Genomic DNA, 41,455 nt, shown 5'->3' with positions numbered 1-41,455 from the left:
TGTGATGTGACTGCGTGCCTTTTGAAGAATGAGCCTGCGAGTTATGGTGTGTGGCGAGGTTAACCCGTGTGGGGGAGCCGTAGCGAAAGCGAGTCTGAAGAGGGCGTTTGAGTCGCATGCTGTAGACCCGAAGCGGAGTGATCTACGCATGGGCAGGTTGAAGCTCAGGTAAGACTGGGTGGAGGACCGAACCCACCAGGGTTGAAAACCTGGGGGATGATCTGTGTGTAGGGGTGAAAGGCCAATCAAACTCCGTGATAGCTGGTTCTCCCCGAAATGCATTTAGGTGCAGCGTCGCGTGTTTCTTGCCGGAGGTAGAGCACTGGATGGCTGATGGGCCCGACAAGGTTACTGACGTCAGCCAAACTCCGAATGCCGGTAAGTGAGAGCGTGGCAGTGAGACTGCGGGCGATAAGGTTCGTAGTCGAGAGGGAAACAGCCCAGATCACCGACTAAGGCCCCTAAGCGTGTGCTAAGTGGGAAAGGATGTGGAGTCGCAGAGACAACCAGGAGGTTGGCTTAGAAGCAGCCACCCTTGAAAGAGTGCGTAATAGCTCACTGGTCAAGTGATTCCGCGCCGACAATGTAGCGGGGCTCAAGTACACCGCCGAAGTCGTGGCATTGATGCAGATTCGTCTGTGTTGATGGGTAGGGGAGCGTCGTGTATGCGGTGAAGCGGCAGAGTGATCTAGCCGTGGAGCGTACACGAGTGAGAATGCAGGCATGAGTAGCGAATCGAGGGTGAGAAACCCTCGCGCCGGATGACCAAGGGTTCCTGGGGCAGGCTAATCCGCCCAGGGTAAGTCGGGACCTAAGGCGAGGCCGACAGGCGTAGTCGATGGACAACGGGTTGATATTCCCGTACCCGCTTCAATGCGCCCATATCGAACCTCGTGATGCTAAGAGTCCTTAAGTCCTCTGATGTCCTTCGGGACTAGGGGTGAGGCTGAACGCTCGATCCGATCGGGTAGTAGGTAAGCGATGGGGTGACGCAGGAAGGTAGTCCAGCCCAGGCGATGGTTGTCCTGGGGTAAGCATGTAGGGAGTGAGGTAGGCAAATCCGCCTCGCATGAATCCTGAGATGTGATGCCGAGCCGATTGTGGTGAAGTGGATGATCCTATGCTGCCGAGAAAAGCCTCTAGTGAGTGTTGTGGCGGCCCGTACCCTAAACCGACTCAGGTGGTCAGGTAGAGAATACTAAGGCGATCGGGTGAACTGCGGTTAAGGAACTCGGCAAATTGCCCCCGTAACTTCGGGAGAAGGGGGACCTCTGCTGGTGATCAGGCTAGCTCTGTGAGCTGGTGGGGGTCGCAGTGGCCAGGGGGAAGCGACTGTTTACTAAAAACACAGGTCCGTGCGAAGTCGTAAGACGATGTATACGGACTGACGCCTGCCCGGTGCCGGAACGTTAAGGGGACTGCTTAGCCGATCTTCGGGTTGGCGAAGGTGAGAACTTAAGCGCCGGTAAACGGCGGTGGTAACTATAACCATCCTAAGGTAGCGAAATTCCTTGTCGGGTAAGTTCCGACCTGCACGAATGGCGTAACGACTTCCCCGCTGTCTCAACCGCAGACCCGGCGAAATTGCACTACGAGTAAAGATGCTCGTTACGCGCAGCAGGACGGAAAGACCCCGGGACCTTCACTACAGCTTGACATTGGCGTTTGGAGCGTCTTGTGTAGGATAGGTGGGAGACTGGGAAGCTCGGACGCTAGTTCGGGTGGAGTCATTGGTGAAATACCACTCTGGTCGTTTTGAACGTCTAACTCTGGTCCGTGATCCGGATCGGGGACAGTGTCTGGTGGGTAGTTTAACTGGGGCGGTTGCCTCCTAAAGGGTAACGGAGGCGCCCAAAGGTTCCCTCAGCCTGGTTGGCAATCAGGTGTTGAGTGTAAGTGCACAAGGGAGCTTGACTGTGAGACTGACGGGTCGAGCAGGAGCGAAAGCTGGGACTAGTGATCCGGCATCGGCGTGTGGAAGCGGTGTCGCTCAACGGCTAAAAGGTACCCCGGGGATAACAGGCTGATCTTCCCCAAGAGTCCATATCGACGGGATGGTTTGGCACCTCGATGTCGGCTCGTCGCATCCTGGGGCTGGAGTAGGTCCCAAGGGTTGGGCTGTTCGCCCATTAAAGCGGTACGCGAGCTGGGTTTAGAACGTCGCGAGACAGTTCGGTCCCTATCCGCTGCGCGCGCAGGAGACTTGAAAGGGGCTGTCCCTAGTACGAGAGGACCGGGACGGACGAACCTCTGGTGTGCCAGTTGTACCGCCAGGTGCACGGCTGGTTGGCTACGTTCGGAAGGGATAACCGCTGAAAGCATCTAAGCGGGAAGCTCGCCTTGAGATGAGGTCTCCCACCATGAGAGTGGGTAAGGCTCCCGGTAGACGACCGGGTTGATAGGCCGGAGGTGGAAGCACGGTAACGTGTGGAGCTGACCGGTACTAATAGGCCGAGGACTTGACCACAAAGCATACTTGCTCGCGTCCACTATGTGATTCTGAAACAACAAACACAGGCTGGTTGGTTGGTTGTGTTTGACAGTTTCATAGGGTTACGGCGGTTATGGCGGGAAGGAAACACCCGGTTACATTCCGAACCCGGAAGTTAAGCTTCCCAGCGCCGATGGTACTGCACTCGGGAGGGTGTGGGAGAGTAGGTCACCGCCGGACAATCTTTGATGACGGGGAAGGGCTCCACGCACACGCGTGGGGCCCTTTTCTGCGTTATGGGGCCTCGCGCGTTGCGGGGTCTTGCGCGTTGTGGGGTTTTGCGCGCTGTGCCTTGTGGGGCCCTTTTCTGCGTTGTTGGGTCTTGCGCCTTGCGCGTTGGGGTCCTTCTTTTGCGTTACGGGTCGGTACGGGTCGTTCCCGGGGGGTCGGGGGCGGAAGGGTTGTGCGGGAGGGTGGTGGCGCGCTGGGCTCGGTCAGGGCTTACGGGCGCCAGAGCGCTCGGCTCGTTTGCGGTGATGGGTCTCACGTCTTGGGCGTGGGGCCCTTTTTCGCGTTATGGGGCGTTGGGCCGTTCCCGGGCCTGGAGGGCTCGGCCCGCACGAGGCGGCCTGCCGGAGAGACGGCGAACGCGGGTAGGGACGGCTTGGCGCGTGGGAACCTTTCTTGCGTTATGGGTTAGGGGTCCGTTCCCGGGCCTCGTGCTGTTCTCGGCGCCCGGAGAGTTCGGACCGCACGAGGCGGCCTGCTGGAGGGATGGCGAAGGTCGGAGGGGACTGCGAGGGTGATGAGGCACGGCGACGTCGGGAGGAGGATGGCGGTGATGGAGTACCACGGGTGGGTGACCATCCGTCAGACGGCCCGCGCTGACGACGACGGCTCCGACGGCCTCCTGAAGCGGCAGGTGGAGGATATCCGTGCCTATCTGGCGCAGCTCCCCGACTACGGTTTGATCGACCTGCGCTGGCTGAACGGCATTCCCTCCTTGCACGTAGCCGGCCAGCCCAACCGCGACGGCGGCTGGAGCGGCATCATCATCGAGCTGTTCCAGCGGGTCGGCCAGATCGCGCCCGGCTCCTACGGGCTGCTCCACCTCTGGGACGACGAAGGCGCTCACTCGAAGGAGTTCCGCGTCTACCGGCTTGTACGTGGCCGGCTGAGCGAGCACGCCGACACCCTGCTCTCTCCCACGATCCCGACCCTTGAAGACCCCGAGCCTCACTCCTGACCCGAGGTCCACTCCTGACCCGAGCTGGAGTCCTGACCCGAACAGGACTCCCGACCCGAGCTGGAGTCCCGACCCGAGCTGGAGTCCCGACCCGAACCGGACTCCTGGTCTGGCTCCTGACCTGAGCCATCCGTCCGTCAGTAGGAACTCGAGATAATACGACTTGGCCGGCTAGCGAGATTGTGGTGTTCGCGCGAGCAAGCCCCTGGTGTCCGTGCGAGCGCAGGAACGTTGGCGTCCGTGCGCCCGTTCGAACTGACCGAGCTCGTTGGTGAGCACCTCCTGCGGGAACAGCCGCGCTGGCAGCTCGTGCTCGCCCTGGCCAGGCCGGGCTGCCAGGTAGCTGCCCACTGAGCGGGGCCGCCTCACTCAGCGGGCAGCCTCACAGAACGAGACCGACCCACTGAGCGAGTCGGTCCCGCAGGGCGAGGCCGACCCACTGAGCGAGTCGGTCCCGCAGGGCGAGGCCGACCCGCAGGGGTTGCCGAATGGGACATCTGTGGCGTCGACTTGATCGTCAAACTGGGCACCACTGGCCACTAGCGTCACATCAGCACCATTCGTGATAATTCACGAATGGTCGGGGGCAGGGGCGTCGGGGGATTCTTCCGCGTGGCCCTAACGGGGTTTCTCCTGCTGCTCTTGGGCGTCTGGCCGGCGCCACCCCAGCGAGAGTCGGTCCAGCGTCCCGCCGCCTTCCACCAGCAGGCCCCGGTCCTGGTCCAGCGGCAGGCGCTGGTCGAGGTCCCTGCGCCGGTGAAGCATCGTAAGAAGCTCAAGCCGGATCCGCCGATCGCGGCCAAGAAGATCACCAAGCGGCTCGATCGTTACCTGGCCGGGCGTCCGGGGCCTGTCACAGCCATGGTCGAAGATCTCACTACCGGGCGCCTCTATCGTTATCACCGCAACGAACACCTCATCACCGCGAGCACCGCCAAAGTGCAGATCCTCATGACGCTCCTCCTCAAGACCCCCTGGCACAAGCTCTCGAAGGCCACCAGGCACGACGCCGACGTAATGATCCGCTACAGCGACAACCACGCCGCCGACCGTCTCTGGCTGCGCATCGGTGGGGCCGCCGGGTTTACGAAGGCGGGCAAGAAGTTCGGGCTCCGCCACACTCAGGGAGTTCCGGGTGACTGCGTCGACCTGTATTGCTGGGGCATCACCAGCACCTCGGCCGAAGACCAGGTGCGGCTGATGAAGGCCCTCGTGTCGGCCAAGAGCCCGCTCCGGGCCAAGGATCGTGCGCAGGTGCTCAGGCTGATGGGCAAGGTGATCGACGGCCAGAACTGGGGCGTGAGCGCTGCCAAGTGCAAGGGCGACCATGTCGCGCTGAAGAACGGTTGGCTGAAGCGCGTGTCCACCAAGCGCTGGGCCATCGTCAGCGTCGGCCTCATCCACGGCCACGGCCATGACTATGCGCTGGCCGTACTGACCGAGAACAACGCCGACACCGGCCAGGGCATCGCGACCGTTCAGGGCGTGGCCGAGCGGATCATGAAATCTTTCCGATCGTGCCACGCCTGACCGCACGGGGCCACGGCAGGGCCGATCGTGCCACGCCTGACCGCATGGGGGGCACACGGGGCCGGATGGGGCGTCCCACCGGCTGAACGGGGTTAAGCAGGGTTAAGCGGGGCGGAACGTAGTCGCACAGAGCTGAACAGCTGCATAGGGCCACACAGGGCCAAGCAGGGTCTCGCCGGGGCCGTGCAGGGCCGCACAGGGCCATGCCGGTCGTACGAGCCGAGCAGGGTCACACAGAGTCGGAGGGGGCGGGGGCGATCAGGCGGTAGCCCACGCCGCGGACCGTCTGGATCAGTGCGTCCTCGTCGTCGCCCAGCCGGGCCCGCAGCCGCTTGACGTGCACCGCGATGGTGTTCGTCGAGGTGCTGGACACCGTGTGCCACACATGCCGCATGATCTGCTCGCGCGTGACCGTGCGGTTCGCGTTGCGCATCAGATACTGCAGCAGCTCGAACTCGCGCAGCGGCAGGTGCACGACCCGTCCGTCCACCCGTACCTGGTAGGCCTGCGCGTCGAGTTCGACGCCGCCCACGACCAGCACCTCGCGGCCCTCCGGGGAGGCCGCGTGGATGAACGGCAATAATTCCGGCACCCGGTACGGCCTGGCCACGCAGGCGACGGCACCGGCGGCGAGCGCCTGTACGGCCTGCTCGGCGTGCCCCTCGCCGACGCCGAGCAGAACGGGCACGGACCTTGAGAGCCGTACCGCCCGTACGAAGTCGACGGCGCCGATGACCGGCAGCGTGGCCGACACGAGTACCACGTCAGGCTGCAGCGCCCCGGCCTGGATCAGGCCCTGGGCGCCGTCGGGGACGCCGGTGACCGAGACGCCCTCGCGTTCGAGGGCGGTGGCCACGTCCTCCACGACCCCGTTGTCCGGGTCCGCGATGAGCAGGATGGGCTTCGTCCTCGTGTCCCCGTTCACACTGGATGCCGCCTGCTGGTGGATCATCAGCCGAAGCGCCCGGTGATGTAGTCCTCGGTCGCCTTCTCTGTGGGATTGGTGAACATGCGGGAGGTCTCGTCCATCTCGACGACCTTGCCGGGCTTGCCCTGCTCGGCGAGGTTGAAGAAGGCGGTCCGGTCGCTGACCCGGGCGGCCTGCTGCATGTTGTGGGTGACGATCACGATCGTGTAGTCGTCCTTGAGCTTGGCCATCAGGTCCTCGATGGCCAGTGTGGAGATCGGGTCGAGCGCGGAGCAGGGCTCGTCCATCAGTAGCACCTGCGGCTGGACCGCGATGGCCCGGGCGATGCAGAGTCGCTGCTGCTGGCCGCCCGACAGGCCCGCGCCGGGCTTGTTGAGGCGGTCCTTGACCTCGTTCCAGAGGTTGGCGCCCTTCAGTGACGTCTCGACGACGCCGTCCATCTCCGACTTGGCGACGCGGCCGTTGAGCCGGAGCCCGGCGGCCACGTTCTCGTAGATCGACATTGTGGGGAACGGGTTGGGACGCTGGAAGACCATGCCGATCATCCGGCGCACCGAGACCGGCTCGACGCTGGAGGCGTACAGGTCCTCGCCGTCGAGCAGTACCTTGCCCTCCACGCGTGCGCCGGGGATGACCTCGTGCATGCGGTTGAGCGTGCGCAGGAACGTCGACTTGCCGCACCCGGACGGGCCGATGAACGCGGTGATCGAGCGCGGCTCGATGGTCATCGAGACGTCCTCGATGGCCTTGTGGCTCCCGTAGTAGGCGTCGAGGCCTGAGACCTGGATCTGCTTGGACATAGTGGCTTTACCCCTTATCGGCCTCTGGCGGGTGCGCGCCACCGGGCGATCAGGCGCGCGACCAGGTTGAGCAGCATGACGATCAGGATGAGCGTGAGGGCTCCGGTCCAGGCCCGATCCACGGCGGTGTCGTTGGGACGTCCCGCCTGGTCGAAGACGAACAGGGGGAGCCCCATCTGCGGCCCGCTGAACGGGTCGTTGTTGATGGAGTCGGTGAAGAACACGGTCAGCAGCAGCGGCGCGGTCTCGCCGGCGACTCTGGCCACGGCCAGCATGACGCCGGTGATGATGCCGGTCAGCGCGGTCGGCAGGACGACCTTCATGATCGTGCGCCACTTGGCCACACCCAGCGCGTACGAGGCTTCGCGCAGGTCGTTCGGGACCAGGCGGAGCATCTCCTCGGCCGATCTGACCACGGTCGGCATCATCAGGATCGACAGCGCCAGCGCACCGGCGAACCCGGAGAACGGCTGGCCCAGGAACAGGACCCAGAACGCCAGGATGAACAGGCCGGCGACGACAGAAGGGACGCCGGTCATGACGTCCACGAAGAAGCTGATGTACCGGCTCAACCGGCCGCCGTTGCCGTACTCGACCAGATAGATCGCGGTCAGCAGCCCGATGGGGACGGAGATGATCGAGGCGAGCAGGACCTGTTCCAGCGTGCCGATGATCGCGTGGTAGGCACCGCCACCCGCGTCGCGGGCGCCGATGTTGCGCATCGAGTGCGTGAGGAAGTCCAGGTCGAAGCGCCCGAGACCGTTCTTGATCACCAGCCAGAGCACGGACACGAGCGGCACCACGGCCAGGGCGAACGCCAGGTAGACCAGCCCCTGGACGACGCGGTCCTTGATGCGGCGGCTGGTCGAGATGTGCTGGATCGCGGTCATGCGGCGGCCCTCGCGTACTCCTTGCGGCGGTTGATGATCATGCGGGCCGCTATGTTGACGAGCAGGGTGATGACGAACAGCACCAGGCCGGAGGCGATCAGCGCGCCCCTGCCGATCGGGGTGGCCTCACCGAAGCCGTTGGCGATGTTCGCCGCGATGCTGTTGGCGTGCGGGGTGAGGATCTCGAAGGTGATGTCGAAGGTGGCGGGGAAGATCAGCGCTACCGCGATGGTCTCGCCCATCGCCCGGCCGAGGCCGAGCATCGCGGCGCTGATGACGCCGGGACGGCCGAACGGCAGCACGGCCATCCGGATCATCTCCCAGCGGGTGGCGCCGAGCGCGAGCGCCGCCTCCTCGTTCATCTTGGGAGCCTGGAGGAAGACCTCGCGGGAGATGGCCGCGATGATCGGCAGGATCATGATCGCCAGGACGATGGATCCCGCGATCATGGTCTTGCCGCCGATGGCGCCCTCGCCGGCGAAGAGCGGGAACCAGCCCAGGTTCTCGTTCAGCCATTGCGACGGCGTCTTGAGCAGCGGCACCAGGAAGACCACGCCCCACAGGCCGTACACCACACTGGGGACGGCGGCGAGCAGGTCGATCAGGTAGCCGAGCGGCCCGGCCAGGCGGCGGGGCGCGTAGTGGGAGATGAACAGCGCCACGCCGACCGCGATGGGAGTCGCGATGACGAGCGCGAGGGCCGAGCTGAGCACGGTGCCGAACGCCAGGGCGGCGATGCCGAAGACCTGGCTGCCGTTCGGGTCCCAGACCAGCTCGGAGAAGAAGTGACCCTTGTTCGCCTGCAGGGCGGGGATCGCCTCGCTGATGAGGAAGACGGCGATCGCCGCCATGATCCCCAGCAGGATGACGCCCGCGCCGGTGGCGGCGTAACGGAAGGGCCCTTCACCATGGCTGCGCCGCGAGGCGGGCCGGCTCGTGGCCGGTCCGCCATCACGGGTACGAACGTTGGACGTCATCGGCTGCTAGGAGATCGCCTCGACAGCGGTGCGGACCTTGGTCAGCAAATCGCCCGAGAGGGGGGCGTAACCGAGGTCCTTCAGCGCGGCCTGGCCCTCGTCGCTGGCGGTGTAGGTGAGGAAGGACTTGACCAGCTTCGCCTGGTCGGCGGGCAGGCCCTTCTCGCAGGTGATCTCGTACGTCACCAGGACGATCGGGTACGCGCCCGCGGTCTTGGTGGCGTAGTCGATGCCGAGCTTCAGGTCGTTGCCCGTGCCCTTGATCTCCGCGGTCTCGATCGTCTTGGCGGCGCTGTCGGAGTTCAGTTCGACGAACTCGCCCGCGCCGTTGGCGACCTTGGCCTTCTGGAGCTGGGAGTTCTCGGCGAACGACAGCTCGACATAGCTGATCGAGCCCTCGGCGCCCTTCACCGAGGAGGCGATGCCGTCGGAGCCCTTGGCGCCCTGGCCCTTGGCCTCGGCGGGCCACGCCTTGGCGGGCTCGTACGGCCACTCGGCCGTGGCCTTGAGGAACTTGGTGAAGTTGTCGCTGGTGCCGGACTCGTCAGCCCGGTGGAAGGCCTGGATCGGCGTCGAAGGCAGCTTGGCCTGCGGGTTGTCGGCCTTGATGGCCGCGTCGTCCCACTTGGTGATCTTGCTGCTGAAGATGCCGCCGAGAGTCTTGGGGGACAGCTGCAGCCCGTCGACACCCGGGAGGTTGTAGACGACCGCGATCGGGCCGGTCACCATCGGGATGTTGATGGCCTTGCCGGTCTTGCACCGGGCGTCGGCCTGGGCGGGCTCGCCCTTGTCGTCCTTGAGGGCCGAGTCGGAACCCGCGAAGGCGACCGTACCCTGGATGAAGGCCTGGACACCCGCGCCCGAACCGCTGGGCTGGTAGTTCAGGCTGGCCCCGGGGTTCTTGCTCTGGAAGTCCTTCTTCCACTGGTCGATCGCGTTGGCCTGGGCCGAGGATCCGGCGGCGTTGATCGTGCCGCTCAGACCGTTGTCGTTACCCGCGGCGGTGGTGGCACCGGCGGACGCGGTGGCGTCGGCGCCGCTGTTGTTGTCTGTGCCGCACGCAGCGAGCGAGAGCGCGCCGACGACGGCGACGGCGGCGAGCCGGCCTGCATACTTCACGGTTGGGTTTCCTCCCACTCGGTCCTTAGTCGCTACGAAGTTATGCAGCCAAAGTGACTCAATCCCCCTACCAAGGGTGAACGGACGGTGAACGGCCCTGGTCACCCTCATGATGGGAGGTATGACCTATCGCGTATGCCTGGTGTGCATGGGAAACATCTGCCGTTCACCTATGGCGGAGACCGTGCTCAGGCGGACTCTGGCCGACCACGGACTCGATGAACAGGTGGTCGTCGACAGCGCCGGCACCGGTGGCTGGCACGCGGGCGATCCCATGGACGCGCGGGCTCTGCGGACACTGGCCGACCACGGCTATGACGGCTCCGCGCACCGGGCCAGGCAGTTCACCTCGGGGTGGTTCGACCGCTACGACCTGGTGCTGGCCATGGACCGGGACAACCTGTCGTTCCTGCGGCGGATGGCCCCCGAGGGTGTGGAGGTGCGGCTGTTCCGCTCGTTCGACCCCGACGCGCCGGACGGCGCCGAGGTGCCCGATCCCTACTACGGTGAGGCCGACGGTTTCGTGGAGGTGCTGCGGCTGGTCGAGGCCGCTTCTAGTGGCCTCGCGAAGCACATCGCCGATGAGATCGACTGAGGACCTCGGGGCCTCTCACGGGTGGCGGCTGCAGCGGGGCGTGCTCGACGACGGGCGCGTGGTGTTCGCCAAGACCGGAGCCGTTTCTCCGGTGTTCACTTCCGAGGCGGAAGGGCTGCGGTGGCTGGGTGAGGTCATCGCCGTGCCGGAGGTGGTCGAGGTCTCCCGGGATCGGCTCGTCCTGTCATGGGTGGACACCTCCGCGCCGACGGCGGCGGCCGCCGAGCGGTTCGGGCGCGATCTCGCGCGGCTGCACCGCGCCGGCGCGCCCGCCTTCGGCGCGCCCTGGCCGGGCTTCATCGCCGACCTGCCGATGGACAACTCGCCCGCCGACGACTGGCCCACCTTCTACGCCACCCGCCGGGTGCTGCCCTTCGTACGCCAGGCGCGGCTGCCCGCGCGGGACGTGGCGCTCATCGAACGGGCCGTGTCACGGTTCAGCGAGGTGGCGGGGCCACCGGAGCCGCCGGCGCGCATCCACGGCGATCTGTGGAGCGGGAACGTGCTCTGGTCGGACGGACGCGGGGTGCTCATCGACCCGGCGGCGCACGGCGGGCATCGGGAGACGGACCTGGCGATGCTGGCGTTGTTCGGGGCGCCCTATCTGGATCGGATCCTGGGGGCCTACCAGGAGGAGGCGCCGCTCGCGGACGGGTGGCGGGAGCGGGTGCCGCTGCATCAGCTGCATCCGCTGCTCGTCCACGTGGTGCTCTTTGGTGGGACTTATCGCGACAGCTTGCTGGCTGCCGTGGCGCGGGTGCTGGCGCTATGAGGCGTTCAGGCGTCTGAGGACCTCGTCGTGCAGGAGGCCGTTGGTGCAGACCAGGCTGCCGCCCTCCAGACCGGGGACGCCCGCGAGGTCCGTCCACCTGCCCCCGGCCTCCTCGACGATCACGGTGAGGGCCGCCATGTCCCACGGCGACAACTCCGGCTCGGCGGACACCTCCACCGAGCCCTCCGCGACCATCATGTGCGACCAGAAATCTCCATAGGCCCTAGTGCGCCAGCAGGCCCGCCCGAGGTCGAGGAAGTTGTCGAGGCGGCCCATCTTCTCCCAGCCGCTGAAGCTGGAGTAGGAGAAGGACGCGTTCTCCAGATCGGAGACCGACGAGACGCGCATCCGGGTCGCCTTGGTCAGGCTCTTGCCGGTCCAGGCGCCGCCCTCGGTGGCCGCCCACCATCGCTTGCCCAGGGCGGGGGCGGACACCAGACCCACCTTGACCTGGCCGTACTCCATCAGCGAGATCAGCGTCGCCCACACGGGCACGCCGCGCACGTAGTTCTTGGTGCCGTCGATCGGGTCGATGATCCAGGACCTGGCACCCCAGCCCGTCTTGCCGAACTCCTCGCCCACGACCGCGTCACGCGGCCGGGCCCGCCGGAGGGTGCCGCGAATGGCCTCCTCGACAGCGCGATCGGCATCGCTGACCGGCGTGAGGTCCGGCTTGGTGTCGACCTTGAGGTCGACCGCCTTGAACCTTCGCATGGTCAGGTCATCGGCGTGGTCCGCCATGACATGCGCCAGACGTAGATCATCGTTATAACCCGTCACGATGAGCCACGCTACCGTGACTTACCTCCCGAACATCAGTCGAGCGGCGCTGCATTTCTGGTAAGTCCCGTCCGCCGACGGATGGGTGATTCTTCGGATAGGTCCCGGATTGGTATCTCAGGTGCCGTCGTCCGGGGTGCCTTCGCGGCTGGACAGGAGGCGGCGGAGGGACTCCAGGCGGGCCGGCTCGGCGTGCCCGGCCGCCACCCAGGGGCCCAGCGCGCAGTCGGCGTCCAGGTGGGTGCAGCCCTTGGGGCAGTTGACCGAGCCTTCGATGAGGTCCGGGAAGGAGGCGAGGACGGTCTCGACCGACACGTGGGCCAGGCCGAAGCTGCGTACGCCGGGCGTGTCGATGATCCAGCCGCCCTCCGGGAGTTCGAGGGCCACGGCCGAGGTCGAGGTGTGGCGGCCCCGGCCGGTGACGGCGTTGACCTGGGAGACCGCCCGGTTGGCGGCCGGGACCAGGGCGTTGACCAGGGTCGACTTGCCCACGCCCGAGTGGCCGACCATCACGCTGAGGCGGCCGGTCAGGTGGTCGCGGAGCTGGTCGAGCGAGCCGCCCTTGTGGACGACGACGTGCGACACCCCGAGCGGCTCGTACATCGCCACCAGCTCGTCGGGCGGCGCCAGGTCCGACTTGGTGAGGCAGAGGAGTGTTTCGATCTCGGCGTCGAAGGCGGCCACCAGGATCCGGTCGATCATGCGCGGCCGGGGCGGCGGGTCGGCGAGCGCGGTCACGATGACCAGCTGGTCGGCGTTGGCCACCACGGGGCGTTCGATGCCGTCGGTGTCCTCGACGTCGTCGGCCGAACGGCGCAGCATCGATGTGCGCGGCTCGACGCGTACGACCCTGGCCAGGGCGTCGGGGCGGCCCGAGACGTCGCCCACGAGGGCCACCCGGTCGCCGACGACGATGCCCTTGCGGCCGAGCTCGCGCGCCTTCATGGCGGTGACCAGGCGACGCTCCGGCTGCTTGCGCTTCTGGGCCGATCCCTTGGCGCGTTCGGGTTCGACCAGTGTGGTGTAGCGGCCCCGGTCGACGGCGACCACGAACCCCTCCACGGCGTCCTCATGCGCAGGCCGGATCCGGGTCCGCGGCCGTGAGCCCTTGCCCGGCCTGACCCGTACGTCGTCCTCGTCGTACTCCCGCTTTCTCAGCGGTCTACCCCCATGTCACCGTGCGCCGCCCGTCCATCGCGGCGGTCCTGTCCACATGTTGCCCCACCGGGCGGGGTGCCCAGCGAATCGTGCGCGCGCGCCGCTCCACCGCATCGGTTGTGCCCGCGTGTCCATCCCACCATGCCGACCGGCCTGGCCGCCCGCCCGAGCATCCGCGTCGGGCGGGTGCCCGTGGGTGGCGGACCGGCAGGTCGGGTGGTCATCGCTCGCTCAGCATGGTCGTCCACATCTGGACGAACTCCGGGAGCGTCTTGGCCGTCGTCGCGATGTTCTCCACCTCGATGTCCGGGACCGCCAGCCCGATGACCGCACCGGCCGTGGCCATGCGGTGGTCGTCGTAGCTGTGGAAGACGCCGCCGTGCAGCGGGCGGGGCCGGATGAGCAGGCCGTCGTCGGTCTCCTCCGCGTCGCCGCCCAGCCGGGTGATCTCGGTGACCAGGGCGGCCAGGCGATCGGTCTCGTGGCCGCGCAGATGCGCCACGCCCCGGATCTGGGACGGCGAACTCGCCAGTGTGGCCAGCGCGGCGATCGTCGGCGTCAGCTCGCCCACCTCGCGCAGGTCGGCGTCGATGCCCTCGATCCGCCCGGTGCCGGTCACGGTCAGGGAGCCGGCCTCGCCTGCCGCCTCGTGTGCCGCCGGGGACAGCCGGACCGTGGCGCCCATCGAGGTGAGCAGGTAGCGCAGGGCGTCGCCCGGCTGCGTGGTCGTGTGGGGCCAGCCGGGGATGGTGACCGTGCCGCCCGTGACCAGAGCCGCGCCGAGGAAGGGCGCCGCGTTGGACAGGTCGGGCTCGACGGCCAGGTCCCTGGCCGCGATCGGTCCCGGCTCGACCCGCCAGATGTCGCGTTCGCTGTCGTCGACCGTCACCCCGGCCGCCCTGAGCATCTGGATCGTCATCTCGATGTGCGGCTGCGACGGCACGGGCGGGCCGACATGGCGGATCGTGACGCCCTTCTCGAAGCGCGCCGCCGTGAGCAGCAGCCCCGAGACGAACTGCGACGAACCCGACGCGTCGAGCGTGACCTCGCCGCCCGCCAGCGGGCCGTGGATGGTGAAGGGCAGGGCGTCGTTGTCGACGCGGGCGCCGAGCGCGCGCAGGGCGTCGAGGATGGGACCCATGGGGCGCTTGCGGGCGTGCGGGTCGCCGTCGAAGGCGACCGGGCCGTCGGCCAGGGCGGCCATCGGCGGTACGAAGCGCATGACGGTGCCCGCCAGGCCCGCGTCGATGCTCGCGCCGCCACGGATCGGGCCGGGGGTCACCTGCCAGTCGACGGCGGCCGTGGTCTCGTGCACCGGTGTCAGGGTGGCGCCCAGGGCACGCAGCGCCGCCACCATGAGGTCGGCGTCGCGGCTGCGCAGTGCCTGGCGCACCATGCCGGGGCCGTCGGCCAGCGCGGCGAGGAGCAGCGCGCGGTTGGTCACGGACTTGGAGCCGGGCAGGTGGATCGACGCGATCACGGGAGCGGTCGCGGTGGGTGCGGGCCAGTGCGGTGCGGGCATGGTCAAAGAATACTGGCGCTTGTGAAGTTCACGGCTGCCGATGACCCGGACGGCCGCGCATGCGGTCGCGGGTTGTACATGGCAGTGTGGGGACATGTGCGGGAGATACGCGTCGGCGCGCAAGAAGCACGAGCTGCTGGAGGAGTTCCAGGTCGAGCTCGACGGTGACCCCGACAAGGAGCTCGGGCCCGACTACAACGTCGCGCCCACCAAGAACGTCTACGCCGTCCTCAGCCGGGTCCCGAAGGACGCCGAGCGGGCCGTGCGGCAGCTGCGGATCGTCAAGTGGGGGCTGGTGCCGGCCTGGGCGAAGGACCCGTCGGTGGGCTCACGGATGATCAACGCGCGGATCGAGACGGTGGCCGAGAAGCCGTCCTACCGCCAGGCGTTCGCCAAGCGCAGGTGCCTGCTGCCGGCCGACGGCTACTTCGAGTGGATGCCGGTCGAGGGCGACAAGAAGAAGAAACAGCCGTACTTCATCCACCCGGAGGACGGCGGGGTGCTGGCGATGGCGGGCCTGTACGAGTTCTGGAAGGACAAGTCGCGCGACGATGACGATCCGCTGAAGTGGCTGGTGACCTGCACGGTCATCACCACCGACGCCGAGGACGACCTGGGCCGCATCCACGACAGGATGCCGATGATGATCGAGCAGGAGCGCTGGGCGGAGTGGCTCGACCCCAAGCTCACCGACCCCGAGCAGGCTTCGGGTCTACTGGTGCCGGCCGACACCGGGCGGCTGACGGCGGTGGCCGTTTCCACCGATGTCAACAATGTTCGCAACAACGGCCCGGACCTCATCAAACCCCTGCCCCCGGAGGAGGAAACCGCTCTCCGCTAGAGGTGTAAGAGCCACGCTTAGTGGGCATTCGGTGGGGAAAGCGATGCATCCGTTCACCCGGAGTCACCGCCACACATGCCCCCCAACGCGCCGGGTAGGACTTCCGGGGAGTCCCGCTGCGGCTTGCCCCCCTTTACCCGGAGGTGCGGATCCGTGGACGACGCGACCGCTCGTAAGCAGCTGGAGAAGATGCTCACCGACCTGGACCGATCGATCGGGGTGCTGCAGGGCGACCCCGTCGCGATCCGCGAGCACTCCGCGGCCGACGCGGGGTCCGACCTGACCGACGCCGACCGCGCCCAGGCCATGCTCACCGTGGCCACCGCGCAGCGCAGGGCCGTGATCGAGGCGCTCAAGCGCGTGGACGAAGGCACGTACGGCAGGTGCGTCGACTGCGGCAAGCCGGTCCCGGAGGGCCGGTTGGAGGCCCGTCCGGAGGCGGCGCGGTGCGTGGAGTGCCAGGGCAGGCAGGAACGCCGCCGCTAGCGGTACTTTCGTTGGCGGTACCGCCAACAAGCAGACTAGGTCTTGCGGGCGCTGGCCACGAGGTGGATGCCGACCGTGTCGTCGTCGTCCGGGTGCGCGTCGAGCTCGGTGCGCACCAGCCAGGCCAGCGACCTGGCGTCGGAGCCCAGCACGTGGTCGACGGTGGAGGGCGACAGCACGGTGCGCGGGCGTACCCACTCCACCTCCAGACCGGCGCCGGTCAGCAGTTCGCGTAGCTGCGCGCTGCTGAAGCAGCGGGTGATGCTGCCGTCGGGCCACGGCACCAGCATGACCTCGCCCGTCTGCCGCAGGTGCTGCCACTGCTCCTGCTCGGCGAGGATCGCCATGCCCAGCACCAGGGAGTCGACGCAGATCAGCGCCCGGCCGCCGGGCCGCAGCACCCGGAACACGTCGCTCATCGCCGACTCGGCCATGAGCTCGATCGACATGGCACGTTCTTCGGCGACGACCGCGTCCACGCTCTCGTCGGGGAGGAAGGCCAGGTCGTCGGCGCGTACGTGACGGACGCGCCCGGCGTCGCGCAGCCGCGCCTGCGGGTCGGGCATCAAGGGGGAGCTCGGCGACTGGGAGTTGAGCGACTGAGAACTCAACGACTGAGAGGTCAACGACGCAGAGGTCAACGACAACGAGGTGGAGCGGCGGAAGTCGAGCAGCTCGATCACCCGGTGCCCGGCTCGGGCGGCCTGCCCGGACCAGCGTCCCCGGCCCCCTGACAGATCGAGTACGACAGAGGGTTGGTCGGGGAGCCACCGGGTCAGCTGCTCGGCGACAACGGCGCGGTAGAAGGTCCAGTACGGCCCGAGCGTCCCTGAGCCGTTCAGTTCCTCGGCCGGAATGGGCAGCACACGCGACTCCTGGGTTCCGGGAAAATGGCTACCAGCCGGTACGTATGGTTTTCCCCGCACCGGGTCGTTCGTCACCTTCTATCTTGCGGGAACAGACGAGGGCGCGGGCGTGTTGCGACGTGCATGCTCACATTGCTCGAACCCCTCCCCAGTGACGGACCGGTCCGTGACGAGCGGGTATTCTCCCCTGAGTACGGTGTACCGCAACAGCCGGCCACCGGTGATCTTAGGGGGGTGGGTCCGGTGCCCGCGACAGGCGCGGAGACTCTGGAACAGCGAAGTGAGCGGTTCGAGCGCGAAGCCATGCCTTACCTCGAGCAGCTCTACTCCGCGGCGCTCCGGATGACCCGGAACCCAGCGGACGCGGAGGACCTGCTTCAGGAGACCTTCGCCAAGGCGTTCGCCTCGTTCCACCAGTTCCAGGAAGGTACGAACCTCAAGGCGTGGCTCTACCGGATCCTGACCAACACTTTCATCAACAGCTATCGCAAGAAGCAGCGCGAGCCCAAGCAGTCGGGCACCGAGGAGATCGAGGACTGGCAGCTCGCCCGCGCTGAGTCGCACACGTCGAGCGGCCTGAAGTCGGCTGAGGTCGAGGCGCTCGAGCATCTCCCCGACGGTGATATCAAGCAGGCCCTGGCGGTCCTGCCCGAGGAGTTCCGGATCGCGGTCTATTTGGCCGACGTCGAGGGCTTCCCGTACAAAGAGATCGCCGACATCATGGGGACCCCGATCGGCACCGTGATGTCCAGGCTGCACCGCGGTCGCAGGCAGCTCCGCGGACTTCTCGAGGACTACGCCCGCGAGCGCGGCCTGGTCCCGGCGGAGGGATCGAAATGAGCTGTGGCAACCCGCATGACACCGACTGTCGGGAAGTACTCGACAAGGTCTACTCCTATCTCGACGGCGAGCTGACCGAGGGCGACGTGGTCGACATCCGCGTGCACCTCGAAGAGTGCAGCCCGTGCCTGAAGGAATATGACCTCGACAAGGCGATCAAGGCGCTCGTGGCCAAACACTGCGGCTGCGACCCGGTCCCCGGCGACCTGCGCTCCAAAGTGCTGGCCCGCATCGCGCAGGTGAGGTCGGAGCTGTCCGACTAGGATTCCCCCATGCGCGTGCTTGTCACCGGGGGTGCCGGGTTCATCGGTTCGAATCTCGTCGACCGCCTGCTGGCGGATGGGCACGACGTGGCGGTCGTCGACGACTTCTCGTCCGGCTGCCGGGACAACCTGGCCGACGCGGCCACGCATGACCACTTCCGCCTGCACGAGGTCGATGTCCGCGATCCGGCTTTGATCGAGCTGGCCGCCGAGCTGCGGCCCGAGGTCATCTGCCATCTCGCCGCGCAGATCAGCGTGCGTAAGAGCGTCACCGACCCGGTCCACGACGCCAGTGTGAACGTCCAGGGCACCGCGTCGGTCCTGACCGCCGCGCAGGAGGCCAGCACCCGCAAGGTGGTCTTCGCCTCCTCCGTCGCGGTCTACGGCCGGCCCGCCACGATCCCGGTGCCCGGTGACGCCGCCACCGACCCGCGCTCGCCGTACGCCGCCTCCAAGCTGAGCGGCGAGACCTACCTCGCCACCTTCAAGGCGCTCTACGGCATCGAATACACCACGCTCGTGCTGTCCAACGTCTACGGCCCGCGCCAGTCGCCAGAAGGCGAGGCCGGAGTGGTGGCCATCTTCACCGACGGCCTGCTCGGCGGCACGCCCACGGTGCTCTACGGCGACGGCACGCAGACCCGCGACTACATCTACGTCGAGGACGTGGTCGACGGCTTCGTCCGTGCTTGTGGGGCCGAGGGCAACGGGCGCAGGTTCAACCTCGGCACGGGCATCCAGACCACCGACCGCAGGCTGCACGCGCTGATCGCCGACGCGGCCGACGCGCAGGACAAGCCAGGGTTCGCGCCGCCGCGCGTGGGCGACCTGCCGGCCATGGCGGTCGACCCGGTGCCCGCCTATGAGGGGCTCGGCTGGCAGCCGCGCACCGACCTGGCGACCGGGCTGAAGAACACGGTCGCGTGGGCCGCCCGTCGCCCAAGGTAGTGGATTGATTACGCTTTGCTTGCGATTCTCGACTCTGGCCCTGCACAGACCGGGCCTTCTGTAGCGTGACCCACAGGAGTCGGCGTAACGAGTCGACGTGGAGGCGAGCACATGCTGAAGGCTATGATCGCCCGGCTGATCGCGGCCGCGGTGCTGATCACCCCTGTGATGACACTGCTGATGAGCGCGGGCGGGGCCCTGCCTCACGGGGTGTCCTGGACCTGAGCACCCTTGGGGGCCGCAATGCGTGATCTGCCGTGGCCTGCGAAGGTCTATCTCATCGCCGTCATCGGCGCGGCGACCATCCTCCTCGGGCATAGCGTGATCACCTCCGGGCGCCTGGTGGCACCCGGTGATCTGGGCATCCTGCTGGTGCTCGCGCTGCTGTTCCTGGTCTGCGAGTCGATGCCGACGTTGCTGAACGTGGAGCAGTTCGCGGTGTCCGTGAGCTTCTCCGCGGCGCTGGCGGCCGTCGTCCTGATCGGTCCAGAAGGGGCCGCTCTGGTGGGGTTCACGGCGGTCTTCAGCGTGCGTCCGGGGCTGCCGTTGATCAAGAGGTTGTTCAACGGGGCGCAGTTCGCGATCTGCGGCTACGCGGCCGGCTGGATCTACCAGGGGCTGGGCGGGGTCTCCGGCGTGCCGGGGGTCAACGCCTTCGACGGGCTCATCGGCCCCTACGCCGCGGCCACGGGCGTGTTCGTGCCGCTCAACATCGTGCTCACGCTTACCATGATCCGGCTGGCCACCCGGGTGCGGGCCATGGAGGTGCCGCTGCGGGGCATGGTCCAGTTCTTGCTGTCCTATCTGGGTTACGGCACGTTCGGGCTGCTGGTGGCCGGGCTCTGGGCGACCGTGCAGTCGATCTCGGCGGTGCTGGTGCTGCTGCCGCTGTTCGTCGCCCGCTGGGCGTTCGGTCAATATCACGCGCAGCAACGCTCGTACGATGCCACGATCGCCGCCCTGTGCCAGGCGGTCGAGACGAAGGACTACTACACCAGAGGCCACTGCACCCGCGTCTCGCTGGCCTCCTCGATGATCGCCCAGGAGATCGGCATGGGCCTGGAGCGGCTGCGCGCCATCCGCTACGCGGGCATGCTGCACGACGTGGGCAAGCTCGGCGTGCCGACCAAGGTGCTGCAGAAGGAGGGGCCGCTGACCGAGGAGGAGTTCGCCGCGATCCAGCTCCACCCGATGCGTGGGCTGGAGATCGTCCGGGGGATCGACTTCCTCGACGAGGCGTACGCGGGGATCATGCACCACCACGAACGCCACGACGGCAAGGGCTACCCGATGGGGCTCGCGGCCGACGAGATACCGGAGTTCGCCCGGATCATCGCGGTGGCCGACGCGTTCGACTCGATGACGTCCGACCGCTCCTACCGCCACGCCCGCTCGGTCGAGGTGGCCGTCGAAGAGCTGCGCAAGAACGCGGGCCGCCAGTTCGACCCGGTCATGGTGGCGGCCTTCGCCAGAGCGCTCGAACGCGAGCCGTGGCAGCCGCCCCGCCGCGTCGAGTCGCCGCCGCCCGAGGCGACCGAGACCCCGATCAAGGACCATGACGACCCGACCAGGCCGATCGAAGTGGTGAGCGGGCCTTGACACGTGCCTTCCAAAGCCTGGACTCCGGGCAGCTGCTGCTCATCTGCGGGGCGGGGCTGGTCGCGGTGGCCGGCGTCGCGCACACCTCCGCCGTGGGGCTCGACCGGCCCGAGATCGCGATCGGCTTCGGCGCGCTGATCGCGGTCGGCGAGCTGGCCAGGCTCACCATGCCGGGCAACCGGGAGGTCGCGCCCATCGGCGCCGCCGCCGCGCTCGGCTACACGCTGCTGCTCGACCTCAGCGACAACCCGCTGCGCCACACGGCGCTCCAAGTGGTGGCCGTGATCGCGGTCGGCATGATCGCGGGCGCGCTGCCGCACCTGGCGGTCGGCCGCCCGCCGCGCCTCGACGCCATGGCGCGCCGCCTGCTGACCGGCGCGCTGCTCGCCTTCGCCTTCCGGCCGCTGGCCGACCCGCTCTTCCAGCTCACCCGGCAGGACCCCCCGACGTGGTGGCCCGCGCTCGGCGTCATGGTCACGCTCATCACGCTCACCCTGCTGATCGACGTGCTGATCGCGGCCCTGCTCAGGGCCGAGCAGGTACGCACCGCCTTCAAGGTGGCCGTACGCGACGAGCTCAACATGGCCTTCCCCCTCGGCGCCGCCGTGGCCGCGTCCGGCGTGCTGCTCGCGCTGGCCACCCACAGCATGGACCTGGTGGCGCTGCTGGTCTTCGCCGCTCCGCTGCTGGTCACTCAGGTGGCCTTCCGCAAGTACGCCGGGATCCGCGCCACCTACCTGCAGACCGTACGGGCCCTGTCGCGGGTCACGGAGGTCGGCGGCTACGTCGAGCCCGGCCACTCGCGTCGGGTGAGCCGTCTGGCCGTGGCGGTCGGCCGCGAGCTGGGCATGGCGGAGCCGGAGCTGCTGGAGCTCGAGTACGCCGCCCTCATGCACGACATCGGCCAGCTGTCCCTGAGCGACCCCATCCCGGGCGGCGCGACCGTGCTCGCCGATCCCGCGCAGGCGCGCCGCATCGCGGAGCTGGGGGCCGAGGTGATCAAGCAGACGGGCGTGCTCGACCGGGTGGCCGAGCTGGTACGCCGCCAATGCGACCAGATCGCCGAGGACCCGCCGCTGTCCAGCCGGATCATCAAGGCGGCCAACGCCTACGATGACCTGGTCGGGGGGTCGGCTGATCGGGACCGGGCGGGGGCGGCGCTTGAGCGGCTGCGGCTGGCGGTGGGGACCGCGTATGATCCGGCGGCGATCGAGGCGATGACGAGGGTGGTGGACCGGCTGGCGGTCCACAAGCTGTAACGCCGCTGTGGGCGGTGAGCGCCGTAATTCCCGGGTGGTGCGTCACGCGCTGATCTGGATCCCTGTGACGGTCTGTGGTGGTTGAGGTCCTTGTGGGAGAAACCCCTTCGGGGGAGCGAGAGGTGGCTGTCCGTTGTGGTTGGGGTTCCTGTGAGGGATGCCCGCTTCGGGGAGCGGAAGAAGACGGTCCGTCGGCCTGGAACTCGGTCGCGCCACTGGCTCGCCCGTCCGCGCCACCGGCCAAGGATGCGCACGTAACGGCGCCCAGCCCTGTGCGGGGTCAGCGGGCGTTTTCCTGGAGGCCCTTAGCCATGTGCGGTGGGTGGCGGTGGGGGTGGCTTGCCGTCAAACATGGCGTTTGTGGGTTTTCTACAGAAGACGTCCCGGCGATCGGTGGTTTAGCGGGAAAGGGACCTCCCGCCCAACGGCCGTAGATTGGGCGGGTGCTTACTGAGACGCTTGGGGCTGTTCTGGTCGCCAATCGAGGGGAGATCGCCCGGCGGGTCATCCGCACTGTCAAGCGGCTTGGGCTGCGGGCCATCGCCGTCTACTCCGAGGCCGACGCGGATCTGCCGTTCGTGCGCGAGGCGGACGAGGCCGTGCTGATCGGGCCGGCCAACCCTCAGTTGAGCTATCTCGATGCCGGGAAGGTACTGGAGGCGGCTCGGGCCACCGAGGCGCGGGCGATTCATCCGGGCTACGGGTTTCTCGCGGAGAACGCGGCGTTCGCCAGGGCGGTGATCGATGCCGGGATGGTGTGGATCGGCCCGGCTCCCGAGTCCATCGACCAGATGGGCGACAAGATCAATGCCCGCAACCTGATGGAGGACGCGGGTGTGCCCGTGGCGGCCGGCACCCGGGAGCCCGTCAGTGATCTGGAGCAGGCGCTGCGGGCGGCGGGCCGGATCGGCTATCCGGTCATGGTCAAGACCGCGGGCGGGGGTGGCGGCATCGGGATGAGCGTCGCCCACGACGACGAAGGACTGGCCAAGGCGTTCGAGCAGGCCGCACGGGCGGCGGCGAGGTTCGCCGCCGGTGACGTCCTCGACGGGCCCGCCATCCTGCTGGAGCGCTACATCGAGCGGGCTCGCCACGTCGAGGTGCAGATCCTCGGCCTGCCCGACGGCACGGTCGTGGCCCTGGGCGAGCGCGACTGTTCCGTGCAGCGTCGCCACCAGAAGGTCGTCGAGGAGTCGCCGTCGCCCGGTATCACGCCCGAGCTGCGTGAGCGCATGCTCGCCGCCGCCGTGCGGGCCGGCGAGGCCGTCGGCTATCTGGGCGCGGGCACCGTGGAGTGCCTGGTCGACGCCGACGCGCAGGACTTCGTCTTCCTGGAGATGAACACCAGGCTCCAGGTGGAGCACCCCGTCACCGAGCTGGTCACCGGGCTGGACCTGGTCGAGCTGCAGCTGCGGGTGGCCGCGGGCGAGAGTCCCGAGGTGAAGGTGGAGACCGGTGGCCACGCCATCGAGTTCCGTGTGTACGCCGAGGATCCCAAGAGGTTCTTCCCGGGGCCGGGCATGATCTCCGCCTGGCGAGAGCCGGTCGGAGAGGGCGTCCGGGTGGACTCTGGCTACGAGGAGGGCAATACGGTCACGCCGTTCTACGATCCCCTCATGGCCAAGCTCTGCGTCTTCGGTGCGACCCGGGCCGAGGCGCTGCGGGCCGGTCGCGAGGCCGTCGCGGGGTTCGTCGTCGAAGGACCCAAGAACAACCTGCCGTTCTGTACGGAACTGCTGGACAACGCCGAGTTCGTCAGCGGCGACTATGACACCGGCTTGATCGGGCGAATGCGCGCCTAGCGCACATGACATTGTTAGCTCATTGGAAGAGGGGAGTCGCGGTGGCTGAGGTACGCGCGGAGATGGTGGCGAATGTCTGGAAGGTCGTCGTCCAGGAGGGCGACACCGTCTCCGAGGGCGACACACTGGTCATCCTCGAGTCGATGAAGATGGAGATCCCCGTCCTGGCCGAGGACGAGGGCGTCGTCGCGCAGCTCAAGGTCAGCGAGGGCGACGTGATCCAGGAGGGCGACCTGATCGCCGTCATCGAATAGCCGCCGGTCCCAAGAGCTCAGCGGGCGGCGCGGTCGAGAAACTTAGTGCGATCGATCACTATTAGCGATCACTATTAGCGGGCGGCGCGGTTGAGGAACTTGGCGCGATCGACCACCACGCGCTCGATCGTGCCCCGGCCGACGACGTTCTGCTTGTCGCGGGCCTCGAAGCCGAAGACCAGCCGCCTGCCGTCGACCTCGGTGAGCTCGGTGGTGATCTGTACGTGCGTGCCCAGCGGGCTCGGCGCCAGATGCACCAGCTCGACCCGGGTGCCGACGGTCGTCTCACCGGGAGCGAGATGCGCGTGCACTGCCTCGACCGTCGCCCTCTCGGCCAGCGCGAGCAGCCGCGGAGTGGCGAGCACCGGGACGTCGCCGCTGCCGATTTTCTCAGCGGTGTCGGACCTCTCGACCATGATGAGCAACTGGGAGCGGAGACCCGGAGCGAGCGTCATACCGCCAGCGTACTGCGATCATCACCGCGGCCCGCTGTCAAGGGCCCTGATCTCCCGGAAACGCGGACAAGTACGGTCAGAAGGCCGCAGGATAGGGTTTGTAGGGCTTACGGCATTTAAGTGGCAGGTGGGACTCGTGAGTCGTACACTCTCGAAGTTCCGTGACCTCTGTGTTACCTCACCGCGACACAACTTCGCTTTGTTGGAGATCCTTGGGGTGGGAGAGGTTATAGAGGTAAAGGGGTAACGGGGGAGTCATGGTAGCCCAAGGAACGACGCTGGCGGGGCGCTATCGCCTGGACACCCGCATCGGCGCCGGCGGCATGGGCGAGGTGTGGCGGGGCGAGGACATCGTGCTGGCGCGCACCGTCGCGGTCAAGGTGCTGCTGCCCGGCCGCATGGACGATCCCGGGTTCGTCGCGCGTTTCCAGGCCGAGGCCAGGGCGATGGCGACGATCAACCACCCAGGTGTCGTCGACGTCTACGACTACGGTGTGAGCGGGGACACCGTCTATCTGGTGATGAAGTTCGTCGACGGGGAGCCGCTCGACAAGTTGCTGATGCGGCTGGGCCGGATCCCGCCCCAGCCCGCGATGGAGCTGATCGCGCAGGCTGCCTCGGCGCTGCAGGCGGTGCACCAACAGGGGATCGTGCACCGTGATGTGAAGCCGGGCAACCTGCTGGTCCAGCGCGACGGCACGCTCGTGCTGACCGACTTCGGCATCGCCCGTTCCGACGTGGCCAGCAGGCTCACGGACGCGGGCATGGTGCTCGGCACCGCCGCCTACTGCGCGCCCGAGCAGGCCGAGGGCGCGCCGGTGACGCCCGCGGTGGACATCTACGCGCTGGGCGTGGTGGCCTACGAGTGCCTGGTGGGGCAGCGGCCGTTCGACGGCGAGAGCGCGGTCACGATCGCGCTCAAGCACATCCGCGAGGCGCCTCCGCCGCTGCCCGCCGAGATTCCCCCGCCCGCGCGCGCCCTCGTGGAACGCGCCCTGTCGAAAGATCCGCTCGCCCGTTACCCGACGGCCAGGGCGATGAGTGAGACGGCCCGCAAGATCGCGGCCGGCGAGACACCCCCTCCAGAGCCCGCGCCGCCGGTGACGGGTGCCACCATGGCCGCGCCGATGGAGGCGTACCAGACCGGGTCCCGCCAGTCGGGTCCCCACCCGACCGGATCTCACCAGGCGGGCTCTTACCAGACGGGGTCCTATCAGGGAGCTCCCCATCAGACGGGGTCCTACCAGGCCGGTGGGCCGCCCCAGACGGGGTCGTACCAGGCCGGGCAGCACCAGACCGGGTCCCATCAGGCTGGGACGTCTGAGGCGCAGACGTTGGCCGGGCCGCGGCAGGGCGCCCGCCGCGCCGGCACCAAGGCGCCCCGCAGGGGTGCCCTCGTCGCCGGGATCGCGGCCGCGGTCGTCCTCGGGGCGGGCGCCGGTGCCGTCGCGCTGACGAACATGTCGAGCCAGCTCGAACCCGAGCCGACCGTCACCACGTCGAGGGCGAACTCCGAGCCCACTCCCGATCCGACCCCTCCGTCGCCGAAGCCCAAGCGCACCAAGACGACCAAGCCGCCCACGCAGGAGGCGGTGCCCACCAGGACGATCGCCGAGCCGACGGAGACGGAGAAGGAGTCACCGACCCCGGATCCGACGGAAAAGAAGACGCCGACCAAAACCCCCAGCAGTTCGCCGAAGCCGAGCACGACGGTCACGAAGAAGCAGGTCCCCGCCGTGGTCGAGCTGCCGTACCCGCAGGCGACCCAGAAGATCCGGGCCGCGGGCTTCCAGAACATCCGGCTCGACGACCAGACCACCAACGAGCAGGGCGTCGCCTGCGGCCGGATCGGCCAGAGCTTCCCCGACGGCGGCACGTGGCTAGAGGTGACCAAGCCGGTCAAGATCGTCGTCATCGACGGCGGCCCCTGCCCGTCACCCAGCCCGACCCCGACGCCCGGGACCAGGTAGCTCAGACCCCCGCCGGGGTGCGGGGAAGACGGTTAGGGCATATCCCCCGGCGGGTGGGCGATCTGGGGGTCGGTCAGGTCAGATCCCCGTCGTGGTGCGCGGGTAGGCGATCTGGGGGTCGGTGGCGATGTTCACCATGTACGGCACGCCGGAGTCGAACGCGCGACGCAGCGCGGGACCGATCTCCGACGGCCGGGTGACCAGTTCGCCGCCGCCGCCCAGCGCCGTCACAACCTGGTCGTAACGGCACTGTGGCTGCAGCTCGGCGGCCACGTCGTAGCCGTAGAGCATCTGCATCGGGTGCTTCTCCAGGCCCCAGATGCCGTTGTTGCCGCAGATCATGACCACCGGCAGGCCGTGGCGTACGAGCGAGTCGACGTCCATGAGGGAGAACCCGGCCGCGCCGTCGCCCAGCAGCAGCACCACCTGCGAGGACGGCCGGGCCAGCCGGGCGGCGATGGAGTAGCCGAGGCCGGTGCCGAGGCAGCCGTAGGGGCCCGGGTCGAGCCAGTTGCCGGGCTCCTTGGGCTCGACGTACTTGCCGGCGTAGGAGACGAAGTCGCCGCCGTCGCCGATCACCACGGCGTCGTCGTCGAGCACCTTGCCCAGCTCGCCGTAGATGCGCATGGGGTGGATCGGGTCGGAGTCGGCCGTGAGCAGGGCGGCGTCGTCGGCGATCGCCGCGGCGGCGGCCTCCGACAGCTGGGACACCCAGCCGGAGTAGGCCGTGGGCTTCAGGCCGGCGTCGCCGCAGGCGGTGCCGAGGCTCCAGAGCACCACGGACAGGTCGCCGGCGGCCGACGCGGCGGGCTGGGTGTGCGTGGCCAGCTGCGACGGCGTGTCGGCGATGTGCACGACCTTGGCCGGCGGCGCGCCCTGCTTGCCGCCGAACCAGCCGTAGCCGAGCCGGAAGTCGAGCGGGGTGCCGACCACGATGACCAGGTCGGCCTTGGCGAAGGCGAGGCCGCGGGCGCGGGTGACGAGCAGCTCATGGCCGGCGGGCAGGATGCCGCGGCCCTGGCCGTTGGGGATGACCGGCAGCCGCCAGTTCTCGGCGAAGTCGCGCGCGGCCTCCTCGGCCCGGTCCATCCACACGTCGGACCCGTAGACCAGCACCGGGCGCTCGGCCTCGGCGAGCAGTCTGGCGATGGTGGCCAGGGACTCGGGGTCGGGCTCTAGGGGCGACGGGCTCTGCGTCTCGACCGGGTGCGCCGGCGACGGCGCGAACAGGTCGTCCATGTAGAAGTCGAGGAAGACCGGCCCGCGGTGCGGCGCGACGGCCGTGCGGAAGGCCGCCTCGACGTCCTGGCCGATGGAGTCGGCTCCGGTCGCGGTGAACGACAGCTTGGTGATCGGCCCGAGCAGCGGCGGGTGGTCCATCTCCTGCAGGGCCCCGCTGCCCCAGCGTGAGCGCGGGGCCCGCCCGCCCATGACGACCACGGGGGAGCCGTTGAAGTGCGCGGTCGCGACGCCGCTGATCCCGTTGGTGATGCCGGGGCCGGCCGTGAGGACGGCCAGCCCGGGTTTCCTGGTCAGCCGGGCCGTGGCCTCCGCGGCGAACACGGCGCTCTGCTCGTGGCGTACGTCGAGGATCCGCATGCCCTCGTGCACGGCGCCGTCGTAGAGGGGGAAGACGTGCCCTCCCGACAGCGTGAACATGGTCTCGACACCATAGGCCTTGGACACGGCGACGGCGGCGTCACCGGCGTGCTTCGCAGACTCCATGCCGGGAACCTACCAACGAGCCATCAGAGTAAACAGATGTCAACGGTTGCGTCGTCACGCAGCCATGGCGGCCGGTTCCCGGTCCTCACCTGCAGCAGACATTCGCCATGCCGGCCGGCGCCTGCACGGTGATCTTCCTTGGCGAGGCAGGCTCCTTCATGATGTCGAGGTTGACGTTCTTGGCAAGCGCGTCCACGTCGTAGGACAGGCCGGGGACCAGCACGGTGACATCGCCTCTGGTTCTGACGACCGCCCGGACCTTCGTCGGAGCGTTTTCGAAGGACAGGTCGACGCGGCCCGAGCCGATCTCCACGTCGGCCTCGCCGCCCGTGAGCCTGCTACCCGTGACATCGCCGGAACCGCTCCTGGCCCAGACGGTGCCCGATGTCTCGGCCACCCGCAGCGGACCCGACTCGGAGATCATCCGGACATTGCCGAAGATACCGTTGACCGCCAGCATGCCGTTGGCCGACTCCGCCGCTACATCGGTCTCCACCGGCACGAACAGCGCGTAGTCGACATCGCAGACCGGCGCGTGCCGCTCGTCCGTGCCTGGGCACGAGGCATCGAGCCGCAGCGTCCGGCCGTCCCAGTCCTCCTTGACGGTCGGCTTCGTCTTCGACCAGCGCACTGACCGTTCGAGGAACAGCTCGCCCGCCTCGCCGGGATGGATGCTGACATTCACGCTTCCGCGCCCCGCGATCACCTTCAGCTGTGACAGCTTGAACGAGATGCTCCTGCTGGTCGTCTCCGTCGGTGGACTGGCGTGGGCGAACCCATCCCAGAACGCGGTACCGCTGATCAGCAACGCGCACACGGTCGCCACGGCGCCCGCGCTCAGCCACAGGGCCCTCATGGCAGACTCCTGATCTTGAGGAACTGCAGGACGGCGAGGACCCGGCGGTGGTCGCCCTCGGCCGGGGACAGGTCGAGCTTGGTGAAGATGTTGCCGATGTGCTTGCCGACCGCTCCCTCGCTGAGCACCAGCGCCTGCCCGATGCCCGCGTTGGAGCGGCCTTCGGCCATCAGCCTGAGCACTTCGCCCTCCCTGGGCGTCAGCCGGTCGAGCGGGTCGCTGTGCCCGCGCAGCAGCAGCTGGGCGACGACCTCGGGGTCCAGCGCGGTGCCACCCGCCGCCACCCGGCGCAGCGCGTCGATGAAATCGGTCACGTCGGCCACCCGGTCCTTGAGCAGGTAGCCGACACCCCCGGTGGCCGAGGCGAGCAGCCGGGCCGCGTAGCGCTCCTCCACGTACTGCGACAGGACCAGCACCGGCATGTCGGGATGCTCGCGGCGCAGCACGAGAGCCGCGCGCAGGCCCTCGTCCGTGTGTGTGGGAGGCATCCGTACGTCCGTGACCACCAGGTCGGGCAGGTGCTCCTCAGCGGCGCGCAGCAGGCCCTCCGCCTCGTCCACGGCCGCCACCACCCGCATGCCGGCCGCGTCGAGCAGCCGGACGAGCCCTTCGCGCAGAAGTACGGAGTCTTCCGCCAGTACTACTCGCACGACAGGTCCACCTCAAGGGAGTCTTCCGCCAGAACTACTACTCGCACGACAGGCCCGCCTCAAGGGAGTCTTCCGCCTGAACTACTACTCGCACGGCAGGTCCACCTCGATCGTGGTCGGCCCGCCGAGCGGGCTGGACAGGCGGAGCGTCCCGTCGACCGAGTCGATCCGCTGGAGGAGGCCGCGCAGCCCGGTGCCGCCGTCGAGCCGGGCGCCACCGCAGCCGTCGTCGAAGACGCGCAGGCACAGCCGGTCGCCCTCGCGGACCACGCTCACCTGGGCCTTGGTGGCCGCCGCGTGCTTGGCGATGTTGGTGAGGGCCTCGGACACGATGAAGAACGCCACCGCCTCGATGGTAGGAGAAGCGCGCAGATCGATGTCGACGCGCAGCCGCACCGGGATGGGGGCGCGCGCGGCGATGCCGGAGAGCGCCGCGTCGAGGCCCTGGTCGTTGAGCACGGCGGGATGCAGGCCGCGGACGAAGTCGCGCAGCTCTTTGAGCGCCTGCTTGGACTCCTCGTGCGCCTGCGCGATCGCCTCGCGGGCGGGCTCGGGCAGGTCGGTCAGCGTGGCGCGGGCCAGCCCGAGGTTCATGGCCAGCGAGACCAGCCGCTGCTGGGCGCCGTCATGCAGGTCCCGCTCGATGCGCCGCCGCTCGGCGTCGGCCGCGTCGATCACCCCGGCGCGGCTCTCGGTCAGCGTCTCGATCCGCTGCCCCAGCTCGTGGCGGCTGGGGCCGAGCAGAGTGCGCGCCACCGACAGGTCCAGACGCGCCATTCCCCGCGCTAGCGTCGGAGCCACCAGCAGCAGGACGAACCCGACCGCCATGTACACGGAGACCACGCCCGGTTCCCTCAGGTTGAACTCGAACACGAGCGGACGCTTCTGCAGCATCGGCTGCAGGAACGCCGTCAGCCCCACCCCGGCCGCCCCCCACGCGGCCGCCACCAGGACGGTCCCGGCCAGCCCCACCAGTGGCGAGAGCAGGTGGTAGCCGATCTGCCGCCAGGTGACGCGGCTGCGCCAGGTGATCGGCGAGCGCACCGGCTGGATGCGCGCCCCGAGGAACGCCTCGAACCGGGAGCGCTGCACCCGGGTGAAGAGCGGCAGACCGCGACGCATCAGGGGCGGCACCGCGGCGCACACGAGGGTCAGCCCGGCGAGGATCACGCCGACAGGCAGCCCGATCACGACATGCGCCGTGTCCAGCCAGGCGCGTGCCGACCACGGGCGGGGGACTTTCATGGCACCAACGGTATTGACCTCCGGGGCCCGCGCGACATGGGCTTGGTGTGTGCCTGCGGGGTAGGGCTAGCCCCACCCCGCGGGTGAAGAGGGGCCAGCCTCACAGCGGTGGGACGGACCAGCCCTTCTCCCTGTACAGCGGGGCGTGCTCGGCGTTGACGAACAGCCGATCCTCGGGATTGGGGATGCGGAAGTAGCTCTGCGGGTGCAGCAACTCCCTGGCGTTGTCCGACAGGTCGAGCACATAGCGGTCGGGCGCCCGTCGCTGGGCCAGGAAGCGCAGCTCGAACGGCAGCAGGGCGAGCGGATTCGCGTGGTCCCAGAGGCCCAGCCCCGCCTCACGGGCCCGCCGTACGGCCTGCCTGGCCCGGCCCAGCGCCCCCGCTTCGGCGACCGTCCTGGCGCTGCCCGGCGCCGGCACCGCGTCGGCCAACCGGCCCTCCTGGCGGACGAACGGGTCCACGTTGGGCCAGATGAAGTAGGGGATCACGTGCCCGGCCGCGAGCAGTCGCTCGTTGTACGGATCGGGGCGGGGCTTGTCGCGCTGGTCGCGGTTGACGTAGCAGAGGAGCCTGCCGTACCGGTCGAGGATCTCGTACGCGAAGGCCAGCCTGATCTTGAACGTCTCGTCGGTGAGGCCCTGCTCGGTGATGTCGAGCTGCATCATGGTCTTGAGCGCCTGGGTGGCCGGGGCGGCATGGGCGGCGTGGTTGGGCGCGGCCGCCGGGCCCAGCCTGCCCAGCAGGTTGTTGTGCAGGGCCGTGCGGAGCGTGAGCTCCTGGTAGCCCTTCTCGAACGGGTCGGTGAGGAAGGTCGTCCAGGCGGGCTTGTCGATGGACACGAAGCCTTTGGGGAAGTCGGGGAAGTTCGGGTTGCGGGGTAACTCGAAGCTGACTTCGGGAGCGTCGACACCGAGCAGACGTACGCCGAAGTTGCCGTCGGCCGCGATGTTGATCGTGTCGCCGTCATGCACGATCTTGTCCACCGGCTGGGCCGCGCCTTTGGAGCGGCCGAGAAGAGCGTGTCCGACTGTGACGCCGGGAACGGGTTGTTCGATCGCCTTTGCCATGCCTGCATCATCACCCCGCGATGGCCGCAAGTCCCGAAATAGTTGAACGAATCGGTATTGCGGGCCGTCTCACGTGGTGACGGATGAGCTGGAGGTCCAGATGTTACAGATCGGGGTAGCCGTGGCAGCCGCCGCGGCGATGTCCATGGGGGCGGGCGTGCTGCCCGACGGGATGCTCTTCCTGGAGACCCACCCACCGGCCAAGAAGTGGGAGACCTACAAGACGACGGAGTCGAAGAGCCTCCCGCTCCGGCTGAACCCGTGCGAGCGCCGCACCGCCTCGACCGCCGACCGCCTGGCGACCCGGGCCGTCCACTACCGCTCGGAAGACACGATCAAGTACGAGCAGCTCGTCGTCTACAAGAGCGTCTCCGCCGCCCGTACGGCGATGCGGGGGCTGCGCGCGGACCTGTCCCGGTGCGCGAACTTCGGCAAGGGCCCCGACCGCCACCACTACTACACCAAGCCCCTCAAGGTGGGCGACGACGCTCTCCGGGCCGGCAGCAGCTTCTTCGAGAGCGGTGAGCAGACGGTCGTCGTACGGAACGGCGCGACCGTCTACGTCGTGGGCGGATCGGGCTGGGCGGCGAAGAGCCTGCCGCTCAAGCGCTTCAAGGGCCTCATCTCCCAGGCGGAGCGGATGAGGGCGAAGGTCTGTGACCTGCCGAAGGCGGCCTGCTGAAGAAGCTGCCTCACGGGCGGCGCAGGCGCGTGACGAACTTGTACCGATCGCCGCGATAGAGCGACTGCGCCCACTCGACCGGGTTTCCGTCGGCGTCGAAGGCGTGCCGGGTCAGGAGCAGCATCGGCAGCCCGACGTCCACGCCGAGCGCCTTCGCGTCATAGGGCGTGGCGAGCACGGTCTCGATGATCTCCTCGGCGTCGGTGAGCCGGACGTTGTAGGCGTTGTGCAGCGTCTCGTACAGGGACGCGTGCACCTCCAGCTCCCGCCGCAGCCTGGGGAAGCGGCGGGCCGACAGGTGAGTGGTGTCTATCGAGACGGGCTCCCCGTTGGCCAGGCGCAGGCGGTGGATGCGCAGGACGCGTCCGCCCGGGTTGATGGCCAGCCGCCGCGCGAGCGGCTCGTCGGCGGTGATGTAGCCGATCTCCAGGATCTTGGTGTCGGGCTCGAGGCCGGCCGTGCGCAGGTCGCCGATGTACGACGTCAGCTGCAGCACCTGCGCCACCTTCGGCTGGGCCACGAAGGTGCCCTTGCCCTGGATGCGCAGCAGCCGCCCCTCGACGACCAGCTCGGTCAGCGCCTGACGGACGGTGGTGCGCGAGGTCTCGAAACGTACGGCCAGCGTCCGCTCGGGAGGCAGCGCCGCGCCGGGAGGCAGACTCTTGGTGAGCTCGAGCAGGCTCCGTTTCACGTCGTAGTACTTCGGTACGCGAGGGCCGTCGTCCGTCACGCTCTCACCTTCACTTCTGCCACGGCGGTGAGGGCGTGTCTGATCACCGCGAGATCATCGGAACTCAGATTGGCCCGAGCGGTCAACCACCGGCACGACACAGGCAGGGGCGCGCTCGTCGTCAGACCGGGCTCGCCCGCCGTGATACATGCCGGATCGGGCAGCTCAGGTTGATTGTGAAGGATATACACAGTGGCAGGCGTGGCCGCAACCGAGGCGGTAGCCGACGCCGTAGCCGAAGTCGGGACAAAGATGAGTGACGTGTCGATCACCTCCGTTGCGCGCCGAACGGTCCCGCTCCGAGGATCGACCGAACGGAACAGTGTGACGGTTTTCACAGTGTGAGATTCCCGAAAATCAGCGGTTGACCGCACGGCGACACGCCCGTGTTCATCGGTGTTCGCGGCCTGGTGGGCACGTCTGCGGGAGGGGCGGGCCGGGTCGCCAGTTTGGTTGTTGCGGCGGAAAGCACGCATGATGCACTCGTGCCGACTCTCAGCGACCTCGTCGTCCGCCACACCGCTCTCGACGCGGCGGACCTCGACTGGCTGCACTCTCTGGTCTCCGACTGGCAACTGCTGGCCGACCTGTCGTTCGCCGACCTCATCCTGTGGGCGCCGCTCCAGGGCGAGGGCGGCGGCTGGATCGCGATCGCGCAGATGCGCCCGACCACCGGACCCACCGTCTACCACGACGACATCGTCGGCACCGTCGCGGCCAAGGGCGAGCGCTACCTGATCGACACGGCGTGGAACGAGCGGCGCATCTGCCGCGAAGGCGACCCCGACTGGTCGACGGGCGTGCCCGTCCGCGAGGAGACCATCCCCGTACGGCGGGCGGTCCCCGTCGGCGAGGCCCGCTTCCTCGCGGTGATCCAGCGCTCCACCAACCTGTCCTCGGCGCGCACCCCGTCGCGCCTGGAGCTCACCTACCTGCAGAGCGCCTCCGACCTGGCGCAGATGGTGGCCGAGGGACGCTTCCCGTTCTCCGGCGAGGAGCCGATCCTGGTCCGCTCCCCGCGCGTCGGCGACGGCCTGCTGCGGCTGGATCGGGCGGGGCGCGTGACGTACGCGTCTCCGAACGCGCTGTCGGCCTACCGGCGGCTCGGTCTGCACGCGGATCTGGTCGGGGCCGAGCTGGGCCGGGTGACCGCCACGCTCTGCTACTCCGACGAGCCGATCAACGAGGACCTGATGATCGTGGCCAGCGGGCGCGCGGCCAAGGAGACAGAGGTCGAGTCCGGCGGGACGATCGTGCAGCTCCGGGCGATCCCGCTGATCGTCGGCGGCGGCCGCATCGGCGCGCTGGTGCTCATCCGTGACGTGACGGAGCTGCGCCGCCGCGAACGTGAGCTGATGACCAAGGACGCGACCATCCGCGAGATCCACCACCGGGTCAAGAACAACCTGCAGACGGTGGCGGCCCTGCTCCGGCTCCAGGCACGGCGCCTGCGCGTGCCCGAAGGGCGGGAGGCGCTGGAGGAGGCGGTGCGGCGGGTCGGCTCGATCGCGATCGTGCACGAGACGCTCTCTCACGCGCCGGAGGAGTTCGTCGACTTCGACGACATCGCCGACCGCGTGATCGCGATGGCGGGCGAAGTGTCGGCGGCGGAGGCGGCGGTCACCCCGCGACGGATAGGCAGCTTCGGCACCCTTCCGTCGCTCATCGCCACACCTCTGGCGATGGCTCTCACCGAACTTCTCCAGAACGCCTTGCAACACGGCCGCCCCAAACACCTGCAAGTGGTCGTGGAACCGACTCCCGACAGGCTGCACGTGACCGTCTGGGACGACGGTCAGGGTCTGCCCGACGACTTCGAGCTGGACAATTCCACGAGCCTGGGCCTGCAGATCGTCCGCACGCTCGTGGTCGGCGAGCTCTCGGGCAAACTCTCGATCGCCCCTCGCCTGGAGGGCGGCACAGAGGTGACGCTCTCCATCCCACTGCCGGCCGCCTGACGGCGTGCCCTTGTCACGGGCGCGCTTATCGGCGGCCCGCCACGTGCGGGTTCAGCGCGCGTCTCCCTGGAGGCCCTCCACCACGGATGGCGGGTGGGGCCAGCCCATGCCTGCCGTACGAGCTGCGGATCGGGCGGTTCGGCTAGGCGGAGGCGCGAGCGCGGGCACGGGCGCTGCGGCGCTTCAACGCCCTGCGCTCGTCCTCGCTCAGGCCGCCCCAGACGCCGGCGTCCTGGCCGGACTCAAGGGCCCACTTCAAGCACAGGTCGACCGCCGAACACGAGCGGCACACCTGCTTGGCCTCTTCGATCTGCATGAGTGCCGGGCCGGTGTTGCCGATCGGGAAGAACAGCTCGGGGTCGACGTCACGGCAGGCAGCTCGGTGGCGCCAGTCCATGCGTTTCACTCCTTAGTAGATGGAACCTCTGGTCGGCTCCGTGCGGCTACTACTTTGTGAAGAGTTTCACTAACTCGCGCGAGCAACGACCCGGATCCTGCGTTGGACCGGGGTTGCCCGCTGAGCGTCGGAGCGGACCCGGTAAGGCTTGTTAAAGGTCCTACGTTCCGACGTCAAAGTTGAGCCTGTCAGCCACTGAGAGTGCACGCAAGAGGGTTGGTAGGAAGTTTTGGTGTGGATGGATGTCGGATGCGTCACACAATGACCGAATGTAACCAGCTAGACCAGAACTTGTAATGCGTTCGGGATAGAGCGGAATGTCACTGATTCCCGTTCCCCCAGGTAGTCGCCGTCCAGCTCGAAGGCCACAGGGCGGTCTGCCGCGAGCGTGAACTCGGACTCGTCGTGGAGCTGGACGAGGTGCCGGCCCGATGGAAGGGTGTCACGCTCCGTGAGGATCTGCCGGATGGCGGGAAGTATCGACGTCACGCCTATCTCTTGGAGTCCCAGCAGGTCGAGCCCGGTCTCGAAGCCGGCCCAGGGCGTGGGCAGGACCGGCCGGGTGCCGATGTAGGTCCAGGGCGAGGTGTTGGAGATGATCGCCATGTACACGCCCTTGGCGGCGGGAATGCCGGGGCCGCTCAGCGTCATCGCCGGGTGGCGCTTGTCAGTGGCGAAGTAATGGCGCAGTGCGGTGTTGACGTAACGCGTGGGTGTCGCCTTCCGGCCCGTGCCGCGCAGCCCCTCGACGGCCCGGATGACCTCGGCGTTGTACCCCATCCCACCGCCGAAGGTGAAATATCGGCTCTGATCCTCCCAAAGGGCTTGCCCCAACCCCACGGTCCTGCGGCGGCCGTCACGCAGCGCCTCGAGCACAGCGCCCGTGGCCTCGACCGGGTCGTTCGGCAGGCCCAGGTCGCGGGCGAACACGTTCGCGCTGCCCCCGGGGATGACGATCAGCGCGGGCCGCCCGGCGCTGGGGTCGTCCTGGTACGCGGGGTCGTCGCCGTTGACGGCGTTGAGCAGGCCGTTCACGGCCTCGTTGATCGTCCCGTCGCCGCCCAGCACGGCCACCACGTCGTAGCCCTTGGCGTGCGCGGTGGTGGCCAGCGCGGCCGCGTGGCCCCGGTACCGGGTCTGTTCCACGGTCAGCTCGACGGCGGCGCCGAGCGCGCGGATCAGTACGTCACGCCGGCGGGCATTCGTGGTCGTGGCCTTGGGGTTGACCAGGAGCATCGCTCGCATGTCGTTCAGACTAGCCGGTGCCCGATATCTGGCTTATCGGCCATTAGTCGGAATCTGGGGGCGGCAAGGGGCACCGATAGGGTTTGGGGCGTGAACCGACCTTGGACACTTCTCGCCGCCGCGCTCATCGTTGCCCTGGAGGGCCTCGTGGCGCTCGGTCTCGGTCTGTACGTCGCGGTGGAGACGCTGGCCGGCGCGGCGGAGGACATCACCAGCGCGCTGGCCGAGTCGGCGTTCGGGGTGCTGATCGGCGCGGGATTGGTCTGGGTGGCCTGGGGCGGCCTGTACAAGATGGAGCGATGGGGGAGATCGCCCAGCGTGCTGGCCCAGATCTTCGTGCTCCCGGTCGCGATCACGCTCATCCAGTCGGACAAGCCGCTCTATGGGATCCCGCTGATCGTGGTGGCCGTCGCCGGCCTCGGCACGTTGCTCGCGCCCCCCACCACCCACGCCCTATATGGCGAGGACTCGCAGAAGGGTTAGCTGTCGAGGGTCGGTCGTCGGCCCTCGATCGCGTTAGTCGTCCAGGGTCAGTCGTCCGCGGTCAGGCCCTCGCGCAGCTGGGCCAGCGTGCGGGCCAGCAGCCGTGAGACGTGCATCTGCGAGATGCCCAGCTCGGTGGCGATCTGCGACTGGGTCATGTTGCCGAAGAAGCGCAGCAGCAGGATGCGCTTCTCACGGGGCGGCAGTCGTTCGAGCAGCGGCTTGAGCGACTCGCGGTATTCGACGCCTTCGAGCGACTCGTCCACGATGCCCAGCGAGTCGGACACGGCGGGCGCGTCGTCGTCACCGGAGTCGGGCGCGTCGAGGGACACGGTGGAGTAGGCGTTGGCCGACTCCAGGCCCTCGAGGACCTCCTCCTCGGTCATCTTGAGGTAGGCGGCCAGCTCCGCGACGGTCGGTGCCCGGCCTTCGCGCTGCGACAGCTCGCTGATCGCCTTGGTCAGCGACAGCTTGAGCTCCTGGAGACGGCGCGGCACGCGCACCGCCCAGCCCTTGTCACGGAAGTGGCGCTTGATCTCGCCGACGATCGTGGGCGTGGCGTAGGTGGAGAACTCCACGCCGCGGTTGAGGTCGAAGCGGTCGATGGACTTGATCAGTCCGATGGTGGCGACCTGGGTGAGGTCGTCGAGCCACTCGCCCCGGTTGCGGAAGCGGCGGGCCAGATATTCGACCAGAGGAAGGTGAAGCTCGACCAGCTCGTCCCTGATGCGCTGCCGACGCGGCTCGTCAGGCCCCAGCTCGGACAGCTCGGCGAAGAGGATGCGGGCCCGCACCCTGTCGGGCACGGCGTGGTCGCTGGTGGCCATGGCTCCAGTCCTTTCCGTCACGCCGGCCTCGCCGTGCCTCGGCGCTTACGCAGGACGATCGCCATGCGATCGGGAGAGTCGATCACCGCTTCCACATCGTCTGCCAGGGCGGTCAAGACCATCCAGGCGAAGTCGTCCCGCTTTGGCGCGGAGCTGCCGACCGTCGCGACCTCGACCCTGACCTGCATTTCCTGCCCGGTCAGCTCGAACTCGGCGGTCAGATCGGTCCCGGGCACGGCCTCGCTCAGCAACATCGCGCACGCCTCGTCGACCGCGATCCGCAGATCCTCGATCTCGTCCAGCGTGAAGTCGAGCCGTGCGGCCAGTCCGGCAGTGGCCGTACGCAGTACGGACAGGTAGGCACTCGCGGCCGGGAGCCTGATGCTCACCACGTCGCGGATGCCGGCCACGCCCTCAGCCCGCGTCTCGGTTTCCTCGGTCACGTTCCTCCTCGCGAATACGGCGCTGACTGCAACTTACCGCCCCCGGGAGGTGGTTGGCGGAATCAGACTCGCCATCGACCGAAAAGGCTCTGCGCGGAAGGTCGCCGCACAGAGCCTTTGTGCCGGTTTAGGCGGCCTTCGTCTCCCAGAAGATCTTGGAGATTTCGTCGATCTTGCCGAGAAGGTCCTCGGCCTTGGTGACCTCGACCGTGCCCTTGCCGCCGGCCGCGCCGGCGAGCTTCGTGGCCTCCCAGAAGAGCTGGTGAAGCTGGGGGTACTGCTCGAGGTGCGGGGGCTTGAAGTAGTCGGTCCAGAGCACCCACAGGTGGTGCTTGACGAGCTCGGCCCGCTCCTCCTTGATGGAGAGCGCCCGGGCCCGGAAGATCGGGTCCTCGTTGGCCGCGTACTTCTCCATGATCGCCTTGACCGACTCCGCCTCGATCCGGGCCTGCGCGGGGTCGTACACCCCACAGGGCAGGTCGCAGTGGGCAGAAGCGACATGCTTGGGTCGTAGCAGTCGTGCGAGCATCAGAAAGTCCTTCCTTGATGCTGAATCAGCTTGGTCCAACTACCGACCTTACTCGGGTCCAAACGCCTGCGGCGGAGGGGGTCACAGCCCATGAGAGTGCGTGTCGAGGGGGATTCGATGCGGCCGGCGCTGGTGCCCGGCGACTGGCTCCTCGTACGGCGTGGCGCCGCGGTGCATCCCGGCGATCTGGTCGTGGCGCGGCTCCCGGGCGAGCCCGAGCGGCTCATCGTCAAGCGGGCCCAATGGCACGGCGACGACGGCTGGTGGCTGGAGAGTGACAACCAGCGGGCCAGCGGGCGCCGCGACAGCTGGGACTTCGGCCCGGTGAACGACATCGTGGGCCGGGTGGTGCTGCGCTACTGGCCGCTCCTGCGGCGGGCACGGTAGGCGGCGACGTTGGCCCTGCTGGCGCACCGGGCGGAGCAGTAGCGGCGCGAGCGGTTGGAGGAGGTGTCGAGAAAGGCCCGCAGGCATCGTGGCTCCTGGCAGCGGCCGAGCCGGTCGGCGCCCAGCTCGGCGACGAGTGCGGCCAGGCCCATCACGGCGCCGGCGGCGGCCGTGCCGTGCGCGTCCACAGCGAGGTGGAGGTGCCAGCGCTGCCCGTCGTGGTCCGACAGTTGGGGACGCACCGGATGGCGCACGAGCAGCGCGTTCAGGCGCGCCACGACGGCCTGCTCGCCGCCGGTCCCGTCGAACACGGCCGCCAGTTCGTCACGCAGCTCCAGGAGCTCCGGCGGGGGGTGCGGATCGTTCACCAGCCGGACCGCCCACTCGGCGTAAGAGGTGAGGTCCATGCCGGAGTATTACACGAGCCGCGGGGCGCCCAGCCTCGGACGCCCCGCATATGGGCTCTCAGGGGCTGCGGGGCTCGCTTTGGAGGCCCCTGCTGAAGGTCAGCCCTCCGGGTGCAGGACGCGCCTGAGGAACGAGCGGGTCCGCTCCTGCTTCGGGTCGCCGATCACCTCGGTGGGCGTCCCCTCCTCGACGATCACCCCGCCGTCCATGAACACCACCCGGTCGGCCACCTCGCGGGCGAACCCCATCTCGTGGGTGACCACCAGCATGGTCATGCCCTCCTCCGCCAGTTTGCGCATGACGGCGAGCACGTCGCCGACCAGCTCCGGGTCCAGCGCCGAGGTGGGCTCGTCGAAGAGCATCAGGTCCGGGTTCATGGCCAGCGCCCTGGCGATGGCCACCCGCTGCTGCTGTCCGCCGGAGAGCTTGCCGGGATATTCGTCGCACTTGTCGCCGACACCGACCTTGGCCAGGTTCTCCCTGGCGACGATCTCGGCCTCCTTCTTGCTCCGGTTCAGCACCCGCTGCTGGGCGATCATCACGTTCTGCAGCGCGGTCAGGTGCGGGAAGAGGTTGAACTGCTGGAACACCATGCCGACGTGCCGCCGGGCCGCGTCGATGTCGGCGTCGGGATGGGTCAGCTCCAGGCCGTTGACGAACACCCGGCCCTTGGTCGGCGTCTCCAGCACGTTCACGCAGCGCAGCAGCGTCGACTTGCCCGAGCCTGAGGGGCCGATGACGCAGACCACCTGACCGGGTTCGACGGTGAAGTCGATGCCCTTGAGCACCTCGTTGTCGCCGAAGTACTTGTGGAGTTCCCTGATCTCTACGGCGTGCGTCACCGTTTCCTCCCCTGGCGCGCTTCGAGGCGGCGTACCACGAACCCGAGCGGAATCGTGATCAGCAGGTACGTGGCGCCGGCCACGATCAGTGGCGTGCTGTTGGCCTGGTCGATCGTGGTGTCGGAGCCGAACTTGGTCAGCTCGGTGGTCGCCGCTGTGACGCCCAGCGTGAAGACCAGCGAGGAGTCCTTGAACAGCAGGATCAGCTCGTTGGTCAGCGGCGGGATCACGATCCTGATGGCCTGCGGCAGGATGATGGAGAGCATCGCCCGGCCCGGCTTCATGCCGAGCGACCTGGCCGCCTCCATCTGGCCCTTGGGCACCGCCTGGATGCCCGCGCGGAACGACTCGGCCATGTAGGCGGCGGCCACCAGGCCCAGCGCGAGCGCCACCGTACCGTAGACGTCGCCGGGGAGCTTGAACCCGGGGAACGCGATCGGCAGGCCGAACCCGAGCAGCAGGAAGATGATCAGCGCGGGCAGGCCGCGGAAGATCTCGATGTAGACGAGGGCGACCACCCGGTAGGGGACCACCGAGGACAACCGCATCAGCGCCAGCACGAGACCGAGCGCGAAGCCGATCACATAGCCGGCGACGGTGAAGATCAGGGTGTTCTTCAACGCGACCGTGAACAGCGTGGGGAACATC

The 41,455-nt window shown here is 68.3% G+C and carries 42 protein-coding genes and 2 rRNA genes (1 of these 44 cut by a window edge); 20 read left to right on the top strand and 24 right to left on the bottom strand.

From position 1 onward, the window contains the following. The 4 genes from ACGFJ2_RS15730 to ACGFJ2_RS15715 all read left to right on the top strand — a co-directional run. A 23S ribosomal RNA gene (locus tag ACGFJ2_RS15730) occupies positions 1-2,467 on the top strand; the annotation flags it as partial. Positions 2,468-2,554: 87 nt separating this feature from the next. Beyond that, a 5S ribosomal RNA gene (rrf, locus tag ACGFJ2_RS15725) occupies positions 2,555-2,671 on the top strand. 601 nt (positions 2,672-3,272) lie between these two features. Beyond that, positions 3,273-3,677 (top strand): Imm7 family immunity protein, encoded by a 405-nt coding sequence (locus ACGFJ2_RS15720; RefSeq protein ID WP_393468543.1) that lies wholly within the window; start codon positions 3,273-3,275, stop codon positions 3,675-3,677. Positions 3,678-4,253: 576 nt separating this feature from the next. Then, a complete protein-coding gene (locus ACGFJ2_RS15715; RefSeq protein WP_393468492.1) occupies positions 4,254-5,207 on the top strand; it encodes a serine hydrolase in 954 nt (317 codons plus the stop codon). Positions 5,208-5,436: 229 nt separating this feature from the next. Here ACGFJ2_RS15715 and ACGFJ2_RS15710 read toward each other — a convergent pair whose 3' ends face one another. The 5 genes from ACGFJ2_RS15710 to pstS are packed head-to-tail and all read right to left on the bottom strand — an operon-like array spanning position 5,437 to position 9,921. Further along, complete coding sequence (locus ACGFJ2_RS15710) at positions 5,437-6,132, bottom strand: response regulator transcription factor (protein ID WP_357949524.1); 696 nt, start codon at positions 6,130-6,132, stop codon at positions 5,437-5,439. A 26-nt stretch (positions 6,133-6,158) separates the two neighbouring features. Then, complete coding sequence (gene pstB / locus ACGFJ2_RS15705) at positions 6,159-6,935, bottom strand: phosphate ABC transporter ATP-binding protein PstB (protein ID WP_357949527.1); 777 nt, start codon at positions 6,933-6,935, stop codon at positions 6,159-6,161. Positions 6,936-6,949: 14 nt separating this feature from the next. After that, positions 6,950-7,825, bottom strand: a complete 876-nt coding sequence (gene pstA, locus ACGFJ2_RS15700; RefSeq protein WP_357949530.1) for a phosphate ABC transporter permease PstA — start codon at positions 7,823-7,825, stop codon at positions 6,950-6,952. Next, a complete protein-coding gene (pstC, locus tag ACGFJ2_RS15695) occupies positions 7,822-8,802 on the bottom strand; it encodes a phosphate ABC transporter permease subunit PstC (protein WP_357949533.1) in 981 nt (326 codons plus the stop codon). Before pstC ends, pstA begins: the two co-directional genes overlap by 4 nt. A gap of 6 nt (positions 8,803-8,808) precedes the next feature. Beyond that, positions 8,809-9,921: a phosphate ABC transporter substrate-binding protein PstS gene (gene pstS / locus ACGFJ2_RS15690; protein ID WP_357949536.1), complete on the bottom strand. Its 1,113-nt coding sequence runs from the start codon at positions 9,919-9,921 to the stop codon at positions 8,809-8,811. Between the two features lie 172 nt (positions 9,922-10,093). On the opposite strand from pstS, the gene ACGFJ2_RS15685 reads away from it, so the two are divergent. Together ACGFJ2_RS15685 and ACGFJ2_RS15680 are read left to right on the top strand one after the other, a co-directional pair. Beyond that, the gene (locus ACGFJ2_RS15685; protein ID WP_393468486.1) at positions 10,094-10,516 is read left to right on the top strand and encodes a low molecular weight protein-tyrosine-phosphatase; all 423 of its coding nucleotides are present in this window, start codon (positions 10,094-10,096) and stop codon (positions 10,514-10,516) included. Next, a complete protein-coding gene (locus ACGFJ2_RS15680) occupies positions 10,503-11,288 on the top strand; it encodes a fructosamine kinase family protein (RefSeq protein ID WP_393468483.1) in 786 nt (261 codons plus the stop codon). Before ACGFJ2_RS15685 ends, ACGFJ2_RS15680 begins: the two co-directional genes overlap by 14 nt. Here the strand turns inward: ACGFJ2_RS15680 and hisN are convergent. The 3 genes from hisN to aroA all read right to left on the bottom strand — a co-directional run bounded on the left by hisN (position 11,283) and on the right by aroA (position 14,748). Further along, positions 11,283-12,068, bottom strand: coding sequence for a histidinol-phosphatase (gene hisN, locus ACGFJ2_RS15675; RefSeq protein WP_357949544.1), 786 nt, complete (start codon positions 12,066-12,068; stop codon positions 11,283-11,285). The genes ACGFJ2_RS15680 and hisN overlap by 6 nt on opposite strands. A gap of 117 nt (positions 12,069-12,185) precedes the next feature. Then, positions 12,186-13,226, bottom strand: a complete 1,041-nt coding sequence (gene rsgA / locus ACGFJ2_RS15670; protein ID WP_357950738.1) for a ribosome small subunit-dependent GTPase A — start codon at positions 13,224-13,226, stop codon at positions 12,186-12,188. Between the two features lie 220 nt (positions 13,227-13,446). Further along, on the bottom strand, positions 13,447-14,748 hold the full coding sequence (gene aroA / locus ACGFJ2_RS15665; RefSeq protein ID WP_393468480.1) for a 3-phosphoshikimate 1-carboxyvinyltransferase: 1,302 nt from the start codon (positions 14,746-14,748) through the stop codon (positions 13,447-13,449). A gap of 94 nt (positions 14,749-14,842) precedes the next feature. Between aroA and ACGFJ2_RS15660 the strand changes: the two genes are divergently transcribed. Together ACGFJ2_RS15660 and ACGFJ2_RS15655 are read left to right on the top strand one after the other, a co-directional pair. Beyond that, positions 14,843-15,589: an SOS response-associated peptidase gene (locus ACGFJ2_RS15660; protein WP_357949549.1), complete on the top strand. Its 747-nt coding sequence runs from the start codon at positions 14,843-14,845 to the stop codon at positions 15,587-15,589. A 153-nt stretch (positions 15,590-15,742) separates the two neighbouring features. Continuing rightward, positions 15,743-16,075, top strand: a complete 333-nt coding sequence (locus ACGFJ2_RS15655; protein WP_357949551.1) for a TraR/DksA C4-type zinc finger protein — start codon at positions 15,743-15,745, stop codon at positions 16,073-16,075. Positions 16,076-16,110: 35 nt separating this feature from the next. Here the strand turns inward: ACGFJ2_RS15655 and ACGFJ2_RS15650 are convergent, their stop codons facing one another. Further along, positions 16,111-16,941 (bottom strand): methyltransferase domain-containing protein, encoded by an 831-nt coding sequence (locus ACGFJ2_RS15650; protein WP_393468476.1) that lies wholly within the window; start codon positions 16,939-16,941, stop codon positions 16,111-16,113. A gap of 234 nt (positions 16,942-17,175) precedes the next feature. Here ACGFJ2_RS15650 and ACGFJ2_RS15645 point away from each other — a divergent pair, with 234 nt between their 5' ends. The 7 genes from ACGFJ2_RS15645 to ACGFJ2_RS15615 all read left to right on the top strand — a co-directional run bounded on the left by ACGFJ2_RS15645 (position 17,176) and on the right by ACGFJ2_RS15615 (position 23,906). Further along, the gene (locus ACGFJ2_RS15645) at positions 17,176-17,781 is read left to right on the top strand and encodes a sigma-70 family RNA polymerase sigma factor (protein WP_214640210.1); all 606 of its coding nucleotides are present in this window, start codon (positions 17,176-17,178) and stop codon (positions 17,779-17,781) included. Next, positions 17,778-18,044, top strand: a complete 267-nt coding sequence (gene rsrA / locus ACGFJ2_RS15640) for a mycothiol system anti-sigma-R factor (RefSeq protein WP_225301833.1) — start codon at positions 17,778-17,780, stop codon at positions 18,042-18,044. The genes ACGFJ2_RS15645 and rsrA overlap by 4 nt, the downstream gene beginning before the upstream one ends. A gap of 9 nt (positions 18,045-18,053) precedes the next feature. After that, positions 18,054-18,992, top strand: a complete 939-nt coding sequence (locus ACGFJ2_RS15635) for an NAD-dependent epimerase/dehydratase family protein (RefSeq protein ID WP_393468473.1) — start codon at positions 18,054-18,056, stop codon at positions 18,990-18,992. A 243-nt stretch (positions 18,993-19,235) separates the two neighbouring features. Further along, on the top strand, positions 19,236-20,591 hold the full coding sequence (locus ACGFJ2_RS15630) for an HD-GYP domain-containing protein (RefSeq protein WP_357949560.1): 1,356 nt from the start codon (positions 19,236-19,238) through the stop codon (positions 20,589-20,591). Continuing rightward, the gene (locus ACGFJ2_RS15625; RefSeq protein WP_225301836.1) at positions 20,588-21,850 is read left to right on the top strand and encodes an HD-GYP domain-containing protein; all 1,263 of its coding nucleotides are present in this window, start codon (positions 20,588-20,590) and stop codon (positions 21,848-21,850) included. The genes ACGFJ2_RS15630 and ACGFJ2_RS15625 overlap by 4 nt, the downstream gene beginning before the upstream one ends. A gap of 443 nt (positions 21,851-22,293) precedes the next feature. Further along, positions 22,294-23,652, top strand: coding sequence for a biotin carboxylase N-terminal domain-containing protein (locus ACGFJ2_RS15620; RefSeq protein ID WP_358203778.1), 1,359 nt, complete (start codon positions 22,294-22,296; stop codon positions 23,650-23,652). Between the two features lie 41 nt (positions 23,653-23,693). Beyond that, positions 23,694-23,906 (top strand): biotin/lipoyl-binding carrier protein, encoded by a 213-nt coding sequence (locus ACGFJ2_RS15615; RefSeq protein WP_357643180.1) that lies wholly within the window; start codon positions 23,694-23,696, stop codon positions 23,904-23,906. A gap of 74 nt (positions 23,907-23,980) precedes the next feature. Here the strand turns inward: ACGFJ2_RS15615 and ACGFJ2_RS15610 are convergent, their stop codons facing one another. After that, positions 23,981-24,361, bottom strand: a complete 381-nt coding sequence (locus tag ACGFJ2_RS15610) for a thioesterase family protein (protein WP_393468468.1) — start codon at positions 24,359-24,361, stop codon at positions 23,981-23,983. A 257-nt stretch (positions 24,362-24,618) separates the two neighbouring features. On the opposite strand from ACGFJ2_RS15610, the gene ACGFJ2_RS15605 reads away from it, so the two are divergent. Further along, the gene (locus ACGFJ2_RS15605) at positions 24,619-26,331 is read left to right on the top strand and encodes a protein kinase (RefSeq protein WP_357949573.1); all 1,713 of its coding nucleotides are present in this window, start codon (positions 24,619-24,621) and stop codon (positions 26,329-26,331) included. Positions 26,332-26,409: 78 nt separating this feature from the next. On the opposite strand, the gene ACGFJ2_RS15600 is transcribed toward ACGFJ2_RS15605, so the two are convergent. The 5 genes from ACGFJ2_RS15600 to ACGFJ2_RS15580 all read right to left on the bottom strand — a co-directional run bounded on the left by ACGFJ2_RS15600 (position 26,410) and on the right by ACGFJ2_RS15580 (position 31,876). Then, positions 26,410-28,056 carry an acetolactate synthase gene (locus ACGFJ2_RS15600; protein ID WP_393468465.1) on the bottom strand — a complete coding sequence of 549 codons (1,647 nt, stop codon included), beginning with the start codon at positions 28,054-28,056 and terminating at the stop codon, positions 26,410-26,412. 85 nt (positions 28,057-28,141) lie between these two features. Further along, positions 28,142-28,912 (bottom strand): hypothetical protein, encoded by a 771-nt coding sequence (locus ACGFJ2_RS15595; protein ID WP_357949578.1) that lies wholly within the window; start codon positions 28,910-28,912, stop codon positions 28,142-28,144. Continuing rightward, on the bottom strand, positions 28,909-29,562 hold the full coding sequence (locus ACGFJ2_RS15590) for a response regulator (protein ID WP_393468462.1): 654 nt from the start codon (positions 29,560-29,562) through the stop codon (positions 28,909-28,911). Before ACGFJ2_RS15590 ends, ACGFJ2_RS15595 begins: the two co-directional genes overlap by 4 nt. Positions 29,563-29,646: 84 nt before the next feature. Continuing rightward, positions 29,647-30,807, bottom strand: coding sequence for a histidine kinase (locus tag ACGFJ2_RS15585; protein WP_393468459.1), 1,161 nt, complete (start codon positions 30,805-30,807; stop codon positions 29,647-29,649). Between the two features lie 100 nt (positions 30,808-30,907). Beyond that, positions 30,908-31,876, bottom strand: coding sequence for a hypothetical protein (locus ACGFJ2_RS15580; protein WP_357949587.1), 969 nt, complete (start codon positions 31,874-31,876; stop codon positions 30,908-30,910). 100 nt (positions 31,877-31,976) lie between these two features. On the opposite strand from ACGFJ2_RS15580, the gene ACGFJ2_RS15575 reads away from it, so the two are divergent. After that, a complete protein-coding gene (locus ACGFJ2_RS15575) occupies positions 31,977-32,558 on the top strand; it encodes a hypothetical protein (protein WP_358203752.1) in 582 nt (193 codons plus the stop codon). 10 nt (positions 32,559-32,568) lie between these two features. Here ACGFJ2_RS15575 and ACGFJ2_RS15570 read toward each other — a convergent pair whose 3' ends face one another. After that, positions 32,569-33,288 carry a GntR family transcriptional regulator gene (locus tag ACGFJ2_RS15570; RefSeq protein ID WP_357949591.1) on the bottom strand — a complete coding sequence of 240 codons (720 nt, stop codon included), beginning with the start codon at positions 33,286-33,288 and terminating at the stop codon, positions 32,569-32,571. A gap of 485 nt (positions 33,289-33,773) precedes the next feature. Between ACGFJ2_RS15570 and ACGFJ2_RS15565 the strand changes: the two genes are divergently transcribed. Further along, the gene (locus ACGFJ2_RS15565; RefSeq protein ID WP_225301849.1) at positions 33,774-35,246 is read left to right on the top strand and encodes a PAS domain-containing sensor histidine kinase; all 1,473 of its coding nucleotides are present in this window, start codon (positions 33,774-33,776) and stop codon (positions 35,244-35,246) included. A 142-nt stretch (positions 35,247-35,388) separates the two neighbouring features. Here ACGFJ2_RS15565 and ACGFJ2_RS15560 read toward each other — a convergent pair whose 3' ends face one another. Next, positions 35,389-35,643 carry a WhiB family transcriptional regulator gene (locus tag ACGFJ2_RS15560; RefSeq protein ID WP_225301850.1) on the bottom strand — a complete coding sequence of 85 codons (255 nt, stop codon included), beginning with the start codon at positions 35,641-35,643 and terminating at the stop codon, positions 35,389-35,391. A gap of 279 nt (positions 35,644-35,922) precedes the next feature. Continuing rightward, positions 35,923-36,888, bottom strand: a complete 966-nt coding sequence (locus tag ACGFJ2_RS15555; protein ID WP_357949595.1) for a diacylglycerol kinase family protein — start codon at positions 36,886-36,888, stop codon at positions 35,923-35,925. A gap of 90 nt (positions 36,889-36,978) precedes the next feature. Here ACGFJ2_RS15555 and ACGFJ2_RS15550 point away from each other — a divergent pair, with 90 nt between their 5' ends. Further along, positions 36,979-37,371, top strand: coding sequence for a hypothetical protein (locus ACGFJ2_RS15550; protein WP_357949598.1), 393 nt, complete (start codon positions 36,979-36,981; stop codon positions 37,369-37,371). A 47-nt stretch (positions 37,372-37,418) separates the two neighbouring features. On the opposite strand, the gene ACGFJ2_RS15545 is transcribed toward ACGFJ2_RS15550, so the two are convergent. The 3 genes from ACGFJ2_RS15545 to sodN all read right to left on the bottom strand — a co-directional run bounded on the left by ACGFJ2_RS15545 (position 37,419) and on the right by sodN (position 39,170). Continuing rightward, entirely contained in the window at positions 37,419-38,198 is a 780-nt protein-coding gene (locus ACGFJ2_RS15545) for an RNA polymerase sigma factor SigF (RefSeq protein WP_357949601.1), read from the bottom strand. A 17-nt stretch (positions 38,199-38,215) separates the two neighbouring features. Continuing rightward, positions 38,216-38,641: an anti-sigma factor gene (locus ACGFJ2_RS15540; protein ID WP_214640148.1), complete on the bottom strand. Its 426-nt coding sequence runs from the start codon at positions 38,639-38,641 to the stop codon at positions 38,216-38,218. Between the two features lie 127 nt (positions 38,642-38,768). Then, entirely contained in the window at positions 38,769-39,170 is a 402-nt protein-coding gene (gene sodN / locus ACGFJ2_RS15535; RefSeq protein ID WP_214640147.1) for a superoxide dismutase, Ni, read from the bottom strand. A 30-nt stretch (positions 39,171-39,200) separates the two neighbouring features. Between sodN and ACGFJ2_RS15530 the strand changes: the two genes are divergently transcribed. Continuing rightward, positions 39,201-39,557: a S24 family peptidase gene (locus ACGFJ2_RS15530; protein ID WP_393468453.1), complete on the top strand. Its 357-nt coding sequence runs from the start codon at positions 39,201-39,203 to the stop codon at positions 39,555-39,557. On the opposite strand, the gene ACGFJ2_RS15525 is transcribed toward ACGFJ2_RS15530, so the two are convergent. From ACGFJ2_RS15525 to ACGFJ2_RS15515, 3 genes are all read right to left on the bottom strand, one after another. Beyond that, the gene (locus ACGFJ2_RS15525) at positions 39,527-39,964 is read right to left on the bottom strand and encodes a CGNR zinc finger domain-containing protein (protein WP_358557373.1); all 438 of its coding nucleotides are present in this window, start codon (positions 39,962-39,964) and stop codon (positions 39,527-39,529) included. The two genes, ACGFJ2_RS15530 and ACGFJ2_RS15525, sit on opposite strands and share 31 nt — an antisense overlap. A 99-nt stretch (positions 39,965-40,063) precedes the next feature. Beyond that, entirely contained in the window at positions 40,064-40,807 is a 744-nt protein-coding gene (locus tag ACGFJ2_RS15520; protein ID WP_225301855.1) for an amino acid ABC transporter ATP-binding protein, read from the bottom strand. Continuing rightward, positions 40,804-41,455, bottom strand: partial view of an amino acid ABC transporter permease gene (locus ACGFJ2_RS15515; protein WP_357949610.1) — the 3' portion only. 227 nt of this gene lie beyond the right edge of the window; only the last 652 of its 879 coding nucleotides appear in the window; its start codon lies off the right edge, out of view — the gene reads right to left on this strand; the stop codon is at positions 40,804-40,806. The genes ACGFJ2_RS15520 and ACGFJ2_RS15515 overlap by 4 nt, the downstream gene beginning before the upstream one ends.

The sequence above is a fragment of the Nonomuraea sp. NPDC049028 genome (assembly GCF_043197735.1).
In the GTDB taxonomy this organism is placed as follows: Bacteria; Actinomycetota; Actinomycetes; order Streptosporangiales; family Streptosporangiaceae; genus Nonomuraea.
The sequence above is the reverse complement of the archived record's forward strand: the minus strand, read 5'-3'. Positions and strand labels throughout refer to the sequence as shown.

Excerpts from the sequence above, each read along its gene's own strand:
- ACGFJ2_RS15720 (WP_393468543.1), top strand. The coding sequence starts at position 3,273 with ATGGAGTACCACGGGTGGGTGACCATCCGTCAGACGGCCCGCGCTGAC.
- ACGFJ2_RS15715 (WP_393468492.1), top strand. The coding sequence starts at position 4,254 with ATGGTCGGGGGCAGGGGCGTCGGGGGATTCTTCCGCGTGGCCCTAACG.
- pstB (WP_357949527.1), bottom strand. The coding sequence starts at position 6,935 with ATGTCCAAGCAGATCCAGGTCTCAGGCCTCGACGCCTACTACGGGAGC.
- pstA (WP_357949530.1), bottom strand. The coding sequence starts at position 7,825 with ATGACCGCGATCCAGCACATCTCGACCAGCCGCCGCATCAAGGACCGC.
- pstC (WP_357949533.1), bottom strand. The coding sequence starts at position 8,802 with ATGACGTCCAACGTTCGTACCCGTGATGGCGGACCGGCCACGAGCCGG.
- ACGFJ2_RS15685 (WP_393468486.1), top strand. The coding sequence starts at position 10,094 with ATGGCGGAGACCGTGCTCAGGCGGACTCTGGCCGACCACGGACTCGAT.
- ACGFJ2_RS15680 (WP_393468483.1), top strand. The coding sequence starts at position 10,503 with ATGAGATCGACTGAGGACCTCGGGGCCTCTCACGGGTGGCGGCTGCAG.
- aroA (WP_393468480.1), bottom strand. The coding sequence starts at position 14,748 with ATGCCCGCACCGCACTGGCCCGCACCCACCGCGACCGCTCCCGTGATC.
- ACGFJ2_RS15660 (WP_357949549.1), top strand. The coding sequence starts at position 14,843 with ATGTGCGGGAGATACGCGTCGGCGCGCAAGAAGCACGAGCTGCTGGAG.
- rsrA (WP_225301833.1), top strand. The coding sequence starts at position 17,778 with ATGAGCTGTGGCAACCCGCATGACACCGACTGTCGGGAAGTACTCGAC.
- ACGFJ2_RS15635 (WP_393468473.1), top strand. The coding sequence starts at position 18,054 with ATGCGCGTGCTTGTCACCGGGGGTGCCGGGTTCATCGGTTCGAATCTC.
- ACGFJ2_RS15630 (WP_357949560.1), top strand. The coding sequence starts at position 19,236 with ATGCGTGATCTGCCGTGGCCTGCGAAGGTCTATCTCATCGCCGTCATC.
- ACGFJ2_RS15610 (WP_393468468.1), bottom strand. The coding sequence starts at position 24,361 with ATGACGCTCGCTCCGGGTCTCCGCTCCCAGTTGCTCATCATGGTCGAG.
- ACGFJ2_RS15605 (WP_357949573.1), top strand. The coding sequence starts at position 24,619 with ATGGTAGCCCAAGGAACGACGCTGGCGGGGCGCTATCGCCTGGACACC.
- ACGFJ2_RS15600 (WP_393468465.1), bottom strand. The coding sequence starts at position 28,056 with ATGGAGTCTGCGAAGCACGCCGGTGACGCCGCCGTCGCCGTGTCCAAG.
- ACGFJ2_RS15595 (WP_357949578.1), bottom strand. The coding sequence starts at position 28,912 with ATGAGGGCCCTGTGGCTGAGCGCGGGCGCCGTGGCGACCGTGTGCGCG.
- ACGFJ2_RS15585 (WP_393468459.1), bottom strand. The coding sequence starts at position 30,807 with ATGAAAGTCCCCCGCCCGTGGTCGGCACGCGCCTGGCTGGACACGGCG.
- ACGFJ2_RS15580 (WP_357949587.1), bottom strand. The coding sequence starts at position 31,876 with ATGGCAAAGGCGATCGAACAACCCGTTCCCGGCGTCACAGTCGGACAC.
- ACGFJ2_RS15575 (WP_358203752.1), top strand. The coding sequence starts at position 31,977 with ATGTTACAGATCGGGGTAGCCGTGGCAGCCGCCGCGGCGATGTCCATG.
- ACGFJ2_RS15560 (WP_225301850.1), bottom strand. The coding sequence starts at position 35,643 with ATGGACTGGCGCCACCGAGCTGCCTGCCGTGACGTCGACCCCGAGCTG.
- ACGFJ2_RS15555 (WP_357949595.1), bottom strand. The coding sequence starts at position 36,888 with ATGCGAGCGATGCTCCTGGTCAACCCCAAGGCCACGACCACGAATGCC.
- ACGFJ2_RS15545 (WP_357949601.1), bottom strand. The coding sequence starts at position 38,198 with ATGGCCACCAGCGACCACGCCGTGCCCGACAGGGTGCGGGCCCGCATC.
- sodN (WP_214640147.1), bottom strand. The coding sequence starts at position 39,170 with ATGCTCGCACGACTGCTACGACCCAAGCATGTCGCTTCTGCCCACTGC.
- ACGFJ2_RS15525 (WP_358557373.1), bottom strand. The coding sequence starts at position 39,964 with ATGGACCTCACCTCTTACGCCGAGTGGGCGGTCCGGCTGGTGAACGAT.